The 57,671-nt window shown below is 46.3% G+C and carries 48 protein-coding genes and 1 other annotated feature (2 of these 49 running past the window's edge); of the genes, 6 read left to right on the top strand and 42 right to left on the bottom strand.

Annotated features, from left to right (window positions below):
* The 8 genes from yqfD to ASD24_RS12240 all read right to left on the bottom strand — a co-directional run.
* On the bottom strand, positions 1 to 313 hold the start of the coding sequence (yqfD, locus tag ASD24_RS12275) for a sporulation protein YqfD (protein WP_056696023.1). 881 nt of this gene lie to the left of the window's left edge; only the first 313 of its 1,194 coding nucleotides appear in the window; its start codon is at positions 311 to 313; the stop codon falls past the left edge of the window.
* Entirely contained in the window at positions 310 to 603 is a 294-nt protein-coding gene (gene yqfC, locus ASD24_RS12270; protein ID WP_056696021.1) for a sporulation protein YqfC, read from the bottom strand. The genes yqfD and yqfC overlap by 4 nt, the downstream gene beginning before the upstream one ends.
* Before the next feature lie 178 nt (positions 604 to 781).
* Entirely contained in the window at positions 782 to 1,399 is a 618-nt protein-coding gene (locus tag ASD24_RS12265) for a hypothetical protein (RefSeq protein ID WP_056696019.1), read from the bottom strand.
* Between the two features lie 13 nt (positions 1,400 to 1,412).
* Positions 1,413 to 2,423, bottom strand: coding sequence for a flotillin-like protein FloA (floA, locus tag ASD24_RS12260; RefSeq protein WP_162248950.1), 1,011 nt, complete (start codon positions 2,421 to 2,423; stop codon positions 1,413 to 1,415).
* A gap of 162 nt (positions 2,424 to 2,585) precedes the next feature.
* The gene (locus tag ASD24_RS12255) at positions 2,586 to 3,926 is read right to left on the bottom strand and encodes an NfeD family protein (protein WP_056696899.1); all 1,341 of its coding nucleotides are present in this window, start codon (positions 3,924 to 3,926) and stop codon (positions 2,586 to 2,588) included.
* Between the two features lie 342 nt (positions 3,927 to 4,268).
* Positions 4,269 to 4,712: a GatB/YqeY domain-containing protein gene (locus tag ASD24_RS12250; protein WP_056696016.1), complete on the bottom strand. Its 444-nt coding sequence runs from the start codon at positions 4,710 to 4,712 to the stop codon at positions 4,269 to 4,271.
* 15 nt (positions 4,713 to 4,727) lie between these two features.
* Positions 4,728 to 4,901, bottom strand: coding sequence for a 30S ribosomal protein S21 (gene rpsU / locus ASD24_RS12245; protein WP_005547957.1), 174 nt, complete (start codon positions 4,899 to 4,901; stop codon positions 4,728 to 4,730).
* 185 nt (positions 4,902 to 5,086) lie between these two features.
* Positions 5,087 to 5,446 carry a histidine triad nucleotide-binding protein gene (locus tag ASD24_RS12240; RefSeq protein WP_056696014.1) on the bottom strand — a complete coding sequence of 120 codons (360 nt, stop codon included), beginning with the start codon at positions 5,444 to 5,446 and terminating at the stop codon, positions 5,087 to 5,089.
* 500 nt (positions 5,447 to 5,946) lie between these two features.
* On the opposite strand from ASD24_RS12240, the gene ASD24_RS12235 reads away from it, so the two are divergent.
* Both ASD24_RS12235 and ASD24_RS12230 read left to right on the top strand, forming a co-directional pair.
* Entirely contained in the window at positions 5,947 to 6,870 is a 924-nt protein-coding gene (locus tag ASD24_RS12235) for a PLP-dependent cysteine synthase family protein (RefSeq protein ID WP_056696010.1), read from the top strand.
* A gap of 1 nt (position 6,871) precedes the next feature.
* Entirely contained in the window at positions 6,872 to 8,017 is a 1,146-nt protein-coding gene (locus ASD24_RS12230; protein WP_056696008.1) for a bifunctional cystathionine gamma-lyase/homocysteine desulfhydrase, read from the top strand.
* 257 nt (positions 8,018 to 8,274) lie between these two features.
* Here the strand turns inward: ASD24_RS12230 and ASD24_RS12225 are convergent, their stop codons facing one another.
* From ASD24_RS12225 to ASD24_RS12200, 6 genes are all read right to left on the bottom strand, one after another.
* On the bottom strand, positions 8,275 to 8,619 hold the full coding sequence (locus tag ASD24_RS12225) for a hypothetical protein (RefSeq protein WP_056696007.1): 345 nt from the start codon (positions 8,617 to 8,619) through the stop codon (positions 8,275 to 8,277).
* Between the two features lie 285 nt (positions 8,620 to 8,904).
* The gene (locus ASD24_RS12220) at positions 8,905 to 12,324 is read right to left on the bottom strand and encodes an SbcC/MukB-like Walker B domain-containing protein (protein ID WP_056696005.1); all 3,420 of its coding nucleotides are present in this window, start codon (positions 12,322 to 12,324) and stop codon (positions 8,905 to 8,907) included.
* Positions 12,321 to 13,505, bottom strand: coding sequence for an exonuclease SbcCD subunit D (locus ASD24_RS12215; protein ID WP_056696003.1), 1,185 nt, complete (start codon positions 13,503 to 13,505; stop codon positions 12,321 to 12,323). The genes ASD24_RS12220 and ASD24_RS12215 overlap by 4 nt, the downstream gene beginning before the upstream one ends.
* A 167-nt stretch (positions 13,506 to 13,672) precedes the next feature.
* On the bottom strand, positions 13,673 to 18,019 hold the full coding sequence (gene addA / locus ASD24_RS12210) for a helicase-exonuclease AddAB subunit AddA (RefSeq protein ID WP_056696002.1): 4,347 nt from the start codon (positions 18,017 to 18,019) through the stop codon (positions 13,673 to 13,675).
* The gene (gene addB / locus ASD24_RS12205) at positions 18,016 to 21,519 is read right to left on the bottom strand and encodes a helicase-exonuclease AddAB subunit AddB (protein ID WP_056696000.1); all 3,504 of its coding nucleotides are present in this window, start codon (positions 21,517 to 21,519) and stop codon (positions 18,016 to 18,018) included. The genes addA and addB overlap by 4 nt, the downstream gene beginning before the upstream one ends.
* 221 nt (positions 21,520 to 21,740) lie before the next feature.
* Positions 21,741 to 23,120 carry a class I SAM-dependent rRNA methyltransferase gene (locus ASD24_RS12200; RefSeq protein ID WP_056695998.1) on the bottom strand — a complete coding sequence of 460 codons (1,380 nt, stop codon included), beginning with the start codon at positions 23,118 to 23,120 and terminating at the stop codon, positions 21,741 to 21,743.
* Between the two features lie 500 nt (positions 23,121 to 23,620).
* Here ASD24_RS12200 and ASD24_RS12195 point away from each other — a divergent pair, with 500 nt between their 5' ends.
* A complete protein-coding gene (locus tag ASD24_RS12195) occupies positions 23,621 to 24,622 on the top strand; it encodes a Na/Pi cotransporter family protein (protein WP_056696897.1) in 1,002 nt (333 codons plus the stop codon).
* A 57-nt stretch (positions 24,623 to 24,679) separates the two neighbouring features.
* On the opposite strand, the gene ASD24_RS12190 is transcribed toward ASD24_RS12195, so the two are convergent.
* From ASD24_RS12190 to gpr, 18 genes are all read right to left on the bottom strand, one after another.
* Positions 24,680 to 25,114, bottom strand: a complete 435-nt coding sequence (locus ASD24_RS12190) for an NUDIX hydrolase (protein WP_056695997.1) — start codon at positions 25,112 to 25,114, stop codon at positions 24,680 to 24,682.
* Between the two features lie 129 nt (positions 25,115 to 25,243).
* Positions 25,244 to 26,590, bottom strand: coding sequence for a tRNA (N(6)-L-threonylcarbamoyladenosine(37)-C(2))-methylthiotransferase MtaB (gene mtaB / locus ASD24_RS12185; RefSeq protein WP_056695995.1), 1,347 nt, complete (start codon positions 26,588 to 26,590; stop codon positions 25,244 to 25,246).
* 2 nt (positions 26,591 to 26,592) lie between these two features.
* Positions 26,593 to 27,357, bottom strand: coding sequence for an RsmE family RNA methyltransferase (locus tag ASD24_RS12180; RefSeq protein WP_056695988.1), 765 nt, complete (start codon positions 27,355 to 27,357; stop codon positions 26,593 to 26,595).
* A gap of 166 nt (positions 27,358 to 27,523) precedes the next feature.
* Positions 27,524 to 28,201, bottom strand: coding sequence for a site-2 protease family protein (locus tag ASD24_RS12175; RefSeq protein ID WP_056695987.1), 678 nt, complete (start codon positions 28,199 to 28,201; stop codon positions 27,524 to 27,526).
* Between the two features lie 3 nt (positions 28,202 to 28,204).
* The gene (gene prmA, locus ASD24_RS12170; RefSeq protein WP_056695983.1) at positions 28,205 to 29,170 is read right to left on the bottom strand and encodes a 50S ribosomal protein L11 methyltransferase; all 966 of its coding nucleotides are present in this window, start codon (positions 29,168 to 29,170) and stop codon (positions 28,205 to 28,207) included.
* Between the two features lie 233 nt (positions 29,171 to 29,403).
* A complete protein-coding gene (locus ASD24_RS12165) occupies positions 29,404 to 29,799 on the bottom strand; it encodes a hypothetical protein (RefSeq protein WP_056695981.1) in 396 nt (131 codons plus the stop codon).
* Positions 29,792 to 29,971, bottom strand: coding sequence for a YfhD family protein (locus tag ASD24_RS12160; RefSeq protein ID WP_056695979.1), 180 nt, complete (start codon positions 29,969 to 29,971; stop codon positions 29,792 to 29,794). The genes ASD24_RS12165 and ASD24_RS12160 overlap by 8 nt, the downstream gene beginning before the upstream one ends.
* Before the next feature lie 48 nt (positions 29,972 to 30,019).
* Positions 30,020 to 30,388: a hypothetical protein gene (locus tag ASD24_RS12155; RefSeq protein WP_056695977.1), complete on the bottom strand. Its 369-nt coding sequence runs from the start codon at positions 30,386 to 30,388 to the stop codon at positions 30,020 to 30,022.
* 218 nt (positions 30,389 to 30,606) lie between these two features.
* Entirely contained in the window at positions 30,607 to 31,731 is a 1,125-nt protein-coding gene (gene dnaJ / locus ASD24_RS12150; RefSeq protein WP_056695975.1) for a molecular chaperone DnaJ, read from the bottom strand.
* 128 nt (positions 31,732 to 31,859) lie between these two features.
* Positions 31,860 to 33,704: a molecular chaperone DnaK gene (dnaK, locus tag ASD24_RS12145; RefSeq protein WP_056695973.1), complete on the bottom strand. Its 1,845-nt coding sequence runs from the start codon at positions 33,702 to 33,704 to the stop codon at positions 31,860 to 31,862.
* A gap of 131 nt (positions 33,705 to 33,835) precedes the next feature.
* A complete protein-coding gene (grpE, locus tag ASD24_RS12140; RefSeq protein WP_056695972.1) occupies positions 33,836 to 34,405 on the bottom strand; it encodes a nucleotide exchange factor GrpE in 570 nt (189 codons plus the stop codon).
* Between the two features lie 78 nt (positions 34,406 to 34,483).
* On the bottom strand, positions 34,484 to 35,515 hold the full coding sequence (gene hrcA / locus ASD24_RS12135; RefSeq protein ID WP_056695970.1) for a heat-inducible transcriptional repressor HrcA: 1,032 nt from the start codon (positions 35,513 to 35,515) through the stop codon (positions 34,484 to 34,486).
* 336 nt (positions 35,516 to 35,851) lie between these two features.
* Complete coding sequence (locus ASD24_RS12130) at positions 35,852 to 36,322, bottom strand: N-acetyltransferase (RefSeq protein WP_056695968.1); 471 nt, start codon at positions 36,320 to 36,322, stop codon at positions 35,852 to 35,854.
* Positions 36,323 to 36,439: 117 nt separating this feature from the next.
* A complete protein-coding gene (gene hemW / locus ASD24_RS12125; protein WP_056695966.1) occupies positions 36,440 to 37,624 on the bottom strand; it encodes a radical SAM family heme chaperone HemW in 1,185 nt (394 codons plus the stop codon).
* Positions 37,625 to 37,803: 179 nt separating this feature from the next.
* Positions 37,804 to 39,618 carry a translation elongation factor 4 gene (lepA, locus tag ASD24_RS12120; protein WP_056695964.1) on the bottom strand — a complete coding sequence of 605 codons (1,815 nt, stop codon included), beginning with the start codon at positions 39,616 to 39,618 and terminating at the stop codon, positions 37,804 to 37,806.
* 147 nt (positions 39,619 to 39,765) lie between these two features.
* Entirely contained in the window at positions 39,766 to 40,128 is a 363-nt protein-coding gene (locus ASD24_RS12115; RefSeq protein ID WP_056695962.1) for a hypothetical protein, read from the bottom strand.
* 51 nt (positions 40,129 to 40,179) lie between these two features.
* Positions 40,180 to 41,487 carry a stage II sporulation protein P gene (locus tag ASD24_RS12110; RefSeq protein WP_056695961.1) on the bottom strand — a complete coding sequence of 436 codons (1,308 nt, stop codon included), beginning with the start codon at positions 41,485 to 41,487 and terminating at the stop codon, positions 40,180 to 40,182.
* Positions 41,488 to 41,700: 213 nt separating this feature from the next.
* Entirely contained in the window at positions 41,701 to 42,702 is a 1,002-nt protein-coding gene (gene gpr / locus ASD24_RS12105; RefSeq protein ID WP_056695960.1) for a GPR endopeptidase, read from the bottom strand.
* 175 nt (positions 42,703 to 42,877) lie between these two features.
* On the opposite strand from gpr, the gene rpsT reads away from it, so the two are divergent.
* A complete protein-coding gene (rpsT, locus tag ASD24_RS12100; protein ID WP_024628504.1) occupies positions 42,878 to 43,150 on the top strand; it encodes a 30S ribosomal protein S20 in 273 nt (90 codons plus the stop codon).
* A gap of 212 nt (positions 43,151 to 43,362) precedes the next feature.
* On the opposite strand, the gene holA is transcribed toward rpsT, so the two are convergent.
* From holA to ASD24_RS12085, 3 genes are all read right to left on the bottom strand, one after another.
* On the bottom strand, positions 43,363 to 44,379 hold the full coding sequence (holA, locus tag ASD24_RS12095; RefSeq protein WP_056695958.1) for a DNA polymerase III subunit delta: 1,017 nt from the start codon (positions 44,377 to 44,379) through the stop codon (positions 43,363 to 43,365).
* Positions 44,380 to 44,639: 260 nt separating this feature from the next.
* The gene (locus tag ASD24_RS12090; RefSeq protein ID WP_056695954.1) at positions 44,640 to 45,932 is read right to left on the bottom strand and encodes a zf-HC2 domain-containing protein; all 1,293 of its coding nucleotides are present in this window, start codon (positions 45,930 to 45,932) and stop codon (positions 44,640 to 44,642) included.
* Complete coding sequence (locus ASD24_RS12085) at positions 45,929 to 46,477, bottom strand: RNA polymerase sigma factor (protein ID WP_056695951.1); 549 nt, start codon at positions 46,475 to 46,477, stop codon at positions 45,929 to 45,931. The genes ASD24_RS12090 and ASD24_RS12085 overlap by 4 nt, the downstream gene beginning before the upstream one ends.
* Positions 46,478 to 46,827: 350 nt before the next feature.
* On the opposite strand from ASD24_RS12085, the gene ASD24_RS12080 reads away from it, so the two are divergent.
* Positions 46,828 to 47,130: a hypothetical protein gene (locus ASD24_RS12080; protein ID WP_056695947.1), complete on the top strand. Its 303-nt coding sequence runs from the start codon at positions 46,828 to 46,830 to the stop codon at positions 47,128 to 47,130.
* 120 nt (positions 47,131 to 47,250) lie between these two features.
* Here the strand turns inward: ASD24_RS12080 and ASD24_RS12075 are convergent, their stop codons facing one another.
* The 4 genes from ASD24_RS12075 to ASD24_RS12060 all read right to left on the bottom strand — a co-directional run bounded on the left by ASD24_RS12075 (position 47,251) and on the right by ASD24_RS12060 (position 52,273).
* Positions 47,251 to 47,988, bottom strand: a complete 738-nt coding sequence (locus ASD24_RS12075) for a hypothetical protein (protein ID WP_162248949.1) — start codon at positions 47,986 to 47,988, stop codon at positions 47,251 to 47,253.
* The gene (locus tag ASD24_RS12070; RefSeq protein WP_082560383.1) at positions 47,945 to 50,878 is read right to left on the bottom strand and encodes a ComEC/Rec2 family competence protein; all 2,934 of its coding nucleotides are present in this window, start codon (positions 50,876 to 50,878) and stop codon (positions 47,945 to 47,947) included. The genes ASD24_RS12075 and ASD24_RS12070 overlap by 44 nt, the downstream gene beginning before the upstream one ends.
* Before the next feature lie 228 nt (positions 50,879 to 51,106).
* Positions 51,107 to 51,628: a deoxycytidylate deaminase gene (locus ASD24_RS12065; protein ID WP_056695941.1), complete on the bottom strand. Its 522-nt coding sequence runs from the start codon at positions 51,626 to 51,628 to the stop codon at positions 51,107 to 51,109.
* 33 nt (positions 51,629 to 51,661) lie between these two features.
* Complete coding sequence (locus ASD24_RS12060; RefSeq protein ID WP_056695938.1) at positions 51,662 to 52,273, bottom strand: ComEA family DNA-binding protein; 612 nt, start codon at positions 52,271 to 52,273, stop codon at positions 51,662 to 51,664.
* A gap of 187 nt (positions 52,274 to 52,460) precedes the next feature.
* On the opposite strand from ASD24_RS12060, the gene comER reads away from it, so the two are divergent.
* Positions 52,461 to 53,306 carry a late competence protein ComER gene (comER, locus tag ASD24_RS12055; RefSeq protein ID WP_056695937.1) on the top strand — a complete coding sequence of 282 codons (846 nt, stop codon included), beginning with the start codon at positions 52,461 to 52,463 and terminating at the stop codon, positions 53,304 to 53,306.
* On the opposite strand, the gene leuS is transcribed toward comER, so the two are convergent.
* The 3 genes from leuS to ASD24_RS12040 form a co-directional block, all read right to left on the bottom strand.
* Positions 53,287 to 55,731, bottom strand: coding sequence for a leucine--tRNA ligase (gene leuS / locus ASD24_RS12050; protein WP_056695934.1), 2,445 nt, complete (start codon positions 55,729 to 55,731; stop codon positions 53,287 to 53,289). The two genes, comER and leuS, sit on opposite strands and share 20 nt — an antisense overlap.
* 72 nt (positions 55,732 to 55,803) lie before the next feature.
* Positions 55,804 to 56,073, bottom strand: a binding site (T-box leader).
* A gap of 55 nt (positions 56,074 to 56,128) precedes the next feature.
* Positions 56,129 to 57,118, bottom strand: coding sequence for a phosphotransferase family protein (locus tag ASD24_RS12045; RefSeq protein ID WP_082560382.1), 990 nt, complete (start codon positions 57,116 to 57,118; stop codon positions 56,129 to 56,131).
* Between the two features lie 156 nt (positions 57,119 to 57,274).
* Positions 57,275 to 57,671: the 3' portion of a class I SAM-dependent DNA methyltransferase gene (locus tag ASD24_RS12040; RefSeq protein WP_056695930.1), read on the bottom strand. 374 nt of this gene lie beyond the right edge of the window; the window shows 397 of its 771 coding nt (coding positions 375-771); its start codon lies off the right edge, out of view; it ends in the stop codon at positions 57,275 to 57,277.

The following is a 57,671-nucleotide window of genomic DNA, read 5'->3' as shown; positions in this document are numbered from 1 at the left end:
ACGCAAACAAAGCTGCGATAAAAAATAACATTCCACCAAGGAAAAACTTCCTTTTCAATAGTCGGGCAACAAAAAACGGGAATCCTCTGCGATGAGTCACCTTCACTTTGCAGCCTGTCCGTTTCAGTAACGGACGCAACTTGAAGAAATCAGGCAGCAAAATGTTCATATCTGCCCGTCGTCCATCCCTGGCACGCAGGTTCCAAACTTCCAGTCCCTGCACTGCCAGCAAGTTAATTAACCCCTCAATGTCTCCCCCAGTAACCGTGATTCGGACCGCTCCACGCAGTTTGTACAGACTGGGCTGCTTCATCCGTTCCCCTCCGCTCCATTCATATGAATATCTAGAATCGTGCCTTCCACAGCCACCTCATCTGGTAAGATATTACGGATCATCAGCTCAGCCCCTCTAATCTCCAGTTCACCTTGGGATAGAGCAAGAACGATGCGATCCGGTGTAAAATGGATGACACCTCGATGATTCTCTATATACAATTGCTTATTGCCAATCAGGGTTAACCGTGGCATATCGTAAAGCACATCCTGCGGCAGATCTAACACCTCACTAGTCCATCTGCGCAGCTTGCGACTAATTCGAGTCATTCGAAGGTCTTCCCCCTTCCTCTACAATTCAACTTATGCGGTTAAGCCTGAATATATGAGAACTATGGTAAAGGTTGAGTTGGAAACGGATAAAAGAATTATAAAAACAAAAAAAGAGCCGTCATCTGGCTCAAACACTCACCAGAGACGACCCTTTTCCTCATTCATTTAGAAATTATTACAGCTTACCTCGAGTCCCAAACGGTTGTTTGGAACGTGGGGAACCCAATACTTCAGCCCATAAAACACCCGTACGAATATCTTCCCTGCGAAGCATAGACTGCCCAGATTCGTTTGTGGTTTCATCCCAACTAGAATCAGAGACAACCGGAGTATTCGCTGATGAAATACGATTCAAACGTTCTTGAATTACACGTTGTTGCTGTTCCATCTGCTTCATCTGCTCTTCAAGAGAACTACTCATCGCACTTACTGTACTCTGGCTGCCATATTCGTCGGATTGCCTAGAACTTGGCGCAGGCTCAGAGTACATGGGTTCATAGCGATCATCATACGTTTCCTCATCATACCTTCTATCATCATAACGATCGTCGTATTGCTCATCATAACGAGTGTCTCCATGATTAGAAGACCCTGTGGATTGCGTTCTCGTGTCCTCAGAAGAACGTCCATTTTGATCAGAGTCACCACTACCACCAAAGGTAGGCATCCCGTTGCTCGGACGCTTTTTGTTCGGATCAACCGATTTGGCGGCTTTCCCGAGGAATGAAAATAGCATAAAGCCAACAACCGCTACAATGTACAGATTGTCAAATACCCAATCTAATAGGCTCATGTGCATTCACCGCCTATCTTCCGTTTTTGGAATCACCCTGATCATTGGAATTGGAGCCTTCACCAGGTTTTCCTAATGTGTTACGCATTTGAGTGTCTGCTTCAATATTTTTCAGGTTCATGTAGTCCATAACACCGATTTTACCACTACGAAGCGCTTCGGACATTGCCAAAGGTACTTGGGATTCGGATTCAACTACACGTGCTCTCATCTCTACAACGCGCGCTTTCATCTCTTGTTCTTGTGCTACGGCCATTGCACGACGCTCTTCGGCTTTTGCTTGGGCAATACGCTTATCTGCCTCTGCTTGTTCTGTTTGCAAGAATGCACCAATATTTTTACCTACATCTACGTCCGCGATATCAATGGACAGGATTTCAAAAGCCGTACCTGCATCCAAACCTTTAGACAATACCGTACGAGAGATCAGATCCGGATTTTCCAATACGTCTTTGTGGGAATTGGAAGAACCGTTCGTACTTACGATACCTTCGCCGACACGGGCAATGATTGTCTCTTCACCAGCACCACCGACGAGACGATCAATGTTTGCACGAACCGTAACACGCGCTCTAACTTTAACTTCGATACCATCTTTTGCTACAGCGGATACAATTGGTGTCTCGATTACACGAGGGTTAACGCTCATTTGCACGGCTTGCAATACGTCACGACCTGCAAGGTCGATTGCAGCAGCACGTTCAAACTCCAATGGAATGTTTGCACGTTGTGCAGCAATCAAAGCATTAACAACGCGGTCTACGTTACCACCAGCAAGGAAGTGACTTTCCAATTGGTTGATATTCAATCCAAGTCCCGCCTTTGTTGCTTTGATCAACGGGTTTACGATCCGACTAGGTGTTACACGTCTCAGTCTCATAGCTACCAGTGTAATAATTCCGACACGCACACCGGATGCAATCGCTGAGATCCAGAGCATTACCGGGAAAAAGCTGAAGAATACGCTAAGTACGATAATCGCAACTACCGCAACGAGCAAAACCGTAATCAAGGTTGGTTCCATAGTCAAAATTCCTCCATTTGCATTTTTAATTTTGTACCATCATACAGCATAACAAACCTAGCTTAACTCCGCTGTTTATTTGGTTCCCCACTCTGGCAACAGCCTTACAGAATGGATATGTACTTTGCCGAAGACCTCATCGGCTCCGGCAATGGAAAAAGGTTACACAGGCAGAGATTGTTGCACTACAATTCGAGTACCTTCTGCCTTAATGACGATGATCGGTGTATCGATTGGAATAAAATCACCATCTGATACAACATCGACCCGTTCCCCATTCAGCATAGCGGTTCCAGACGGACGCAGCGGAGTAAGACTGATTCCTTGCATTCCAATCAGTTCCTTGCGTTCTGTCGCTGATGAGAACCCACGATCAGCAGACAGCTTCTCACTCAATATGAATCGATTCCATATGCCCTTATCCTTAAACAGAATGACAACGATCGCGATAACTACGAGCGCTGCTCCAAAGGCAATACCGAGTGATACAAACGCATCGCTTGTGTCGTACGCTGCTCGCACAACACCGGCAACGAGTGCGATAGATCCGAGAATACCCAGTATACCGAAACTCGGTATAAACATCTCAAGAATCATCATGATGAGACCAACAGTAAATAATACCCATGTCTCTGCTCCGGCAAAACCAGCAATATAGTTTCCGGAGAAATAAAGTACAAAACATACGATACCAACAATACCAGGTACCCCGAAACCAGGAACGATTAACTCGATGATCACCCCTGCAATACCGAGGAACAGGAGCACAGTCATAACCACTGGGTTCGTAAGGAATGTAGAGATGTTCTCAGCTGTGGTTCTTTCCACCTTGAACACATCATCCTGACTGTATCCTAACCAGGTAGCTGCCTCTTCTGGGGTGTTACTAATATGGTCTGCGTATCCAACTTTTAACGCTTCTTCTGCCGAGAGTGCAATAATTTCACCTTTTTGCTTGGTTTTATTAATCTCTGGCATTTCCACCACCATATTAACATCCGTCATTCCAGCAGCAATTTTGCCATCGCGACCACTTTTTTCGGCCGCTCCTTGCATTTTGCTTTTCCAGAAGGCAACGAGTTTTGGATCATCTACATGTTTACCTGTACTGTCCACCATCGCTGCCGCACCAATCATGCTACCTGGCGACATTACGATCTTATCCGCATTCAAAGCCAAAAAGCTCCCTGCAGAAGCGGCGTCACCACGCACAAAAGCTAAGGTCTCAATCGGGCTATCTTTAATCAAGATTCCCAGTGCCTCGGCAGTATCAACACGTCCTCCCGGCGTATTAATGTCCAGTACGATCAGGCCTGCGTTCATGTTCTCAGCTTCTTTGAAGCCACGCTCCATAAATTTGCCAAGCCCCTGCTCGATTGGTTTATCAACCGGAATAATGTATACGGCGCCGCTCTTCTCAGCCGCATGTGCTGAAGGCGATCCAATCCAAACAGGAAGCAACAGCGTCAGCAGCATTAAGAGCATGAATGGCCCTGTAAGCATCTTCCGGTGCTTTCCCTTCACCAATAATCCCCCCTTTTCCAATATCGTTATACTGTCCAGCTTATGGTTGTTATTACGTACAAATCAGCATTTCGTTTCAAAATCTTAAAATTATATTTGAATCTTGCAACAATTGCAACATTTATAATCCATTTTCATGTCAAACATCCAATTTAAAGAAAAAATGCGATGCATTTATTCACGTTTTGTCCACCTGTCATGTGAAAACACAAATCCATTCCTGCTTCGAAAAACTTCTATGCTCGCTCATAGCATTCACTAAAAGATCTTAACAAAGGAAAAAACACTCCCTGACAAGTCAGGAAGTGTTTATTGATTGCTTTATTGCAGAAATTGTTGAACTGCTTGGTTAACCAGCTTGCCGTCCGCTCTGCCTTTGACTTTCGGCATAAGGGCCGCCATAACTTTCCCCATCTCGGCTTTCGAAGAAGCACCGGTTTCCTGGATGGTCTGCTGTACAATAACTTTAATTTCTTCTTCGGTAAGCTGTTCGGGAAGGTATTGACCGATTATATCAATTTCCGCTTTTGCATTTGCCGCGAGGTCTTCACGGCCCAATTTTTCAAATTCTTGGAGGGCATCTTTGCGCTGTTTGATTTCACGACTTAGGATATCAAGCACTTCGTTGTCATCCAAATCTCTTTTCAAATCTATTTCAAGATTCTTGATCGTCGAACGAATCAACCGAATGGTGGAGAGCTTGAACTTGTCCTTGCTCCTCATCGCTTGCTTCATATCTTCGTTCAATCGTTCGCTAAGATTCATGTAGTTAAAATCCTCCTAAAACTTTCTCTTACGAGCAGCCTCGGACTTTTTCTTGCGCTTCACGCTTGGCTTCTCATAATGCTTACGTTTCTTCACCTCAGCCAAGACGCCATCTTTAGCGATGGAACGTTTAAAGCGACGAAGTGCAGCATCAATAGTCTCGTTTTTGCGAACTTTAGTTTCAGACACCAGTTTTCCCTCCCTCCGACCAGACCGTCCAAGAGCAATAACACGGTTCATCACCTTTCATTATAGGCGAAAGGTAATAAACGTGTCAACCTCAACGTAAAATGATCATTTAATTTAAACAAGCAAGATGCCTTACATTGTTCAATAGTGCAAAAAATAACGTTGATTTTCAGCACTTCAACTGTTTATTTGTGCGAATCAGATAGGCTAGTCAAAGCTCCGAGTCTTGTGCCTCCAAGCAGATGATAATGCAAGTGATGCACCGTTTGCTCGCCATCCTGGCCACAGTTATTGATTAATCTGTAACCAGACTCGTCAATGCCTAAGCGTTTTGCTGCTTCCTGTGCAGCCAAATGAACCTGTCCAATCAAGGGCAGATCCTCTGCCGTTACTTCATTCATGGAAGCAATATGTTTCTTAGGAATCACTAACACATGTGTTGGCGCAGCGGGCTGTATGTCATGGAAGACGACAACATGGTCATTCTCCAGCACTTTGTTGGAGGGAATGCTGCCCTCTACAATTTTGCAAAACAAGCAATCCATTGTTCATACCCTCCTTTAAACAGTAATTATGTATACCTTCCTATCATACCGGATGTGCTAAGCAACGTCCAATTTCAAGGACAATTATGGGGATTTAAGAAGAACTTAGAGTAGTGGTCTAATTATAGCCAAGGTGAATTAATGTTTTATCTTTGCAGCGAATCAAAGTATATAAACCTTCATTAATCACTCAAGTACAGAGATGCAGGGCTACTGTTTTAAAGCCATAAAATCCTTATTCTTCTTTTAATTAACACTTTTATAGTATATAACTCCCATTGATATAGTTGTTTTTAACTGGTCGTTACCAAGGAGGATATCGCAGTAACGGGCAGAGAAGGAACAAGCCATTCCCATAAATGCCGAGCTACGAATGGAGTACTATACAAGCACTGAGGTTATTTAGAACGCATATTATCGAAACTTGGTTTTAGAACAAACTTCTCCCATTTGAATAAGTATATATGGTTAATGAGAGCGCAAAAGGAGATTGGTTAAATTTGACTGTTTATCAACATGTACAAGAACTTATAGGCAATACGCCTTTACTTGAATTATCTCGTTATCCCTTACCTCAAAGTGTTCGCTTGTATGCCAAGTTGGAATTCATGAATCCTGGAGGCAGTGTAAAAGACCGGATCGGCAAGTATTTGTTGGAGCAAGCCTTGGCACGAGGAGATGTTAAGCCAGGTGGAACGATCATTGAAGCTACCGCGGGTAATACGGGCATTGGTCTCGCCATGGCTGCCGTAGGGCTGAACTTAAACGTTATTTTCACCGTTCCCGAGAAGTTCAGTGTGGAGAAACAGCAATTGATGCGTGCACTGGGCGCTACCGTCATCAAAACGCCTACATCAGATGGAATGACAGGCGCTATACGCAAAGCAGAAACACTAGCAACCGAGATACCGGGTTCCTACATTCCTGGTCAGTTCTCTAATGCGGATAATCCTAGAGCACATTATGAACATTTGGGCCCTGAGATTTGGCGTGATCTGAACGGGAAAGTAGATATATATGTCGCCGGAGCTGGGTCTGGCGGGACTTTTATGGGCGGCTCACGCTTCTTAAAGGAACAGAATCCTTCCATTAAGGCCTGCATTGTAGAGCCCGAAGGCTCAATCCTTGCTGGTGGTTCACCAGGATCACATCGCACAGAGGGCATCGGAGTCGAAACATTATCTTCATTCATGGACGTAAGTTATTTTGATGCTATCCATACCATCTCAGATGAGGACGCCTTTGCTCGGGTTAAAGATCTGGCAATCTTGGAAGGTTTGTTGGTAGGAAGTTCGTCTGGGGCAGCGATGCAAGCTGCATTAAATGAAGCCCATCATGCCGCGCCTGGAAGTAACATTGTGGTGATATTCCCAGATAGCAGTGAGCGTTATTTGAGCCAAAACATCTATAATGGAGGATCATAATATGAGACCAAAAACAAAGTTAATCCATGCTGGCATTGTTGGTGATCCTCATACGGGAGCCGTGAGTGTGCCGATCTATCAAGTAAGCACGTTTGAACAAGAAGCTGTTGGTGTGCATAAAGGCTATGAATATTCACGCACAGGCAATCCGACTCGTCATGCATTGGAAGAAGTGATTAAAGAGCTGGAAGATGGCGTTCGAGGCTTCGCTTTCAGTTCAGGAATGGCCGCCATTCATGCCGCAATGTCTCTGTTGAAAAGTGGTGATCACGTTATTCTAACCGATGACGTGTACGGTGGGACATATCGTATTTTCAACAAAGTGCTCCATCGTCTAGGTATTGAATCTACCTTCGTGGATACAACCTCACTGCAAGCACTGCAACAAGCTCTTCAATCGAATACAAAGGCTATTTATGTTGAGACACCAACGAACCCTCTACTTAAGGTGACTGATATTGCTGCCGTTGCGAAATGGTCTAAAGCTAACGAACTATTATTCATCGTGGATAACACCTTCAGTACACCGTATTGGCAAACTCCTCTCGCTCTTGGCGCGGATATTGTATTACATTCAGCAACAAAATATATCGGTGGCCATAGCGATGTCGTTGCTGGGCTTGCCGTTGTGAACAGTGAACAGCTTGGTGAAGAACTTCATTTCATACAAAACGCAATTGGCGCAGTCTTAGGACCCATGGATTCGTGGTTATTGATGCGCGGACTCAAAACATTAGGATTGCGGATGGAGGCACAGGAACGCAATGCCGAGCAAATTGCGGCTTTTCTAAACCAACATCCAGCCGTGAGCAAGGTTTATTATCCTGGCTTGTCCGATCATCCGCAGCATACTCTCGCTTCCACCCAGGCAAGAGGGTTTGGCGGGATGGTATCTTTTGACGTAGGTGGTTCCGCAAAGGTCGATGAAGTATTAAGTAAAGTCCGTTATTTCACACTGGCTGAAAGTCTAGGCGCGGTTGAAAGTTTAATTTCTGTACCTGCTCGGATGACACATGCCTCCATCCCATATGAACGTAGGCAAGAATTGGGCATTACGGATGGGTTGATACGTATTTCGATTGGCATTGAGGATGCCCAAGATTTAATCGAGGATCTGACTTCTGCATTAAGTGAATCCGGTTTATAAAGGATATTAAAGAAATCATGCCTTTTCAGAAGCAAACCTTCTGTGAGGCATGATTTTGTAGTTTTTGGGCTAATCAATAATGTTGGATTCCTCAACTGCCAGATGTAGCACTCCTTAAGGTATAGACGTAAGTACTGATCCATTCGAGGCATCTATTAGCGCAATGCACACACTATATCATCTATGTGTTTAATTAGAACGCACCCATCAAATATATGAAAAGTAACTTTGCCGCAGATCTATACTAACTCCTGGTCTTAATAGTACGGTAACAAGGTCAATGCAGTAAGGGCAAACAGCGGGAGTACAAGCCGATTAAATCGTCTACGCCCATAGCCATAATAAGGATATGGCGTAGGATAACCGTAACCTGGGTAAAATCCACGCGCATGTGCTAATGGATAGTTCGCTCCAGGCATTGCATTAGGTGCCCAGTTCGCATGGTGCATCGCCGCTTCTGGCCCAACAGGAACAGCCAAATAGATCATTTCATCATCCACATTTTCCATAATCCCGTCATAGTGACTGCCATCCTGCATCTGCACGCATACGTACCGATGCATGTGCTCTTTACAGATTTTCTTCGCTTCCACCTTTTCCACTTCTTAACGCCTCCCTGATCATTGCTCATCATCACCCTTTCATCGTATTCAGCTCTGGGCGAATTGACACTGCAAGAACAGGTAAAAAAAAAGAAGCACCCCGTGTGTAACTTCCTAAAGGAAGTCACTGCTTGCGGACGTCTATTCAGGATCATTCCTGATCAAACGTCCGCCGGGGTACTTACATCAAGTTTGTCGGCTTAACTGTAGTATAACAATGCGATGAACCTGTATCTGTGATGTAACTCACTTTGTGATTGAATGAATTCAGGCATAGATTTATACCTACAATGTTTCCAGAACAACTCGAGAGCCGCCACCAGCCTCACTTGCCGGAATGACAACCAGCTTACGTGCTAGACGTGCTCGCAGTTCAGGTACGTGGCTAATGACACCAACGGCTAGACGATCGTCATACAATTTCTCCAGCGAGGTTATGACCGTGTCTAACAGTTCAGGATCAAGTGTGCCGAACCCTTCATCCAGGAAAAAGAATTGCAGTGGATACTGCCCACGAAGCTGAATCTGTGCAGATAACGCCAAAGCTAGCGACAGCGAGGTTAAGAAAGTCTCGCCGCCCGACAAGGTGGACACCGGGCGTTTCACCCCACCATTGGCATCATCACATATGACAAATCCACCACCTGAATCAACTTCTAGCGAATATCTCTGTTTGGTCAAGAAGCGTAATCGCTGCGATGCTGCCTGGCTAACCTGCATCAATTGCTCTTCAGCAATGTATTCTACGAATGCGTTCCCGCGGAAAGCAGATTGTAGCTTACTCAGCAGCTCGCCTTCTCGGCTAACGTCCACTCGTTGGTTCTCCAGTTCAGTCCAGCGTACGTGACGTTGCTGAACATCTTCCAAGTCCCGCTCAGTCCGAGCTTTGGCGCTCAGTGCCGCTTCATCCTCAGCCCGTCTCAGCCGTAACTGTTCTGTGCAAGCGATCCACTGTTCCTCAGACACCTCAGCTCCCGCAAGTTTCTGCTCCAGTTCTCGTAACTGCGATGCCAACTCACGTTCCTGTTCGCGGTGTTGCTGGATGGCCGCACCCAGTCGTTCTGCCTCCTCGGAAGCGATGGCTGCCTGCACAACAGCTTCCTCCGAAGTGAAAGGTGATTGATCCAGCAGTTGCTTCCAGCGCACTTGCGCCTGCTGCAAATGCTCGCCAGCAGAGACAGCGGCTTGATGAGCGATGACGTCTTTCTTCGCCGACTCTTGTTTCAGAGCATCTGCTTCCTTGAAACGCTGTGCTGCTTCTGTTGCAGAGGTTCTTAATCGAGTCAGCTGAGCCTGCGCAGCAGTAATCAGGTCTTCTACGCGTTGTTCGCCAACCCATTGCCGTAACCGTACTTCCTTTTCGGCAAGTTGTTTACTGTTGCCCTGCCACTCTGTCTGCCACTGGATTAATTGTTTATCCAATTCGACCAGCTTGCGCTGAAGTGATTGAACGATCTCTTGCTTCTCTTCAAGGAACGTCACGCTTTTGTTCAGACGTTCCTTGATGTCCTCGGCGCGTGCATCGCGCTCCTGCATCGCCTGATATAAGGCCTTGGCCTGTTCTCGGGCGATGTCAAGCAGTTCCGCGGCCCAGCGATCGCGTAGCGCTGTCGCTGCAGCCTCGCTCTCGGCTAGCTTGCGCTCCGCCTGGACGAGCCCGGCACGGCCGGCTTCCTGCGCAGCCGCCGCCTCCATGCGGCGCTGCTGTGCGCTTACGGCCGCCTGCTGCAACGCAGCGGCCTCCGCTTGCAGCGGCGCTGCGGCGTCAGCCAGCGCCCGCGCGGCTTCGCGCAGCGCGGCGGCACGCGCCGCCCAGTCCGCCGAGGAGCGCCCGTTCACGGGCGACGCGGCGGGCTCGGGCTCCGCTGCCGCAGGCGCGGCCTCGGCTGCGGACGGAGCTTCGCCGGCCGCAGCGCCAAGCTGCGTCAGCAGGCTGCGACGTTCGTGCAGCTGCTGGCGCAGCCCAAAGCGCAGCTCCTGCAGCTCCGCGTGCAGGCTGCGCAGCAGTTCCAGGTCCGCATCGTCTGCGTGCGGACCTTCTCCCGCCGGCGCAGCCGGGAGCGGGTGGTGTGCGGAGCCGCACACCGGGCAAGGCTCGCCTTCGCGCAGCTCGGCGCGCAAGGCGGAGGATAGCCGATGCAGCTCCTGCTCACGCATCGTGCCTCGAAGCTGTTCCTCCGCCCCAGCCAGCATGCTCTGCTCGCGTCCGATGTCCTGCTCGCATGCAAGCAAGGCTTCAAGACCTGCAGCCGCCTGTTGAATTAATCGCTCACGCTGTATGCTCAGGCGGCTCTCCTCTTCAGTGATCGCCTGCAGCTTATTGGCTCCCTGTGTAGCTGATTGCTGGCTCGCCTCCAGTTCCACCTTGTTCTGACGTAACTGCTCTGCTACCGTGTCCATCCGGTGCTGAAGCTCTAACGCAGACTGTAGCTGTCTCCGCTCATCGGCTTTGACTTCGTTGGGCTTCAGGCTCTCCTGTAATTCTTCCCGCCGTTTACGTCCACGCTGCTGCAACTCTTGCTCTTTCTCCAATTGTTGACCCACAACCGTCTGTTCTGCTTGACCTTGCTCAAGTAAATGCTTCAGACGTGAAGCATCCTCTCTAAGCCCGTCACGTTCCTTTTGCAGTTCTTTTGCCTGTTCCAATTGCTCCAGGCGCAGCATTAATTTGGGCTCTTCCTCAGACAGTTGCACTCGGGTAGCCTCTGCCTTTTCCGCTTCAAGTACAGACTGCTTCTCATGTTCTATCGCTTGCTGATGCGCAGTCTCGGCTACCTGCTGGCGCAACTGCTGCTCCGACATAGCTTCACGCATCGTTTGTAATGCAGGTAAGATCACATCTGCTGCACTAGCCTGTTTCAATCGTTCTTCACCTGCAACAATGTGTGCATCCTGTGCTTTTAACTTACGCTGTTCCTCTAAGCGAGATTGACGTTCATGACTCCATTCACGAATTTTGCCCAGCTGTTCGGCTTCCTTCGTGGCCTCTTCTAATGCTTTACGGGACAAAGCTGCAGAACGAACTGTCTCTTCAAGAAGCCGAGCAATCTCTTCAAGAGTCTCCTTACTTGCATTGCCTAACCCTTGCTGCTCCGCAACTAGGGACTGATGAACCATATCATTATTCTTCACTCGCCTGCTCAACTTGATGGCAAGCTGGTCTCCGTATTTCTCTAGATGGAAAAGCCGCTGCAGCATCTGGCGTCGCTCGCTGCCTTTCAGAGACAGGAATTCGGCAAATTTCCCTTGTGGAAGAACAACCGCACGCGTGAAATCATCCATTTTGAGCCCAATTACATCCTCGACAGAGCGGTTAACCTCGGCTAACTTATCCGCAAGTACGTGATCTTCCCCGTCAATGGTCTCAATAAATTTACTAACCGTATTGCTTACAGATACTTCATTATTTCGTTTGAACCGCCGCTCTACGCGGAATCTACGCGTACCTTCCGCAGATGATAATTCAAACGTAAACGCAACCGATAATGCATCCTCGGCATGGTTCATAATTCCCTGCGTACCATTCACCGCACGTTCTACTTTTCCGTACATCGCTAGTGTAATGGCGTCAAGCAACGAGGATTTCCCACTTCCCGTAGGTCCAAAAATACCGAACAACCCTGTCTCTGTCAGCACGGTAAAATCAATCTCCTGAGTTTCACGATAACTCTGTAGACCAGCCACTTTTAACGAAATCGGCTTCATTTGGCCTCAGCCTCCTCACGAACACCTGGCTCGTCCTCATCGACAAGCTCCAGGAATAGCTGTACAAGCTTCTCTTCAGGCTCTGCCCCACCGGTCTGCCGCTGATAGAACTTTCGGAACAATTCATGCACAGGCAGCTCAGAGCGTTGCTCTAACAGACCCGCAGCAGCCATCTCGGGATACACCGGACGGATGTGAATAATACCGTCATGGGATCTTCGAAGCTGCTGGATCTCTTTTAAAGACATCGCATCCTCTAGCCATACTTCCATATCCACAAAGGCCTGAGCATCTCGTCCTTCCTCTAACCAACGATGTACCTCAGCAAGCCCTCCTCGCGCCTTCCAGCGAACAAGGGGACGACCACAGGTTAGAAGCACTTCTTCCACATGTGGAACGCCACCAGGTGCTAGATCCACCATCGTCACCGATTTACTCTGTCCAGCTTCTGAGAAACTGTAGGCTAATGGCGAACCGCTATAACGAATAATACCGTCTCCCTTTACCGCCTGTGCACGATGCAGATGTCCGAGTGCTGTATATTGGGCACCTATAGACAGAGCTGAAGGATCTACAGTGTAGGCACCACCAACCTGAATCGGACGTTCGGAATCACTTTCTACGCCGCCAAGCACATAGATATGACTCATGGCTAGATTCACTGTATCTGGTCGGAATGATGCCGCCAAATGCTGCATCAGCATCCCTACACGCCGGCTGTACGCTTGACGAAGCACATTCTCATCCCCATCTGTTGTCAGCAGTTCGTTCAATCTGGCTTCAGATGGATAAGGTAATGCCGCAATGTTTGCCGTCTCACCTGTACGCTTTGCATGAATGGTCACTGCTTCCGCAGTAGGCATTCCTACAAGAGTGATACCCTGTCTATTCACAAGCGGAGTTACCGATGCAACCCGTTCGGGCTGATCATGGTTTCCCGCAATGACCACAAGTGGTCTGCCCCGCTCGGTAAGCCTTGCGGCTGCTTCATAGAATAATTGCTCCGCTGAAGCTGGAGGGTTCACCGAATCATACACATCGCCAGCCATTAGAATAGCATCTGCCTGCTGATCGTCTGCTAGTTTCACAAGCTCATCAATAAAGTCTTCCTGTTCCCGCAGACGGCTCCGACCTTCGAGTGTTTTCCCCAAGTGCCAGTCTCCTGTATGCAAAATACGCATTGTCCGTTCATCCCCTCTCCCAAAAACATTTCAAAGTACTGCCCATGAATCCATCTCATAACTCACTAAACATGATATATGTAACGAGATATAGACAAAATTAACCCTTCTGAACTATATCTCGTCCTAATTAAGGTAGCTCAAGCTATACTAAATGAATCCCTATTCTAACATTTCACAGCATGTCCACCATCAAAGAAATAGAGCCACCGGTGGTCAACCTTACGTCCCAAAATATCTTCAATTGCCCGGCTATATAACTCTAGCTGGAAACGATAGTTTGCAGTTAAATCGTTTAACCCTTGTGCATCATTCCAGACACGATCCGTTTTATAATCGAGCAGCACAAGTTTGCCCTCCACCTCATAGAGGCAGTCTATAATCCCTTGAACCAATACCGTCTCATCTACCAGTGATGCCTGGAGTCCTTCGCCTTCATCTACCGTCTGCATCCCCTCATGTGGCGTTCTATCACGCAACCACTCAGCAGGAGAATGATGTGCTGGCAATCCGTAAATAAATGGCGTCTCCCGTTTTACCCAATCTGCCCGCATAAGTTCCAATCCAGGCTCAGTATCAAAAAAAGCAACGAGTTGCATAGCATCAACGACCTCTGCCTGATGAGGTAGCACAATCTGAAGTTGCAGCAAGCGTGCAAGCGTGTTTTCTACAACCTCGACATCAACCCCTGTTCCATCCATAGGAAGATGCTGCATCAATGTATGATACACGGTTCCTCTTTCTGCACCTGTTAGCTTGTTCTCTTCCATGAATTTAGGACGACGCAGATGCAATTTGAAGGACGAATCTGAATCATGGCTTCTACGATTATCAAGCTGTACTACTGGGTTCAACTTCTCATCGGGCGCATCATCTGTAGGCAAAGTGTTACTTTCCAGCCTTCTTGCCATCTCTTCCATCACTTGTAGCGGCTGGTATTCCTGCTTGGCGAGCAATGTCTTGAGTTCAGACACGGATGTGCTTGCCGCAACCTGCGTTGCCGCTGTGTGTGCATATGCCCAGGATAATCGTTGATTGACTTGCTCCATAAGCGATACATCTGCATGCCCATCTTCAGTAACTTCATCATCATCACCGTTAACTTGCTGAGCTAATTCTAACAAGTCAGCAGCTTCATCGCTTCTCTCTTCAGAAATACGTAACTGAACAGGCTGTACTGCTTGCAACGCAGCAATTCGTTCCTTCCGAACTTCTGATATCGCTTCTTCCTCGTCCTTGGGATGCCCAAGAACCATGTCCCGCGAAACCTGATCTGCAGAAACCACGGTGATATTCCAGTGCGACTCGTCGTCCAGTAAGCAAGATGAATAGGAATCACTTCCTCCAGCCAATTCACGAAGGGAAGCCGCTGCTGGGTGACGAATAAGGGACGGGCCGATCCAGTCCAAATAATTACGTCCTGCTGCAAGTAAGTAGTCTGGCAATAACAACTCCGAACTGTCCTTCACCTGTGACCAAGCGGCTGCCTTTTTGGCAACATCCTTCACTGTTCCAATGAGGATCATTTTCTCCTTTGGACGTGTGAGTGCCACGTACAGCACTCTCATCTCCTCGGCTAACAGCTCAAATTGAGCCCGGCGGCGGATCGCTAGATTGGCAAGTGTCGGGTACGCAACACGATTTTCTTGATCCACAAACCTTGGACCAAATCCAAGCTCCTTATGCATGAGAAAAGGTGCGTTCAGATCCTGCTGATTGAACATTTTCGATATACCCGCCACAAATACTACTGGGAATTCCAGTCCTTTACTTCGATGAATGGTCATAATCCTTACTTCGTTGTCTTGCTCAGCAGCACCGCCGACTGTTCCTAAATCTCCACCGTTCTCACGCAGTCTAGAGACATACGTCAAAAAGCGGAACAAACCTCGATTGGCAGTTGCTTCCTCATATTGACGCGCCCGGTCATATAACGCCTTAAGATTGCTCTGACGCTGCATGCCACCGGGGAGACCACCTACCCAGTCCAAGTACCCCGTCTCCCGGTAGATCCGCCAGATTAATTCGCTCAGACTGCCTTGACGAGCCTCCAATCGCCATTGCTTCAATTGACGTGCAAACTGAATCAATTTTTGCTGTAATGTTGCACCCTCATCAGGCTGAACGACATTGTCCTCATCACTTACAAGGTTGACCAGTCCCGCCCAGTGAGCCGCATCAACATCACTGCTGGATTGTGCCATATCATCTACACGATCTAACTCAGCAGTAACCGCCGTCTCTCGTCGTGCCTGCTCCAGCTCTGTCCACGCTTCGGGCCAATTCATCTGAACGGCTTGATCATCACTATTTACTTGCATGCGTTGCTGATCTAAGCTGTGGTCATGCCCTGAATGATCTATATCTCCTGTAGCCAAAACTACAGCATCATAGAAGGATTGAGTTTTATCCCCGAGACGAATCTGTGCCAGTTCCTCTTCGTCTAGACCAACAATCGGTGACCGAAGTACCGCAGCAAGAGGAATGTCCTGTCTTGGGTTATCAACAATCTGAAGCAGGGACAACATCACTTCCACTTCGATTGCCTGAAAATACCCTTTGCTCTGCTCACCACCAGCAGGAATGCCTTGTTGTCTAAACTCTTCGATCATAAGCGGAGCCCACATTTGAGCAGAACGCAACAAAATGACAATGTCACCGTACCTTGCCGGTCGCATCGTTTTCAGCGCTTTATCATACACCTGCAATGCAGGCTGATCTGTGTCGCCCACAATCTCTCGAATACGTCTAGCCATTGCACGTGCTTCCAGTTGAGCAGTCTCTAACTCAGCGCTCTCCAGTTCAGCAGTAGCCAGTGTATCTCCCTGCTCCTCTGTGCTTTCAGACAGATCAGGCCCACCGCCTTGACGATCAATCAATATGACCTCAGGTGTATACGTCTCATCTCTTTCCGTCTCTGACGGGAATGATGCTCCATAAGCAAGCTGGGCTCGTTCATCATACGCAATCTCCGCCACACCTTCGTTCATAATCTGCCGGAAGAGCATATTGACCGAATGAACAACTTCTTCACGGCTTCGAAAGTTACGCGCTAGATCAATACGTCTGCCCGTGCGCTCGCTGGAGTCTTCGTCCTGATCCAGTTCAGCACTTGAAGCATATTGACGATATTTGTTAAGGAACAGTCCCGGCTCGGCCAGACGAAAACGATAAATACTCTGTTTTACATCACCAACCATAAATCGGTTACCAGGATTTTCTCTAGAAATTAGTCTTACGATATCTTCCTGTACTGTATTGGTATCCTGATATTCATCCAGTAACACTTCATCAAAACGTGCACGGAATTCCATCGCTGCATCTGAAGGCATGGACACAGCTGGCGTAGAATCCTCATGACGCAAAATTTGAAGACAGTAATGTTCCAGATCGCTAAAATCAACCTGTCCACGTTCCTGCTTCGCCTGCTGGTATCGTTCTCCAAACTCACTGACGAGTTTAGATAACTCGTGCATCAGTGGGGCAGCCTGCTCTAACTCCTGCCAGAACGAGAAGGCAGTTCTCCCGAACAATGATCCTTTCAGATCGGTTACTGCTTTTTTGGCTGCTTCGCGAAGATCCTTAACTTGCTCTTGAAGACCCGGGTCTGTCTGATCTTTCTTGCAAGGCTTGAGTTTGCCAAATGCGGCTGATTGAAAGACGTCTGGCAAGTTGTCCCATGGCATGATCTGAACGGCAGAACGGAGCTCCTCTACCATCACCAGATCTTCCTTGAGCGTATCCGCATAAGGTGCCGGCCCTTCTGGCTGCATAGCAATTTCAATCCCTTGGCGCAACACCCCAGCGGCACCACTTAACGTAAGTGAGGCATCACGTAAAATACTCTGTACCCAGACCGTACGTCCAAGTGCTTCTACACTCTCCACCTGAAAAGCAGACGCCATTTCTGCCAGCCAGTGATCTGGCCAAGAATGACTGCGAGAGAAGTCATACAGCCGTTGTACGAGCCGATACATTGCATCATCGTTCCGCTCGCCACTGAACCAATCCACTAATTTGCGGAATGTACTGCCTTCATCCTGCTCCCCATATTTTTCTTCGAAAAGCTGTTCCAGCAGTTCTTGCCGCATCATTTCAGCTTCATTTTCATTCAATATCCGGAAGGCAGGATTCAGCGGAATCTGCTGATAATAACGCCGTATGACTTCCATACAAAATGAATGCAGTGTCGTGATGGACGCACGTCCAAGAAGCGAAAGCTGCTTACGCAAATGCTCTGCTCCAGGCTGATCTTCCAGCGCACGTTCCAATGCTTCCCGTATACGTTGCTTCATCTCGGCCGCGGCTGCTTTTGTAAATGTTGCTACAAGCAAACGATCTACGCTGAATCCCTGAGAAGGGTCGGCAATTTTGCGAATAATCCGTTCGACCAATACAGCCGTTTTACCCGATCCTGCAGCCGCGGCAACTAGAATGTCTTCTCCACTCTGCGAGATCGCACTCCACTGGTCATCACTCCAGAAGCTACCTTCTGGTTTTGGCATATTCGTCATAACGTTTCCCCTCCCTTGTTGTGAGATAACAACTCCCATATTTGCTGTTTGCCTGGTCTTGATAACAGATTATATTCATTACCTTCTATATTCTCATCAAACTGACAGACTGGCTTATAAGGACAGAATGTACATGCGACTTCCTGTTGGATACGATAAGGCTCGATGCCCACGTCCCCGTCCGTAATCCGTGTACCAATCTCTCGAATGTTGCTTCGTACGGTTGCAAGCAATGTGTCCCATTGCTCGGGTGTAGCTACAGCTGCACTGCTGTAAAAACTACCATCTGCTTTCAGTGCAACAGGAATAATCGCAGAATACCCTTTTTCCAAGGTATGATCCATTTGAGCAATGTTATCTCGGTCTGCGAGCAATAGTCCTTTCATTTTGAAGCGTTTCAGCAGCTCTTGTCCTGCTTGCTCCGAGGTCATGCCATTGGAGGATTGCAGTAGCGGATTATGCACATGGAAATACAGCGTGCCGCCCGGCATGGCAGATTCACCAAGCCATTCTTCAGCCGCACTAAGCAACACTTCCAGATACGTAAGCATCTGTAGTGACAGACCATAATAGACTTCGTGTAGCTTGAGATCCGTCTGACTTGACTTATAGTCAATGACTCGTAGTAGAAGTCCATTTTCCCCTTCAGCAACATCTACACGGTCAATTCGACCGACAATCTCCATCACACAGCCATTTTCCAGCTCAAAACGTAACGGCGGCAACGGCTTGCCTGGTCCAAAATCAAGCTCCAGCCCGATCGGTTCATAACTTCCTCGTCTAGACTGTTCTCCCAGAATAACGGAAGCTCTGCTGACAATCTCCTTCAACTTACGGAAAATGTAACCATATCGCTTGGTGCTAAGCAAAATTTCTCCTTGAAGCTGTGGAGCAATCTGCTCCACCGTCTGCTCTGCCTCTTGTCGGCATTGCTCTGGCGATAAACTCCCCCAGCTACGATTTTCTTCACGCAAGCGCATCGCCAACTGACTGAGTGCAGCATGAAATAATTGACCGATATCGGGTGCTTGAAGACGGTAAAGCTGGCGATCCTTCAAGCGTAATCCATGAGAAGCAAAGTGAGAGAATGGGCATGCTACAAACCGTTCCATCCTGGAGACACTTGTACGAACTTCCGTACCATACAATCTCCGACTAGTGGATGTGCGAAGCGGTAACGCCCGATTACGATAAAAGACAGATCCCAGCAATCGGTCCAATAGCGGTTTGCTGCTTTCTTGCGAAGCATGCCAGTTATACACTGCCCACCATAATTCTGGAATGTCCTCACCGCGGCGCCATCTGCGCAATTGTCCAATTAACGTAGATAAGCTCTGTTCCGGATGACGAACATAGGCCCAATGATTCTGTAAACCTACTGATCCCTGAGGTTCAGTCAGAAGAGGTTGCTCCTGTTTGCCAAACATGTTCCGCACGTGTCTTACAATCTCTGAAGGAAGAAGCGACTTCCCTTCATCATCCGCGACAGGGTAACTTAGCCACAGTTGGTCACTAGCTGATGTTAAGGCTGTGTAGATCAGAAAACGCTCGTCCAGCATTTGTCTGGTCGTTCCAGGCCCCAGTGGCAAACCTCTTTCTGTTAACAAAAGTCGTTCCTGCTCAGTCAATACACCATCCTCTTGAGGTACAGCCGGGAGTTCTCCATCCACTGCTCCAAGAATAAATACATACTTGATATCCTGCAGACGTGTCCGATCCATCGAACCAACCAACACCTGATCCAATGCAGGTGGAACCAGACCCAATTTAAGCTCCGTTAGTCCTGTCTCCATTAATCCAGCAAACAAATCCAAGTCCAGCCGCTCGGCTCCCATCATATCGACCATCTGATCAAGCAGATCTAGAACGGCTCCCCACATTTGTCGATGCACGCGTGAACGTTCCGGATCACCTTGAGCGGTGGCCTCGGTGGACATCGCCTCCAGCTTCCATGGAATCTCCGCATCTTCAAGTAAATTGTATAATGCAGCACACTGTTCCTTGGCTGTCTTCGCCTTACTCATTCGCTTCTCAAAAGCACCCATTGGATCTGTAATAACCGTGCGGCATTTTTCCATCAACGATAACATTTGTTCACGTCCGCGGCTCCGATTATCCTGACCGTTGTCCTCTAGCGACAAGCTAGGCACATACTTCCAAGGTTTGCCGTCTGTCCAGCGGTATCCGTGAATACCACAAGCTAGGATGTAATTCTCGAGTTGATCCATGTCCTCACGGCTCACTGAACCATCACGAGGCAGGAGGAGATCTGTTTTGACACAACGAAACACATCTTCGTAACGCCAGCGACGACGAACAACATCCAGTACTGAACGAATAAACTCTGCGAGCGGATGATGCAGCTCACTTCGTCTGCGATCCAAGAAGACAGGGATGTTATAATCTCGGAACAACGGCTCGGCAATATCTGCATAAGCATCTAACTGACGAACCAACACAGCCATCTCACGGTAACGAGCACCCTCATCTTGAGCCAAACGTCTCATTTCCCGTAGCGCACCTTCCAGTTCTGCACGACGGTTCTCGGCTGCGTACAACTTAATACCAGAATCGCGCCCGTCACTTCTCCAGCGAACTCTACGATCGAACCCCGCTTCCAAATGCGCTAATCCCGGGCTTCCTTCATATCTTGGCGCAACCTCTGGCTGAAGAATCATCGTTTCGCTCGGCACACCTAAGTCATCGGCCATGCCTTTGAGACGTGCATAAGCACTCGCTGTGGGATAGAACAGATCCAAATCGTTAGGAAGTGCACCATGCTCGTATGGGCGATCTAACGTCAATGCAATCGTAACATTAGAAGACTGCAACATCAGTCTTCCAACCACACTCAGTTCCTGTGGAGTGAATCCCTGAAACCCATCTATCCAAATCTGAGAATTTTGCAGCATCGTGCCTTCAGATAACCGTTCAGTCAATTCGCTAAGCGTATCTTCATCATCAATGTAGAGATCCGTTAATTCCTGTTCATAATCACGATATATTAAAAGCAGATCATGAAGCTTATCTCCCAATATCGGTGCTGACGAAGAGGCATTCCACATGGAAACTCCGTCTCCCAGCGATGCAGGATCAAGCTCATAACGTTTAAATTCACCATATAGGTTGTTCAGATGACTAATAAAGCCTAATTGGCTGCTTGAAGCACCAAATAATTTCAACTCTTCCTTACGCCGTTGCAGTACTTTATAGAGCAGCATCTTCTTACCCTCAGCACCGATTGGAATACGCGCCGAACCACCAGCCTCCTGCATGACACGGTAAGCTAGTCTTCGGAAACCAAGCACTTCAGCGCGCATAGATCCTTTGATCATGCCAGAAGAGACGAGTGCTTGCTCTGTACGGAATGAACTCTGTTCAGGTACTAGTAAAATAAGGGGATTCCCCTGTGGCTCCTGTTGAAGCAGGGTAGTAATTTCCCGGGTAACCAGGGCACTCTTGCCACTGCCTGCCCGGCCAATAACGAAGCGTACGGACATGTCTAATCCTCCAATCATCACGAACAAGATTTTAATTCTCAGTATACCATACCTGACTCGGTTCGGAACATACGTTTGCCACTATTCGGCAGCATCGGAAACATCTCCATAAACATAACAAAAAGGCCTACAGCTATATAACTGCAGACCTCCAACTTGATGTTGATATGATTGTTGATACAAAATAATTTGTCGTTTAAATGCTCATGTGACTGACTTCATTACTTTGTTTTACTGCGAACCTCGAAGATCGCAAATTTCAGATAATGCCCTTCATCTACACCCAAAATCTGTGGATGATCCTTGCCTGCTGCCTTCCACTCAATGAGGCGAAGTACTTTACCAGCATCTTCAGCCGCATCTGCGATTGTTTCGAGGAAAAGGTCTGGACGCATGTGATATGAACAGCTCGCCGTTACAAGATATCCACCCTCATTGACGAGTTTCATACCATGAAGATTGATGTCCTTGTATCCACGGCATGCACCTTTGACTGCTGATTTCGTTTTGGCAAACGCCGGTGGGTCAAGGATAACCACGTCAAACGATTTACCTCCGCCAGCAGCGATTGCTTTGGAAGTGTCTACTTTTTGCTCGCCTGCACGTGCACGGACATTCCGATCTTCAAGTCCTTTAACCTGTTCACGCAGGTATTGGAAAGCATCCGCTACGACAAATTCAACTCGATCAGTGAATCCGTTCAACTCTACATTCGTTCTAGCACTTTCGATCGCATGCTCTGAAATGTCCAGACAAGTTACTTTCTTCGCTCCATACTTACAAGCATTCAACGTGAAGCTGCCTGTATGAGAGAAACACTCCAGTACCGTCGCACCATCCCAGTAAGGGAATGTTACAACTTTACCACTTTTGTTAACAGGCAACCATTGCTCACTTCCATCCTGCTCCACTTGCTCAAGACGGATGCCGCTTTTGTAGCCCCAGCCCTTCATTAAGGGTTCGATCGCTGCACGGTTCTCACGCTGATCGAAGAAATAGCCTGTTTTCTGACCTTCCACGATATCTACTTTAATGAGCAAACCGTTCTCTGTTACAGTCACATGACGTGGGCACTCACCGTAAAGAGGACCTTTAGTCTGCTCCAAGCCTTCCAGCTCACGAATAGACACATCGCTCCGCTCGTAAATGCCTTCAGGCTGCATCACTTCAATCAGAGCTTGGACAATTGCCTCACGACAACGATCCATCCCCAGTGTCAATAGCTGTACCACAAGTATGCTGCCGAAGCGGTCAACGATCAACCCAGGTAAAAAGTCCGCTTCACCATAAACCAAGCGATACGCTTCTCCGTCTTGGATGAAACGTTCACGATGGCGTAAGCAATCCTGGAAACGTGCTGTAAAGAACGCCGTATCCATCTGAGCAAAATCTAACGGTTGGTAGGATACAACCCGTACGGTAATTTGTGATGCAGGATTGTAATACCCTGTCGCCAGGTAGCGACCTTGATGATTTAATACATTAACAAGATCGCCAGGCTCTGGATTTCCGTCAACTGAGGCAATTTCATTGTTAAAGATCCATGGATGTGCATGTTCCAGCCGCTTTTTGCGACTGCGTTCTAGGGTAACCGATGGCAAGGTAAATCCACTTCCTTTGTGAGTTAGTTGAAAAGATAGGTTTAGTGCAAAGGGAGACGCTCCGGGGACGGATCGGTCTTTCGATCGCTGTTATCCCCAGATTTTTTGGATTCCCTTTCTCAAAAGGGAAAATCCGGGGATAAACGCGAACGCTCCGCTTCTCCAGATCCGATTCCGTCCCCTCCGCTCCGTTTGCACGAATCTCCGTATCTTTTGAATATGGCGGTACGTAGGGGTAAACCTTTGAATGATGGCTGTTCCTCTTAACAGTTCCCTTTTTCTAAAAGGGAACTGTTAAGAGGAAGGCGCTCGCTTCGCTTCTACAGATTCAATTCCATGTTCTTGCTCCGTTTGTAGGAATATCTTTATTATTTGAGCTCCGTGATACGTAGGTAAAACCTTTGATCTCTTCTCGCTGTAATTCCTCTTGCTTGTCATGGTTGTCCTTACCGGCTCATAGGATGAAGATAAGAGCCATGCAGGAAGGAATGAGGTTACGGATGTTCAGAGAAGTTGTGTTTCCTTTATTATATGGGCTTGTTATCTTCTTTGCTGGCATGAAGGTAATGGAACTGTCGCTACAGCGCATGGCTGGACCTATGCTCGCCGGGTGGCTTAATCGTGCCACTTCTGCCCCATGGAAAGGGATGGCTTTCAGTGCAGGCGCAACTGCACTGCTTCAGAGCAGTACCGCCGTTACCGTGCTCACCATTGGTCTTGCCAATGCAAGAATCATCACCTATGGGCGCACGCTTGGGATTATTTTAGGTACAAATATCGGAACCTGTTTAACTACCGAACTTGTTGGATTGCAGATTGGACGCGCTGCACTACCTCTACTCGTTCTTTCCCTGCTTGGCTGGGCTACTTTTGTTGTCCTTGCAGAACGCAATCGGGCGGCTCCCGAAGAAACCAAGCGAACGCTTTTTCAAATACAATGCAGTTTTTTGGCAGCAGCAGGATTTGCACTCGTCATGACAGGCATTCAGGTCATGCAATCCATTGCAGTTCCACTCCGAAGCATGGGTGTATTCCAATGGTTTTTGGATCGCTCCGCGGATAGCCTATGGTGGGGATTCCTTGCAGGAGCCTGTCTGACAGCACTAATTCACAGTAGTGCAGCTGTCATAAGCATGGCTATAACACTTGCCGCGACAGGTGTGTTGCCCGTAGAGATTGGCATTGCCATTGTGATCGGCTCCAACGTGGGAACATGCATCACAGCCGTTCTTGCTGCCGCTGGCGGAGCATCCGCAGGCAAATTCGTCGCAGCCGCGCACGTCATATTAAACGTGGCGGGTGCACTACTTTTCATGCCGCTCATTAATCAGCTTCATGCAGCTTCAGCTTGGCTGTCCGCAGATCACGGAGCACAGATCGCTCATGCACAGACTTTGTTTAACATCATCTGTTCCCTATTAGCTCTGCCCTTATGTTATTTACCAATCTGGCACAAAAAACCACCGGTTTCCGCCCCTTCGGCGAAATCACCCGTGGCATAGTGCTTCTGAAAACTGTTCTTCCTTAATTTTGCAACGTATAAAACGAGCTCTGAATAGTTAAACGTTAATGCCCAGTTTGCTCAGTGCGTCACGTAGAATGCTGTCATTATTGTCATAGCCGTTACTTTCCTGTCTGGACCATGCTTCCTCGGGTGTATACCAATCTACGCCTTTAATTTCTTCAATCTGAGGCTGCATATCGCCGCTCTCTGCCTCTACTAAATAATAGTGAACTTCCTTGTCTACCGGACCGAACTCTGCATGTTGGTACGTATAGGCGATAACGTCGACAGGTTCAACAATTCGTCCAACCATGCCTGTCTCTTCTAATATCTCGCGCAGCGCTGTCTGCTCGATCGTTTCGCCTGGTTCCATTTTGCCCTTAGCCAATGTCGTTTTCCCGTAACGATCCACAATTAATTGGATCTGTAGTTTTCCGTCATCATCTTTGCGATAAACAACGCCACCTGCTGAAATTTCTTTTTTGTTCATTTTGTTCTCCCCCAATCACGGAATGCTTATGGTCTGTTTACAACTTTTTAGCCACTTTATTGCAAAAGAAGGATTTCATCGCCCGGGTACGTTCCCCAAGGAAATGAAATCCTTGTTTTGTCATCTCGATTACATCGCCGCAGACTTCGGTTGATCTTCCAATACACGAACCAACGTAGCCTGGCTCTCATTGACGCCAGCTTCAGTGAGCTTCACGCGGCATACTTTGCCAATCATATCCTGAGAACCATCGAATACCAATTGAATGTAATTATCGCTGTATCCTTGAAGTTTACCGCTGCCTTCGCGACCTTTGGCTTCTCCCTCAGGAATAACATCCAATACTTGTCCCACGAATTGCTGTGCATAAGCCAGCTGCATCTGTTCAGACAGATCGATCAATTCATGTACACGAGCATTTTTCACTTCTTCATCCACCTGATCTTCCATACGTGCTGCCGGCGTTCCGGTACGTTTGGAATAGGGGAATACGTGCATTTCGGAGAAACCGATCTTCTTCATCAGTTCATAACCGTTACGGAACATCTCATCCGTTTCACCCGGGAAGCCCACAATAACATCTGTCGTAATGGCTACATCCGGCATTGCTTCACGAATGCGGAGCATTTTATTGTAGAACTCTTCGGTTGTATATTTACGGCGCATCCGTTTCAATACTGCATCGTCACCTGCTTGCAGCGGAATATGGAAGTGACGAACCAATTTATTCGAACGTTTAATCACATCCAGCATACGATCATCGATCTGGCTTGCTTCAATGGAGCTAATACGAATACGTTCCAGGCCTTCGACTTTATCCAGATCCCAGAGCAGATCGGTCAAGTCGTAGTTTTCCATGTCGTCACCATATCCACCAGTATGGATACCTGTCAGCACAATTTCTTTGTACCCCGCATGCACCAATTGATGCGCCTGTTGAACAATACTGTTTGATTCCCGGCTACGAGACAGACCACGCGACCACGGAATGATACAGAATGTGCAGAAGTTATTACATCCATCCTGGATTTTCAGGAAGGCACGCGTACGATCAGCAAAATCAGGCACATCCATTTCTTCAAACACACGTGTCTTCATAATGTTGCGTACAGCGTTTACCGGTTGGCGGGATTCCTGAATTTCTCTAACATATGGCAAAATTTTATCCCGATCTTGTGTTCCGATAACCAGGTCTACTCCTGGAATATCTAGAATCTCGGCAGGAGAGGTCTGAGCGTAACAGCCAGTTACTGCCACTATGGCATCCGGATTCCGACGAATGGCACGACGAATAATTTGACGGCTTTTCTTGTCACCCGTATTCGTCACTGTACAAGTATTAATTAAGTATACATCGGCCGTCTGTTCATCAAAGTCCACTTGATCGTATCCTTCGTTCTTGAACAGTTGCCAGATTGCTTCTGTATCATAAAAGTTAACTTTGCAGCCTAAGGTGTAAAACGCCACGGATGGCATAATTACATTCCCCCCATTTCTCCAGATTCGTATAAAACACAAGTCAGCGCGGCCATTCCAGCCGTCTCTGCACGCAAAATCCGTTTGCCCAGTCCAACCGATACGGCGCCAGCCTGATCAGCTTCCAGTGTTTCCTTCTCTGAGAACCCGCCTTCTGGGCCTACCACGATCAACACATTAGCCGTCTCATCAGGCGCAAGCTTTTCTACGAACGGTTTTAGCGCATCGCGCAGTTGCTTGCCGTTTTCTTTTTCATAACAATAGCATACCAGATCATATCCCTCAAAAGAAGACAACAGCCCTTTCCAGGAAAGCGGCTGCTTAATGGACGGAATACGGTTGCGATGGCTCTGCTCAGCAGCTTCCTTGGCAATCTTCCCCCATCGCTCTAGTCGTTTACTTTCCTTCTTGGCATCATATTGCACGATCGTCCGCTCCGAGAGAAAAGGAACAAACGCTACCGCTCCGATCTCAGTGCATCGCTGAATGACCGTTTCCATCTTGTCACCTTTAGGCAAACTTTGAGCTACCGTTACACGAATACGAGCCTCATGATCCAGCTCCAGGGACTCCACAATATTCGCTGTCACTTCACCGGCTTCTATGCCTTCAATCTCCACCAGAGCTTCTCTGGTACGTCCGTCACTGACAATCAGTTTATCACCAGGTTTGCCACGCATAACCTTACTGATATGTCGCGCATCATCGCCTGTGATCACAACCGAACGCTCTTGGAATTGTTCTTCAGATACAAAATAACGCTGCATAGGTCTGTCCACCATTCTATCCTGTTATGAATGGAATTCACCCTGCTCACAAGCAGGCGTGAATCCATACGCCACAGATGATCATACAACTTTTATGTCCTTCTGACCAGTATTTCAGTCCAAAACGTTATCACTCGTTTGCTAGAAATGCGAGTTCAAAAGGTCTCTAAAATAGACCCTTAATTAGATTTCCAAAATCGTCATACATACTGTATGCCAACATATATAACGGATTAATCGTTACATCCCGTAACGGGGGCACGATAAGAATAAGCAAGAAGATAAAAATAGACCATTGCTCCACACCCTGTAACTTGCGACTAATGGAGGGCGGTAATAACTCTTCCAGAACCCGATAACCATCCAAAGGTGGTAATGGAATTAGGTTGAATAAAAACAGGAAAAAGTTCGTGAGGTTGAACATGAAGAAGAAGGTTGCAATCGCTGTATACAATCGTTCATTTTCAATGTTGTGCATAACACCAGTACCCACAAGCGTAGCAAATACGATGGTTCCTATGATCGCAAGTAACAAATTACTCAAAGGGCCTGCCAAGGAGACAATCAAACTCATTCTCCGCGGTTTATCGAAGTTGGCTCGATTCACGGGTACAGGCCGAGCCCAACCAAAACCAGCGATCAGTAGCATTAATACGCCCAATAGATCAAAATGCACAACCGGATTAAGCGTTACTCTCCCTAACAGTTTCGCTGTTGGATCTCCAAATTTATTGGCAAAGTACGCATGTGCAAATTCATGCACAGTAAAAGCAATTAGAATCGTTAACAAGAAAAACGGTAACTGATCTAGTGGGTAACGAAAGAGCGAATTTAGAAAATCCATCTGTTACCTCTTCCTAGCTACGTACGCCAGCCAGTCCTCATCACGGTGAATGGCACTTATTTCAAACCCAGCAGCTATGAGTCCATCATGAACTAACTGCTCTTTATTTTTCCAGATACCTGATGCAATATAAACGCCTCCTGATTCAAGAGCATTGTAGACATCATCCACAAACAGCATAATGATCTCAGCAAGAATATTAGCTACAATGATTTTGACTGGAAGTTTTACACCTAGTGTTGGGTCTTCACTACCCAGAACAGACAGCAAATCACTTTCCTTCACGGTGATACGGTCATCAAGCCCGTTCAGATGTGCATTTTCCTTCGCGCTGGATACAGCTACTGGATCCAAATCTAAAGCTAGAACATGCTTCGCCCCAAGTTGTACCGCGCCAATGGCAAGAATACCTGAACCTGTTCCGACATCAATGACTTCTTCTCCGCCTTGAATCACCGTTTCCAGTGTACGTAAACAAAGTGAAGTTGTTGGGTGGGTTCCTGTACCAAAGGCCATGCCTGGATCAAGCTCGATAATTTTTTCGTCTGGGCTTTCTGGAGTATACTCCTCCCATGTCGGTTTAATTGTCAAACGTTCTGACACACGCACAGGTTTAAAATACTTTTTCCAAGCATCTGCCCAGTCGTTCTCATCAACCGTTCTTGTCTCATAACGCACGTCACCCACATTAATATCGAATTCAGCAAGTTGCTCAATTCTCGGGCGCACTTCTGCCTGTAATGCTTCCATGTCTGTGTCTTCGGAAAAATACCCTTTGATCTCAGCAAAACCTTCAGGAATATCATTCAAAGGAAACTCATACCACTCACCATAGGGTGCATCACGCTTTTTATTTAAAGTACCGGACTCTTCAATTGAAACCCCTCCAGCACCTGCTTCATGCAAAAAATTCGAAATCATCTCCACCGCTTCTTCGGTAGTATGTATTGTTAGTTCATGCCATAACATACGTTATTTTTCCTCCTCATTTTTCAAACATCCCCATCATTGTACTACACAAGCGAGTCAGAATACAAAATGCAGTAATTAAAGGTACCTGTTCGAATAGCCGGTTGAGGCGCCGCTAATATCTCATCATCCATAACTAACGGATCTACACAACTTCTTAATGGAAATAAAAAAACAGGATCTCGTAGCAATTGCTAGAGCATCCTGTTCTAATGCTTATTCTATTACATTTGTTAATAAAAACGCCCACCGTTTTGTGTAATCATCTCGGCAGCCTGTGGAAACGAATCGTTAGTCACCGACACGGTCAATAAAATACCTTGTTTGGGTTGCTCTGTCGGTATAGTCTCAGGCATATCATATACCTGACCATTGGATAGCATTTCCGGATCATCGCTAATTAACGAAAGAACGTTAAGTTCCCCGCTAAATCCACCTATTACCGCCGTGGGAGAGAATTCTCTCTCCTCATCCTGTTTGGCAATCGGTTCTTCAGATTGCAGAGGAAGACTCTCAATACGCAATTGATTGGGGTGTAATAGTTCGAGAGCTCTCCGTGCAGATTCGGCGTCAGACCAACTCGTAAAGACTGCCTCAATCCTTACTGTTGAGCGAACGTCTTCAGTCATGCAACTCTCTTCCTTGACGACGATCAGCTGCCTCACTACGACGCAATGCCTCTACGTCTTCATGATCGGCTGCCTCACTACTAAATTCCACATCTTCATTTTTTGCAGATTGCAATCGTTTCATTTTCTCGGTCTTCGTCAAAATTTTGCCCGGGCGTTCATGTTCTGCCATGTTATGTTCCTCCTTTAATATCAGTGCTCTATTATGGATGGGGTCTAACTAGATCATGCCACCAGCTTGCTCGATAATCGACAAAGCGCGGTGATGTACGGATTCATCTACGACTACAGTGAGCAAGACATCCCTGCCTGTTGGGCCTTCTTGTCCGCCATCACTCATCCCACTTGCGGCAGGATCTGCAGCAGCCATAATTCCAGCAGTTACATTCATGCCCATCGCTCCAGGCACCCAAGAAGAGTAACTACCAGAAACTCCTGGTGTGTATGATGCTCCACTCGGCCCTACACCTGCATAACGGCTGAAACGATTGATCGACAGGTCTTCCACACGTAACGCCTCCAATTTTTTGGCAGCGCCTTCTGCTTGCTCTGGGCTATGGAAGTACGCCAAAATGTTTTTCTCACTCATCTGGTCACACCTGCTTCCCTAGTTTTCGTATATGGGTTATCCCTTATCGTTCTCGCTATGCTAGTCTGCCGCATTGCTTCTCCATTTATGCACAAAAAAGGACACCATGCCGAATAACAGCAATGATGTCCTTTTATATTTACAATAACTGTAGCAAACCACATAGCGAATCTTTCCGGCTAATGCCTTACACCGAATTGTTGGATAACATCCATCTATTAGTCACCACGGAATGCGCGTTTTACTCGATCAAAGAAGGATTGCTCATGTTCATGGGTTTGTTCTCCATCTAGGGCAGCGATTTGGCGTAACAGATCTTTCTGCTCGTCATTCAGCTTGCTAGGTGTAACAACAACCACCTTCACATGTTGATCCCCTTGACCCATACCGCGCAGGCGTGGAACCCCTTTGCCTTTAAGGCGGAAATAAGTTCCGGTTTGCGTACCTGCAGGGATTTTCAATTTCACTTTTTCAGTCAACGTTGGAATCTCAATCTCATCTCCCAATGCTGCCTGAGCAAACGTCAGTGGAATCTCGCAGTAAATATCGTCTCCTTCGCGTTCGAAGAAATCATGTGATTTCACACGAATAACAATATACAAGTCTCCCGCTGGGCCACCACGTAGACCGCCTTCACCTTCACCTGTCATACGCAGTTGTGCACCATCATCTACGCCCGCTGGAATGCGAACATGGATTTTGCGTTGCTTGCGCACTTTACCGCTACCACTGCACGTTGTACATTTTTCTTTAATAATTTGTCCTGTACCACTACAGTTTGAACATGCACGGCGATTCACCATACGGCCAAATGGAGTGTTCTGAACAACTTCCTGTTGTCCACTACCTTTGCAGACTGTACATGTTTCTGGTTTTGTTCCTGGTTTAGCGCCTGAACCGTGACAAGTGTCACAGCCTTCAGTACGCGGAATTGTAATATCCGTTTCTTTACCAAAGACAGCCTCTTTGAACTCAATGGTCATGGTGTATTGCAGATCGTTCCCACGTTGCGGTGCATTAGGATCGCGTCGTCCGCCACCACCACCGCCAAAGAACATATCGAAGATATCGCCAAATCCACCGCCACCAAAATCGCCGCCACCGCCGAATCCACCTTGATTCGGATCAATATGCCCATATTGGTCATACTGTGCACGTTTCTGGCTGTCACTGACAACATCATAAGCTTCTTTCACTTCTTTGAACTTGGCTTCCGCATCATCCGCTTTGTTTACGTCAGGGTGATACTGACGTGCAAGCTTACGGTATGCCTTTTTGATCTCCTCGTCGCTTGCATTTTTGCCAACGCCGAGAACCTCATAATAATCACGTTTTTCAGCCACTCTTCCACCCCCATAACATTCACCATATCGCACATCGTGACAAAAGGAAAGTCAAAGCACGGGAGCCCCGGCTCTGACTTTCCCTTTAATCCGAACGTCACCGATGTTTATTCGCCTACATGCGCGAATTAGTTTTGCTTTTTATCTTCGTCTACGACTTCGTAATCCGCATCAACAACGTTATCACGTTTAGCAGAACCTTGTTGCTCTTCAGCACCTTGAGCCGCTTGTTCTTGTGCTTGTGCTTGCTCATACAGTTTTACGGACAGTTGTTGAACAATCTCTGTCAGTTCTTCTGTAGCTGCTTTGATGTCTTCCAAGTTGTCCGTAGCTACTACACCTTGCAATTTTTCTTTTGCAGCGTTAGCTTTTTCAACTTCACCAGCGTCAGCTTTCTCACCAAGATCTTTAATCGTTTTGTCCACAGAGTAGATCAGTTGGTCTGCACTGTTTTTGGCTTCAACGAGTTCTTTACGTTTTTTATCTTCTTCAGCGTGCAGCTCAGCATCTTTCATCATTTGCTCAACTTCAGCATCGCTCAAACCGCTGGAAGAAGTGATTGTGATTTTTTGTGTTTTGTTTGTACCCTTATCTGTTGCAGATACGTTAACGATACCGTTGGCATCAATATCGAAGCTAACTTCGATTTGTGGAACACCACGTGGAGCTGGTGGGATATCTCCCAACATGAAGCGTCCAAGGGATTTGTTACCTGCTGCCATCTCACGCTCACCTTGCAGGACGTGGATCTCAACGCTAGGTTGATTGTCTGCATAAGTGGAGAACACTTGAGATTTACTTGTAGGGATCGTTGTGTTGCGCTCGATCATTTTAGTGAACACGCCACCTGCAGTTTCGATACCTAGGGACAATGGAGTTACGTCGAGCAATACAACGTCTTTCACATCACCTGTCAGTACGCCCGCTTGTACAGCAGCACCCAAAGCTACAACTTCATCCGGGTTAACGCCTTTGTGAGGCTCTTTACCTGTCAGTTTTTTGATTGCTTCTTGTACTGCTGGAATACGTGTTGAACCACCAACCAATACGATTTTGTCAATATCGTTAGCAGTCATGCCTGCATCACTTAATGCACGACGAGTCGGCTCAAGTGTACGCTCAACAAGGCTTGCAGAGATCTCTTCGAATTTCGCACGGCTCAGGTTAAGCTCCAAGTGCTGAGGAACGCCGTCAGCCACTGTAATGAACGGCAGGGAAATCGTTGTAGTCAATACGCCGGAAAGTTCTTTTTTCGCTTTTTCCGCTGCATCTTTCAAACGTTGAACCGCTGCTTTATCTTTGCTCAGATCAATACCTTGATCTTTCTTGAATTCACTTACGAGGTAATCAATGATTACTTGGTCGAAGTCATCTCCACCTAGTTGGTTGTCACCACTAGTTGCTTTAACTTCAAAGAAGCCATCGCCGAGTTCAAGGATGGATACGTCGAACGTACCGCCACCAAGGTCATATACGAGGATCGTTTGATCTTCGGATTTCTCCATACCATATGCCAGAGCTGCTGCTGTTGGTTCATTGACGATACGCAGAACTTCTAAACCAGCAATTTTACCAGCATCTTTCGTTGCTTGACGCTGACTGTCATTGAAGTAAGCTGGAACTGTGATAACCGCTTGAGTTACCGTTTGACCCAGGTAAGCTTCAGCATCAGTTTTTAGTTTTTGCAGGATGATTGCAGAGATCTCTTGTGGAGAATAATCTTTGCTATCGATTGTTTCTTTGTGGGAAGTACCCATATGACGTTTGATCGAGATGATCGTACGATCTGGATTCGTAATTGCTTGGCGTTTTGCAGTCTCACCTACAACGCGCTCACCATCTTTTTTGAAACCTACCACGGATGGCGTTGTACGTGCGCCTTCTGGGTTTGGAATTACGACAGCCTCGCCGCCTTCCATAACCGCTACGCATGAGTTAGTTGTTCCTAAGTCAATACCGATTACTTTGCTCATCGGAAAATTTCCTCCTTCGACAATTGAGAAGAATCCTTCGATCCTTCGCTGTATTATGATTTATTTTCTTGCTCTATGTGTGCAAACCTCTATATAAAGCTTCGCGGGCATCATACCCTCACAAAGAGGAATTATGAGCTTACCTTAACCATAGCTGGACGAAGCACTTTATCTTTTAGCATATAGCCTTTTTGGACTTCCTCAACAACGGTACCTTCTTCATACTCGTCGCTTTCCACTTGCATGATCGCTTGGTGGAATTCAGGGTTGAACGGTTGTCCTACCGTCTCCATTGCAGTCAGACCTTCGTTGTTCAACACGGACTCCAACTGGCGGAAGATCATTTGAATGCCCTTGGAAAAAGATTCACTTTCTGTACCTTCAGGTACAGTCGCCATAGCACGCTCGAAATTGTCGATAACCGGTACGAGTTCGGTGATCAGCTTCATCGAAGCGTATTTCGCTAGTTCTTCTTTTTCCTTTTGAGTGCGGCGACGGAAGTTGTCAAAATCAGCTTGCGCACGGACCAAACGTTGCTGATGTTCCTCAGCTTCTGCCGTCAAACGTGCGATCTCACCTTGCTCTTGATCTACCATCTCCTCAGCCTGTGCTTCTGCAGCACCTGCTTCGTTAACAGGCTCCTGGCTTTCAGCCGCTGTTGTTTCCTGTTCTTCTGCTGCGAATGATTGCTCCTCTTTCAAGATGTTCACCTCCTTATAAGAATGAAATGGTTCATTTCCCGTTCAGATAAGCATCATGCGGGATAACCCACACAATGCTTATTTGAAACGATGCGTTAACATCGAAGTCAAGTCACGAGAGAGTGTATTTAATATATGAATGACACGTGCGTAATCCATTCGCGTCGGTCCCAGTATACCAATGGAACCTAAGGCCTCTCCATCCAATGAGTAGGATGCTGTAATCAGGCTGCAATTGGCAAAGGCTTCATGATCATTCTCGGTACCAATACGTACCTGAATCCCAGATCCACCCGGCACGGGCATCATTAACTTCATCAGTGTTGGTGTCTCATCTAACAGGTCAAGAATATCTTTAACCTTTTCAACATCTTTAAACTCAGGTTGAGTTAACATATTTGTAGCACCGCTAAGGAACAGACGATTGTCGTGCTCATTATCAAAAGCGCTATTCAGCACCTGCATTACTTCTTCATAGCGATTAATATGTCGTTCCATCTCTTGCCCAAGCTCTGTATAAAGACGTGATTTGAGTTTATAAATAGGTACACCGACCAATTTGGTATTTAACAGACGTACCACATTCTCCATCTCGGCAACCGAGATTTCTGGTGGAATCTGTACAGTTTTGTTCTCGACTTGGCCTGTATTCGTTACAATAATCGCCACAGCTTCCCGTTCATTGAGCGGAAGCAGTTGGAAGTGGCGAAGCGAGGTGTGAAATACTTCCGGTCCCAACAAGATCGAAGTATAATTTGTCATGTGTGACAATATGACTGATGCATGCTGTATAACCTGTTCCATCACGTTTAACTTCTCAGCAAAAAATGACTTCAGATCGTCCAATTCTTGAGGCTCCACTTGATTCCACGGAACCAGATGATCTACATAATAACGGTAGCCCTTGTGGGAAGGAATTCGTCCAGCAGATGTATGCGGCTGTTCCAAAAATCCCATATCCTCAAGATCCGCCATCTCATTACGGATCGTCGCTGGACTGTATCCAACATCTCCTCGTTTGGAGATGCTTCGGGACCCTACGGGCTCAGCTGAACGGATATAGTCATCCACTATAGCGTTCAGAATCATACGTTGACGCTCTGTTAACATGGTGAGTATCCCTCCTTCTGACTGCAATGTCCCATGTCGTTAGCACTCAGGTTAGATGAGTGCTAAGCGGTAATACAAAAATACCAAACTGACATGAACATTGTCAAGTCAGTTTCATAACGATGCTCATCAATTTGTTACGTATGTTCAATCTGACATGTTTTTTAGAACACGTTTAGAACGAAGAAGATAGAAATCATGCGATATCTCTAATAGTATAGACCATTCTCCGTCAGTCATAACACTCAACATTCATTATACATAATATGCATGAAAAAGGATCGCATGTGAGTAGAGTTGTTCACTCAAGACTCTGTTCATGCGACCCATTATGCATCAGGCGGAAATTTCTAGTTCTTTCAATACTGCAATCTCGTCGCAGCAATTTTGTTTGCTACAGTGCACGCAGTCCGTCCATACTTTTTCAGGAAAAATCTCTTTATCTACAATGGCAAAGCCATTTTTCTCAAAGAAAGAAACTTCATATGTGAGTGCCATCACTTTAGGAATTTTCTGATTCTGAGCTTCTTCCACCAGTCGATCCAGCAACCGGGAACCTATCCCCAGTCCTTTGTGTCCTTCTGAGATACCAAGGGATCTAACCTCCACCAAATCGTTGCCCAAACGGCAAAGCGACCCACATCCCACGACCTCTCCGTCCACTTCAGCGACGACAAAGTGTTCCAGTTGCCTATGCAGTACTTCCCTTGATCGCGGAAGCATGATCCCACGCTCTGCGTATCCCTTAATCATTTCATATAGCGGTTCAACATCTTCCGGCACGGCTTTTCTGCATATTACCGACATTCTGCTCTCCTCCTATTACCAAGCTTTCCGAAGGAAAGCTAACTTCGTAGTTGTTAAATTACACGCTCTGTCAAATCAATATGAATAAATATACAACAGAGCGTATAGAATTTCAAGCTACGAATTTAGCGATATCGAGCCAATAAACTCGGCAAAAACGTCGTTTCCGAACAGGATACCCTGCTCGCTCAGCCGGAAGCCGTCTGGCGTCCGCTCAAGTAATCCTGCGTTTAACATTTTGCCCAATGGTTTTGCGAACACCTCTTCAATGGATTCACCAAATTGCTCACTGAAACGTGAGGCCGAGGCACCCTCCAGCATTCTGAGTCCAACCATGAGATAATCCTCCATCGCTTCTGGACGACTGATCTCAAAATGATCCAAACGCGGCAGTCCCGTTTTGGCAGCTTCAACATACGGATTTATTCCTTTAATATTCATATGCCGTTCGCGTCCTACGTATCCATGTGCACCTGCTCCAAGTCCATAATAATCCTCATTGCGCCAGTAGGTAATATTGTGACGACTCTCGAAGCCAGGTTTAGCAAAGTTACTGATCTCATATTGTTCATAGCCCGCTTCTTTCATTCGGCTCATTAATAGAAGATACATCTGCAATTCATCATCTTCATGCGGTAGCGGCAATTGATTCTTCTGATACAGTGTATGGAAAAGAGTGTTCTCTTCCACTTTCAAGCTGTAGATTGAATAATGCGGCAGATCCAGCTCCAGCGCTCTGTCGATGCTCTCATTCAACATCTCTACCGTCTGGTTTGGTAAACCAAACATTAGATCGATGGACAAGTTGCTCAATCCTGCTTTACGTGCATTCTCCAAGCTACGATATACATCATCTGTGTTATGAATACGACCAATGCCAGTGAGTAGGTCATTTTGGAAAGCCTGCACACCAAAGCTGACACGGTTAACGCCGCCTTCTTTCATCGCAGCAAGCTTCTCCGCATCTGTAGTGCCCGGGTTCGCTTCCATTGAGAACTCAATATCGTCTGCCCAATTGGGGAAATACGTTTTGACGGAACGAAGGAAGTAAGCCATTTCGTCAGGCTTCAAGGCTGTCGGCGTGCCCCCGCCTACAAATATAGTTTTAATCTCGCCTGGCGGATTCGCCTTAACGGTATGCTCCATTTCCCGTTCCAATGCCTCTAAATACTGCATGACAGGCTGATCCTTCAGAACGTAGGAGTTAAAATCACAGTAAAAACATTTATTCGTGCAAAAGGGAATGTGAAGGTACACCGCTTGGGGTGAACCTGTTTTCCGGCTTTGTGATGTCAATGTCATGGGTAAGTCCCCCTCTATTTGAAAAAAGGAAAGCCATCCGGCTTCCCCTCTCAGCTTCATTATATAAATTGAAATTACTCGTAGGTGTCAGTTCAATCTATATCATATTATTATTCAACGTCTTATCTTACAATTCAATTTCGATACACACATTCTGTGATGTACCCGAAATTGAATTATTAATCATCAATTTTCAACACGGCCATGAACGCTTCTTGTGGTACCTCAACGTTACCAACCTGCTTCATCCGCTTCTTACCTTCCTTCTGCTTCTCAAGCAGTTTCCGTTTCCGCGAGATGTCACCACCATAACACTTAGCAAGTACGTTTTTACGCATTGCTTTTACCGTTTCACGCGCCACTACCTTCGTTCCAACGGATGCCTGAATCGGCACCTCGAACATTTGCCGTGGAATCAGCTCACGCAACTTCTCACAGATAATGCGGCCGCGGTTATATGCACGGTCACGGTGAACGATGAAGGACAGAGCATCGACCTGTTCTCCATTGAGCAAAATATCCATTTTCGCCAGATTAGACTGACGATAACCAGACAACTCATAGTCGAAGGACGCGTAACCTTTGGTACTTGATTTTAATTGATCGAAGAAGTCATACACAATCTCGGACAATGGGATTTCATACGTAATCGTAACCCGCGTAGTGTCCAAGTACTCCATATTAACGTATTCGCCACGTTTGTTTTGGCACAATTCCATAATGGTACCTACATAATCATTCGGTACGATAATGGCTGCTTTAACATATGGTTCCTCAACATAATCAATCCGTCCTACCTCAGGGTAGTTAGATGGATTGTCGATCTGAATCATCTCACCATTGGTCAGAGTGACATGATAGATTACGCTTGGTGCAGTAGTGATCAACGGAATGTTGAACTCACGCTCAATCCGTTCCTGGATAACGTCCATGTGTAACAATCCGAGGAATCCGCAACGGAATCCGAATCCAAGTGCACTGGATGTCTCTGGCTCAAAGCTCAGTGAAGCATCATTTAACTGCAATTTCTCCAATGCCTCACGCAGATCCACGTAATCCGATGTTTCAATCGGATACAGGCCGCAGTATACCATTGGATTAATTTTGCGATAACCCGGCAAAGGCTCTGCCGTTGGCTTTTTCGCATCGGTTACTGTATCCCCGACCTGCGTATCTCCTACGTGCCGGATACCTGCTACGATAAATCCAACGTCACCCACGTTTAGCTCGTCCACAATGGTCATGCGTGGTTTGAAGGCACCCACTTCGATAACCTCAAATGTCTTGTCTGTTGCCATCATTTTGATCTTCGAACCGGATTTGATCTTACCATCCACAACACGTACGTATACGATTACACCTTTGTACGGATCATAGTGCGAGTCAAAAATCAGCGCTTTCAGTGGTTGATCCGGGTCACCCGCAGGAGCAGGTACGCTTTGTACCACTTGCTCAAGAATCTCCTTGATACCAATTCCAGCCTTGGCGGAAGCCAGCACTGCATTACTTGTATCAAGCCCAATCACATCTTCTACTTCCTGTTTCACGCGATCAGGATCAGCGCTTGGCAGGTCGATTTTGTTGATGACTGGTAGAATTTCGAGATCGTTATCAAGCGCAAGATATACGTTAGCTAGTGTTTGCGCTTCAATCCCCTGAGCTGCATCCACTACCAACAGTGCGCCTTCACAAGCAGCCAAACTCCGTGATACTTCATACGTGAAGTCTACGTGTCCTGGCGTATCAATCAGGTTCAATAAATACTCTTCGCCATCGTCTGCTCTGTAAGTCAAAGCTACAGCTTGCAGTTTAATCGTAATTCCACGTTCGCGTTCAAGATCCATCTGATCCAGCACTTGCTCCTGCATCTCACGCGATGTAAGCGCACCTGTGTACTCCAAGATCCGGTCCGCAAGTGTTGATTTGCCGTGATCTATATGTGCAATAATTGAAAAGTTACGAATTTTACGTTGTCTTGCCCGAATGTCAGTCATTCCTTACCCCCAGAAACAGCCTAGTGTCAATCACTTCATTATAACAGTTGATGCAGGGTGCATCAATCCCATGATGTTTCAACTTTATCATAATTTATCACTACGAAGAGCTGCCAGGGGTATATTTTGCCTTGAATGTATTGCTTTTTATTCAGCAACGCCACTAAACAGGGAGACCACCCATTTAATTCCGCTATGAGAAAGGTTCTGAAGAAGTCCCGCCGTTTTATCAGCAAGAACATCAACCGGTGCTTGGCTCTGCTCTGCTCCTAACACCTGACTCGGCGATTGGACAGGTACAACCGGTGGTTCCTTTTTTTCGACCTGCTCCACAGGCTGCTCTGGCTCAGATTCGACTGCAACGGATGCTGGCTCTGACTTTACAAGCGCAGGACTTTCCTGCTGATCATTCCCAAGCTGAAAGTTACTGCCTGCCAGCTGCATACCAAACAGAATTCCCAGTAACATCAGAACAGCAACCGATAACAGCTTTTTCCCGAATCTGGACAAGCCCTTCGCCCCCTTGATACATGATTTAGAATGTTCTCCGTTGACTCAACGCTAACCACCTTGTGTTTTTGTTTCCGCACTTGCCTTATCTACGTTCTGATCTTGCCAATACACTTCGGCAATCATGTCAGCTAATATTTTAGAGGTTCGCTCTAATTCAGCTGCCGTATTATCGATGCCTCCGATTTCAATAAGGATACTGTTTGGAGACAGCGTCTGGTTGTATTCACCATTGTTAGCTCCTCCTCCAGTTTTCCCCCAGACCCCACGAGAAACCCCAGGATACTTGGCCTCAAGCTTCTTGTGAATCTTAGCCGCAAAGGCTTCATTTTTCTCCCAGTTTGGATTTTCATGCCCAATGATAAAGTAGACTTTTGCATATCCAAGACCTTCAATCGTTGTTGTTGTTTTATTATGGCGCTGTGAATCCCTGTGGATATCAATGAGATAGGTAAGATCATCATTTTGGGCAAGTGCAGCTTTTACCGTCTGGCGTGAATATTTATAGGAATAATTCCAGTTGTAATCTTTCACTTTAGTAGGGTAATCCTCCTTGGCATGTTTAACCCCTATACCTAGTTTTTCCAAACTATCTGTTAAATAGCTCCCCACTTGAAAAACATTGCCTGTGGACTTGCCAGACGAAGGATTATCACTCTTGGTGCCTAATAATGGATTGTATCCTTCCCGTGGATGCGAGTGATAGATGAGAACCGCCTTTTTATCTAATGTAGGTTCGGGATTATCCTCTGGATTCTTCTTAGGCGGATCTTCCTGAGCTTCTGGATCTTTGGAATCTCCAGGATCTTCAGTCTCGTCAGCATCTGGTGAGTCCGTGTCATCCTGCCCTGGTGGAGTATGTAGTTCTCCCTCACTTTTCCCACCATTCGTTGAAGCTGTGTCCGTTAATCCGGGACCGGGTTGATAATCCTCTGGCGCTTCTGCTTTTTCATTGCCCGAGCCTGGTCGAAGCAACACTGGCTGATTCGAGCCCATTCCTGGCATTTCTCTAGCAATTAAGCTTTTGGGATCCTGAGGATTAACATTGGTGAGCAGTTGAAAAACAAACGTAGTTAAATTCTCACCTGAAAACGCGGAAGTTTGTTCCTTTTGAGTTAAGTGCGGTACTTCCATACCAAGCATGTCTACAAAAAAACGACTAGACACGGTACTCGCGAATCCTTTCATTGAAGAAACAGGCGAGTTATTCAATTGCTTCTCTGCCATTCCTCCTAGACCGAGTACAATAAAAAATAGAACCGATATAATCATAAGCAACAGCAATGTACGACCCATGGCCAGTACATGCAGAAATCTTTTTCTCCACTTGCCAATATTCCATGCCAATATTTTGTTCATGCCTCTGTCTCCTTCCCTGCTGGACAACTCTTATACTCCAACTCTATGAGCTAGTTAGAATTGATAGAACTAGAAGAGGACAATCTCCAAAAAAAAGAAAGTCCGATAGATTCGGACTCTCTTCTAATAGGGTTTGGAAGGTGCATTTTCCAGGAAAAGATAGGAGGTGGCTTGAAGTGGTTAACTCTGTAAAGTCAATTTCACCAATTTCAATTAATGTGTATATGCGGCTACATTGTCAGGATTTACAGCATCATGTAGTGCTGCATTCAGCCCTGTTGCAATGACATTAGCGATGTCTTCTATAAACTCATCAATCTCTTTAGGGGTTACGATCAGATCATGACCCAGTGGTTCCAATATTTCTTTGACCAAACTGAGGCGCTCATGCTCACTGATGTTGTCAAGCATGCCCATGATTTGTTTCGTTTGATCCGTCTCCTGGCGGAAATGGTTCCGCATCATTTCAATTGCGTTATTCACAATCGTTGATGCATAACATACGGTAGGGACACCAATTGCAATACAAGGCACACCCAGAATATCCTTCGTTAAGCCACGTCGCTTATTCCCAATGCCAGAACCTGGGTGAATCCCTATATCTGCAACTTGTATCGTCGTGTTGACACGTTCTAATGAACGGGAAGCAAGAGAATCAATCGCAATAATCGCATCTGGCTTGGTTCGATCCACGATACCTTGTACGATATCACTCGATTCAATCCCCGTAGTTCCGAGTACCCCTGGAGCAATAGCACTCACTTCTCGATAGCCTGGCGCTACCTGATCAGGTACTAATTCAAAATATTGACGGGTAACCATGAGATTCTCCACGACTAACGGGCCAAGTGCATCAGGTGTCACATTTAAATTTCCCAATCCCACAATTAAGATCTTGGAGTCTTTGTTAATGCCTGCTTTGGTCATAAAGTCTTCCATTTCTCGAGTGAACTCCGCAGCAACACGCTCCTGTAGTTCCGTATCTCCATTGCGAAGGGCTGGAACCTCCAACGTAACGTAATGTCCCTTCACACGTCCAATGGCTTGTGCCGCAGCATCGTTCAGAACATCAATCCGCGTAATCGTGATTCCTTCTTTGGTCTCTACATCTTCCCGCAGCCCTGGGATCGTTTGCTTTTGTTCACCTTGAACCATTTCCTTTGAATCAATCGCCAAATCAGTGCGTACTGTATAGTTTTGTAAATCAAGTGTCATCCGTTCTTGCCTCCCTTACCGCATTTGAGCATATTGTGTGGGAAAAAGGGATACTTTATGCAACATGCCCGAATATGATAGGAATTTCTGTTGCAATTTGCATGCCATCATGCTAGAATATTTTAAGTTGTGAAACGTTTGTATTCATGCAAATGCCTTACAGGAGGTGAATGTAATGCCAAACATCAAATCCGCTGTTAAACGCGTAAAAACGAGCGACAAGCGCCGCGCACTCAATGCTTCCCAGAAATCTGCACTTCGTACAGCTGTTAAAGCTGCTGATGCTGCCCTGGTAAGCAACGAAGTTGATACTGCTAAAGCTGCAATTCAAGCTGCTTCCAAAAAGCTGGACAAGGCTGTAACTAAAGGTCTGGTTCATAAAAATGCTGCAGCTCGCAAAAAGTCTCGCTTGGCGAAAAAACTGAACGCTCTTTCCGCACAAGCGTAAGAAGCGTTACTTATACGATCCAATGGAAAAATCCTGAACAGCATGTGCTTTCAGGATTTTTTAGCTATGTGGTCGGTTGAGTACTATCAGAACAAAAAGCGGCTCTCACTCGGTTGATCATTGATCAACGGAATGAGAGCCGCTTTTGTCTATTTGCCCTAATGAATAATTCGCAATAATGATTAACATTACACCATATCACGCAACATTTCTTAGGCACCAAGTTTTAACAAAAACAACTCCAGACCCAGCACTTTGTCTACAGCGCCTGTTTTCATTTGATAATCCAGCTCACTCAGATGGCTTAAAATCAGTCGTAAACGTTCAGGTTGAAATTTACGTGCCTGCTCCCCAGCAATTTTGACTGCATAGGGGTGAAGTCCAAGCTGGCTTGCAATCTGCTGCTGTGAATAGCTCTGTTGCCCAAGCTCCTTCACTTGAATCATGATTCGGAACTGTCTAGCGATCAATGCCGCAATTTTGATAGGCTCTTCGCGCTGTTTCAACAACTCATAGAATAGGGATAACGCCTTCTCAAGCCTTAGATTCGCCAATTCCTCTACTAGAGCAAATACATTCTGCTCCGTGCTACGCGCAACCAACGATTCGATATCCGCACGTCTAATCATGCCACCGTTTCCAGCAAAAAGGCAGAGCTTGTCTACTTCAGCAGATAACGTCTGTAGACCTGTGCCAGCAAAACTAACTAGAATATCCGGAGCTCCAGGCTCAAAGGTAACCTCACGTTGTTTAGCCAGCTTCACAATCCAGTTCAACAACTCTTCCCCACTAAGTGGAGCAAACGAAAGCACAATGGCTTGCTTCTTCGCAGCTTTCACTAACTTTTTGCGCTCGTCCAGCTTATCCCCTTGGGCTAAAAATACGATTGTACTGTAATCCGCAGGATTATCCATGTATGTCAGCAAGCGATCAACTTGATGCTCAATTTTGGAATCCTTACCGGCTGTAAACAGATTCGCATCTCTAACAATAATTAGTTTACGTGGCACAAGGAAAGGAACCGTCTCCGCTTCTTCAATAACAACTTCTACAGGCGTCTCCGAGAGATCATAAGGTACAATCGCAAAATCTCGATGCTCCTCCTCAATAACCTGTTCCTTCAACATATCCGTAAATTGCTGTATCTGGTATTTCTCCGTTCCGTACAGCACATATATCGGAGCCGTATCCCCACTTCGTATTGCTTTTGTTGCACTCTTCACATCCATCACGGTGCCTCCTTATCCCTCTTATCCTACCAGAAAACGTGACAGACAACAAAGGGGCCTTCAATCCACCATGTGGATGAAGACCCCTTAGTCCTACATCTATATAAACGCAGCACCAACCACTCTAGAAGAGGCTGATGCGCGGTCATACGACGTCAGTTGTTATAACTGATATAGGACGTGGTTTACTTCCATTATATTCGGATGCAGCTAGAATGTTCTTCCATGGACAGTTGATAACCATAATATGGTACGATCGATTATTTCCCGGAATTCTCGCTGTCTGCTGCTGGAGCTACATTAAATGATTGTTTCAGTGCTGCTCCATCCTTCTCTGTCTCATAATTGAATACAGTGCTATCCTTGGACCAGCTAGCCGATTTCAATGTTCCTTCCAGATCACGTTGTTCTACTAGATTCAGAACGTCAGAATCACTGGCAGATTTAGAATAGACACTGAGCTGGTTGCCGATCTGTATAACCAGATAAGAACCATTCGGAGACTTCCACTCTGTTGCAGGAGGAGTCACCGCAGCAGCAAACCCACGATCTGGAGCAACCAATCCATTGTTACCTTCTGTCGCCTGCTCAGGGCTCTGATCTGCATTAGGAGCGACCATCCCCGTTGCTGGTTCGTCATTATTCACATGCGGCACTACATCTTGCGTTGAAAAAGACTCTGACTCTCCAGTTTCAGGATCAGTTCCAGCACCATCATCTGAACGCCCTTGAGGAGCATCAGCACTTCCCGGTTCTACACTCTTTTGTTGATCAGGTTGTGCTTGATTAGCATTCCCTTGATTCTCCGAAGGAGTTGACGCAGAAGGTGTTTCTTTCGGCGCATCGACTTTTGCCCCAGCATCAGCCGAAGGCTGTTTCGGTTTTACATCTTCCTGTGGTTGAGTTTCCTGCACGTTCTCCGACTCATTCTCCTCAGGATTTACTGTCGAAGTAGATTCTTGTGTATCAGGCTGTGTATCAGGCTGATCTTTGGACAGCCCTGACATTGTACTGTTATCTCCTTCTGTAGGAGCAGCGGAATCCTCGTTGCTAATTTCCATTCTCAAAGCGTTCTGATCCTCATTACCGCTTTCTTGAGCACTCCCTGCACCCATCATTGACTCTGCATTTTCAATTTTCTCAGGCTTATAACCCCACATAGCTACGCCTAATACCAAGACTGCTGCCGCAGCCCCCATAGACATTCGACCAACCATAGAATTAAACCATGAGGGTTTAACTTTCCGCTCACTTGATCGTTGTAAATTTTCAAATGCAGCAGGGACAGGACTCATTTCTTGCATTGTGCTGCTCTGTTCCCTCCGCGCTTCGTCGATCGCATCTAATTGAGGCATAATTGCATCCACTAAACTAAACTTTGGGGTTACTTGCGGTAAATCTTCCAGTTCTCTGGACAAAGCTCTGAGCAAGCTAAAATTCTCGGCGCACTCCGGGCACTTGGCCACATGTTGTAGCAACTGCTCGGTCTCCACCTCACCCAGATCATGATCCAGATACCGGTGCATCCATTCCACCACCTCATCACATTTCATCCTGTCACACCACCTTTCTGATACTCCTGTAATAGATTTTGCAATTGTTGTCTAGCTCGGAATAAATAAGACTTCACCGTATTCAACGGAAGATCAAGACAGTCCGCAATTTCGTTATACGATAAATCCTGTAAGTATCTTAGAACAATCACGGTTCGATGATGCTCTGGAAGCTTGTTGATCGCCTCCTGAATATCTTTTGCCACATACGTGGACATGACTTCAAATTCTACATTTTGATTATCTTGAAAAACCATCTCATGCTCGTCAATCGAGACAGAAGGCTTGGTTCTTCTAAATTTGTCAATACAGATATTCGTTACAATGCGTTGAACCCATGTTTTGAATTGTGCTTTTTCTTCATAAGAATTAATCTTGGTGTAAATTCGGATCAACGCTTCCTGAGCAGCATCCAAAGCGTCTTGTTCATTATTTAAAATGTAAAATGCGGATCGATAAACATGCTGTTCAATGTTCCGCAATAGGGTAATTAGAGCGTCGCGATCGCCCGATTGAGCGGCTCTGATGAGTTCCGGCTCTACCACAAAGGATCCCCCTCTCCCTGCAACCTTACAGACGTGACCATCAATAAAATTGTTGCAAAGTTAAGTATTTTTTTATTGGCATCATAAAAATAACGGCTTATGTATTAAGGGCCGCCCAAAATCTTCTTTTAGAATAACAGAAATTGCATAAAGCGTCATCACAGCAGTAAAAAGCTATTCCAGTACTTACACGATTCAATTGATGGGCAATAGCATATATTATAGCAAACAGGCTTCAGAAGCAAAAATTAAAAAAAAGTCGAATTTTGTACAAATTTAAGCTCTTTTTAATGCAATTTTCATGAAAATAGTGTATTGTAAATTTACATTCATAATACGAGGTGATGAGCATGCCAGCTCTAGCGAAAATTCAATTGTTAAAAGAACAAATGCCTAAGGAATATCAAAGCATTTCTCATTTTGTAGAACATGCACTGGAATCCATTGATACCTTGGTAGAGGAACATCGGAAATACACTGCTGCACAAGCGTTATACGGCGATAAAATTGTCGGATCGGAAGAACGCTTGTACAGAGAAACCGTACTTGATGTTCGTGAGCAGCTTCTGCTTACGCTTGAGAAAACAGTAGAAGACCTTCTGCATAAAGGTGATAAGCACTGGAACAAACATTTCAAAGATGGCGTTGAATAGTTTCAACTAGCAATTAAATAGCCCGTTTCCGATCCCTCTCAGATGGAGGGTACGGGAAGCGGGCTTTTTTGTTCAGTCCTGTAACTTGTAATCAAAAGAAATGAATAATTCGTGTAATGATCAGTAAATCACAATCAGTTTGCCATTGGCAAATCCTAAAGCTCTTACACCTGCGGAGCTAGAATATACCCAAGCTTCGATCTTGCCTTTTGAACTTGTTTCATACGAAATGCTCGTTGGATCCCCCCACGCCAAGCGCGCCTGCGTCATGTTCATTCCTAGAGCTACTTCTCTAGCAATAATTTTATTCCATGTGGACTGAGACCAATTGTATTTCTTATAAGGATCAGAAGAGAAGAATTGGTCAGAATCAGCAAGCATTTCCGTCACACTAGAGGGCGCACCTCCTGCATAAGCAGAAACCGTTTTTCCTTTAGCATTACTGAATACAACGGTGTAACTTCGATCACTGTTGCTCTTTTCAATTTTGATATCCGTAATGGTCACTTTGCTGAAACGTTGCCCCAGACTCGTATCACTGTTAATCCAGTAAGACTTGCCAATGAATCGACTAAGATTCCCCAGCTCTTTTTTCTTGAGCAGTGCACTTGTGTCCTTCGATTCCACCACAATAGAAGAATCTCCAACCAGCACCTTGGCCTGCTTTAGCTCAGCATCCCATTGAACCTGAATGACTGAAGTCTGTCTTAATAAGTCAGCAGGAAATACAGTTTGGGAGTTTAAATGAGTGATGAAATTAATCAAAATACTATTCGAGAAAAATATCCAATGTCCTGCAATATCCGAAAATTCATCATTCCCTACCCTCCAATTTATATCGAATATCAATTTCCCCACCTTTGACCCTCATCTGGATCTCCCCCATCTGATCTGTTCGATAGATCTCGGATCCCGTTTCCCCCAGACGTTCCATTACTCCCGGATTGGGATGACCATAGGTATTGTTGACTCCAGCGGAGATTACAGCGGTTTTGGCATTCCAATGTTGAAGCCATGCTTCGGTTGACGACGTTTTACTACCGTGATGAGCCACCTTCAGGACGTCAATGGAGATCGACTCCTCCTCCACCTCCTTCGTTGCCGTCTCTTCTGCATCACCAGTGACTTTCCCAACCGTTTTGTTGCTCGAAATCATTTTCATTAGTTCCAGAGGAACATCCTTATTAACAATTCCACCTTTTACATTCTGTCTTTCAAACTGGGTAGCAAGCGAGCCATTCTGAATCATATGGAGCAGATCTTGCTCGGCTGCTGCATCCATATCTCCCGTGAACAAAAATGAAGCGCCAGCCATATTCAGCAAAAAGACAACCGAATCATGATTTTGATGTTCAGATACAGGAGTACCATCCTCAGCCTCAAGATGCAAGGTATCTAGATCTGGATTAATAAAATGTAACGTAGTCTCCTCATCGGCTACGTAAGACAGTCCTTGCCGAATTGCATATAGCGGTATATTACGCTCAATAGCTGTATCTATAAGTTTATCAAAATTGCTCTTACCACTTGTTGTGCCATTGAACATAAAACGCTCCACTGGAATCTGTTCCAGTACAGCTTGTAATCCCCCAGCATGATCCTGATCGGCATGGGTCACGATAACGGCATCCAGCCGATGGATGCCTCGTTTTTTCAGCAAGGGTACAACCACCTTAGCTCCAACTTCATAGGGATCACGCCGAGTTTTCCACGATTGATCAGGCTTACCGAAGCTAACTGTACCCCCACCATCAACCAAGATATGCTTCCCCTCAGGCGTTGTAATTAACGTGCTATCCCCCTGACCAATATCGAGAAACTGAACTACACCCGTCCGCGAAGGCTGTGGAGTCTGATAAGCCCACCATAACCCTGCAATTAAAGTAATCGCAAGCAACCCGCATATCCATCGTTCATAAACAGGTCGTTGTCTCCCCGGATCATCTCCCGCTCCTCTAGCCCGAAATGCACTTGTATACTCTGGCCAGGCAATACTTGCGCTGAGTGTTGTCATCGAACCCTTGTGCTTTGCTTGCGCTATATGATTCTGATTCAGTGGGTAAAGAGAGGACTTGAAGGCAAGTCTGCCATTCATCTTAGAGGTCGCCCATGCTGCATCTTCGCGTTTCAAAGGTTTGGTCTCTTCCTCAATATGACTGCTCCATTGCGGTTCTTGACCATTCCCTTGAAACCATATACGTAATAGTGCATACAACACTCCGTAATAGACTCCAACCCACAGCCAGGTAGGCGTAGCCCAGATGAGTACAAAACCAGGCAAACTATTCAACCACTCAATGCCAGCAAAAGTCAGTTTATTTAGGAGGATCACCAGCCAAGCAAACGGTTTGGCCAGAGGTAGCCATATCATAGACAATAGCAATGCAACGGCTCCTAGGGGTAAAACTACTGCGCTAATGAGGGAAACAAAGAGGAAATTGGCTACAAACGATAATACTGAAAATTGATTGAAATACAATATGGTCACTGGAAATGAAATGAGCTGCGCTGTAACAGTCACTGAGGCTGTCGCAGCCAGTGCTTTCGGTAATTTTCTAAACAGACGGTTAATAAAGGGCATGTAGATCATTAAGCCAGCGGTGACTAGAAAAGAAAGCTGGAAGCTAACGCTCAGCAAAAAATACGGATTCCACCACATCATTAACAATGCTGCGGCACTAATCATCTGCAATCCATCTCTAGCCAAGCCTCGCCTAGCCATATACAAGCCAAGCATGGACATAATGCCTGCACGAATGACTGAAGGTGAACCGCCAGATAACATGACATATGCAGGGATCAGAAATAACACAATTGTGAGTGATGTTTCCCTAGTTAACCTCAGCCAAGACAACAGAAATAACAATGAAGCAACATACACGGCAACATGTGTGCCGGATATCGCTAGGATATGGGTAAGGCCAAGTTGCGAGAAGTGACCATAAGTATCAGGATCAATGTCCTTCGCCATGCCTATGATCAGCCCCTTCATATATCCAGCATGGGGTTCAGGAAATAAGTCCTCTAATGCAGAACCTAACTGGTATCTGATCATGTCATTCCAACGAAAAATATCAAAACGGCTCCAGCCTTCAGGCTGTATGGAAGTGATTGAGCTGGCACCTTTGACCTTAAACAACCAATGTATCTCCTGTGTCCGCAAATAATTACGATAGTCAAAGCCACCATAATTCCGGGCTTCCCCTGGTCTAGTGAACGAGCCAGTCAATATCATGGTATCCCCGCGGCTCCACGCCATCGCTATGTCCTGCTCTTCTTCTTCAGCTAGTTTGACTTGTACCATCAAACGCTCACCTACGTCATGCATCGGCTGTTGCTTCGGATCTACCCTTTCTTCGGTGCCAGATAACGGGTCTGATTCTGGATATATCGTAGAAAGTAACAGCTCAAAATCGGCTCGATCTCCATCCACACGAACAGCTGACGCTATTATACCTTCTAGCTTCGCTACATATCCATCAAGCTCCTGATGACTCCTTCCAGTGATCTCCGGCAAGACGCTGACATTACGCAGATCATTCCATTCCCAGTGAGCAAGACCACCTAGAAGCGATGCAACAAGTAATAGACGAGCCCAGCCACGAATATCCATCCAGTGAAAAAGGAGGGGCAAACATGCCAGCACTCCCACCAACCCCCACATAAGTGTCCACCCTGACAATGCACATCCCACTACACTTCCGCATAACCAACAGACTGTAAATAGCAATAACGGCCTACCTTTCATCCCAATCCCCCTTATCGTTTTTTTGCAGAAGCTAATCTAAAGCAGTTAAAAGCGGACTTTTTGAATAACCTCTAGAAGCAGAAAAACCCCCAGTAGCTAACGTAGCTAACCGGAGGTTCTTCCTCGATCTAAAGCGTATATAGTTAAGCAATTTCACATCACAATACTCACGCCCAGTAAAAGAGTCGACAGTATAAGAAGCTGTTATAGTCCTACCAGCCTAATAGTTTAGTCACTGATCGTCATCATCGTCTCACGTGGAGGCTGATATTGCTCCAACTTACGGAATGTGATCCCTTTTTGCGCCATCATACGTGTTACTTTACTGGTATCCTTAGGATACGGGCGATGGAAAACAATTTCTGTAATGCCGCTGTTCGCAAGCATGTTAGAACAGGTCCAGCAAGGTTCATCTGTCACATAAACAGAAGAGCCCTCCCGATCGATTCGATCCGTGAACAGAAGCAAATTTTGCTCCGCATGAATGGTGCGAATACACCGTTGCTTCTTGACCATTTCTTCTTGACCATCAGTCACAACCAGTTCATACTCTTCGGATATCATGCATCCTGCTTCTGAACAATCAGGTACGCCCATAGGTGCCCCGTTGTATGCTGTTCCGAGCAGTTTTTTCCCTTGGACAAGCACTGCACCTACATGCCGACGCGAACAGCGGGAGCGGGTTGAGACCATATAAGCAATATCCATGAAGTAAGTATCCCAGTCTTTGCGTACATCTGTTGTACTCATATTTGCATCCTCTCCCGATTGAAATAATCTAATTTAGCGAATCTGCACATAAGGAGCCATCTTCTCCAGCATTTTCATACCTATTCCTTTTACTTTGGTCAAATCACTGACTCTTGTAAACGATCCGTGTGCATTTCGATAATCAACGATGGCCTGTGCCTTCTTCTCTCCAATGCCTGGAAGCTCGGTGAGTTTAGAGACAGGGGCTGAATTGATATCAATCTTACCATTGTCGACAACCTGTTGCTCTGGTGGACTTGTAACCTGCTGTTCAGGCTTCATTTCTGTTTCAGTTGAGTTATTCGTGACCGCTGCAGACGTAGCAGATTCCATATTACCCACGTCTGGACTCTTCTCTTCCGATGCCTTCCCCTGCATCGTAGAAGAAGCCTCACTGTCTCCAGCAGGATTCACCCCCGCATTGACCGGTGTGGCTTGTTCTACTACAGCTTGCGTTGACAACTCACTATTTTGACCCAAAACAGCCGACTCTACAACAGCAGATTCCTGTTTGAGCGTCGGCGTTTGGGCGGCAATCTGCATCGGTTCCCAGCCAGAAGGCGGCTGTTCACTTTTGCCTGACCATAATATAAGTATTGTTCCAATTACCGCAGCACCAATAGTCCATCCTTGTTTCCATCTCATTCGTCTACACCTCTCCCTGTTATCAAAATAGATTAATTTTGAACACGGGCGGTGCTTCCGAACCGTCTATAAATGGACTACAAACTCCACATTCCTTTTTTGATGTCATGTCAAACAAGTTATGCTGCATAGACTAGAAGGAACGAACTACGCCAGTACCGTAAAGCATGAAAGGAGGCCTGAAACAATGAAGGTTGGATTTATCGGAACCGGCAGCATGGGAAGCCTGCTGATCTATGCCCTGATCCAATCCGGAGCATTGGAGCCGCGGCAGATCGCCGCAAGCAATCGTACCCCTTCCAAAGTGCGTCAGTTATCCCTCCGTTATCCCGGTCTGCATGAATCACAGAGTAATCGGGAAACCGTTATCCGAAGCAACATTATCTTCCTCTGTGTGAAGCCGCTTGAATTCAAACATGTTATTGACGAGATCCTGCCCGTCGTGAATCCCAATCATATGATTGTCTCGATCACTAGTCCCGTGCAGCTGCGTCATCTGGAATCTTCACTTCCTTGCAAAGTCTCCAAAGTTATCCCAAGCGTCACACATCAGGTCGGCAGCGGAGCGTCATTATGTATACACGGTGAACGAATGACACCTGAAGATCGCACTGTGTTGGAAGGCTTGCTGAGTCATTTCAGCAAACCTTACCAAGTGGATGAAGCTTGCACACGCATAACATCCGACTTTTCCAGTTGCGGACCTGCATTCATATCGTTCTTTTTGGAACAGTGGATTGAGAGTGCCGTCAAGCTTACAGGGATCAAACGAGCAGATGCATGCGCTCTTGCAGGCGAGATGCTCCTTGGAACAGGTAAACTGCTCACTGAAGGAGGGTATACGCCTCAAGAACTTCAAGCTCGTGTTGCTGTTCCCGGTGGCATCACTGCCCAAGCTTTGGCACTACTCAAGATTAGTCTGGACGGTGTGTTTGATAGCCTCATTCACACCACCCATGACAAATATGATGAAGACTTGGTAAAACTTAATGAACTATTCCAAGCCAGTGAGATTAACCGGCAACAATATTAACCAGTTTGCCTGGAACGGCAATGACCTTACGAATGGTCTTGCCTTCCAGAGCCTGCTTCACAGGTGCAAGCTCCATTGTGAAGTCTTGCATGCCCTGTGCATCCAAATCCTTCGCAACAGTTGCCCGTGTTACAATTTTGCCATTCACTTGAACGACAATCTCCACTTCAGCGTCTACCGTCATAGCTTCGTCATATTCTGGCCAAGCTACGTAACTAATTCCACCTTCATGACCTAAGCGACTCCACAGCTCTTCCGCCATATGTGGCGCAAGTGGTGACAGTAATTGCACGAAGTTTTCCATCGATTCACGTGGCAACGTATTCGCTTTGTATGCATCGTTGATGAAGATCATCAGCTGACTGATCGCTGTGTTGAAGCGCAGATGTTCCAGATCATCTGTAACCTTCTTAATTGTTTTGTGAGCAGTACGCTTGAATTCTTCTGTACCGCCATCCGCTGTAATTTTATCATTAATTGCGCCTGTATCCTCGTTGATGAAGAGACGCCATACACGTGACAGGAAGCGGTACATGCCTTCAACCCCGTTAGCATTCCACGGTTTTGTTGCTTCCAGTGGTCCCATGAACATCTCATACAAACGCAGAGTATCTGCACCAAATTCATTTACAATTTCATCTGGGTTAATGACATTACCACGAGATTTACTCATTTTCTCATTATTAGTTCCCAGGATCATACCTTGGTTCACAAGTTTATGGAATGGCTCTTTCGTCTGAACTACGCCCAGATCATACAGCACTTTATGCCAGAAACGTGCATACAGCAAGTGAAGCACAGCGTGCTCTGCTCCCCCGATGTACAGATCCACAGGCAGCCATTGTTGTTGTTTCTCCTGAGAGATCAATTCCTTGTCGTTATGTGGATCGATAAAGCGCAGGTAATACCAGCAGCTTCCCGCCCATTGCGGCATGGTGTTTGTCTCACGACGTGCTTTCATTCCAGTTTCAGGGTCAACCGTATTCACCCACTCAGTTACATTCGCCAGTGGCGATTCCCCTGTACCCGAAGGCTTGATCTGATCGATGTCCGGCAGCAACAATGGAAGTTGATCCTCAGGCACAGTCTTCATCGTTCCATCTTCCAGATGCAGAATTGGAATCGGCTCTCCCCAGTAGCGTTGGCGGCTGAACAACCAGTCACGCAGACGATATGTTGTTTTACCTTCACCTTTACCGCTGTCTTCCAGCCACGCAATCATCTTCGCAATCGCTTCTTCGTTGTTCAGACCATTCAAGAAATCAGAGTTAACGTGTGGTCCGTCTCCGGAATACGCTTCCTTGGTCACATCCCCGCCAGCAACAACCTCAATGATATCCAGTCCGAATTGCTTCGCAAATTCCCAGTCACGTGTATCATGCCCAGGAACCGCCATAATTGCACCTGTGCCATAACCAGCCAGAACATAATCGGCGATCCAGATAGGCACCTTCGCTCCATTTACAGGATTGATGGCATAAGCTCCTGTAAATACACCTGTTTTGTCTTTGGCCAAATCGGTACGTTCCAGGTCACTCTTACGTCCAGCTTGCTCCTGATAAGCTTTGATCGCTTCACGTTGCTCAGCTGTCACAATGGCATCTACCAGCTCATGTTCTGGCGCCAATACAGCATAACTAGCTCCAAACAAAGTATCCGCACGAGTCGTGAATACCTTGATTACTTCCTCACGTCCCTCAATGGCAAACACCACTTCTGCTCCTGTGGATTTACCAATCCAGTTACGTTGCATATCCTTAATGCTCTCGGACCAATCCAGCTCTTCCAGATCCTCCAAGAGGCGCTCAGCATATTCAGTAATTTTCAAAACCCATTGACGCATCGGTTTACGGACAACAGGGTGATTACCGCGCTCACTTTTACCGTCAATGACCTCTTCATTAGCCAGCACTGTACCCAATGCTTCGCACCAGTTTACAGGCACTTCATCAACGTAAGCGAGGCCTTTGTTGTACAACTGGATGAAGATCCATTGCGTCCATTTGTAATAATCCGGATCCGTTGTGCTGATCTCCCGATCCCAGTCATATGAGAACCCAAGGGATTTAATCTGACGACGGAAGTTGTCAATGTTACGGAATGTGATCTCACGTGGATGTTCACCCGTATCAAGTGCATGCTGCTCAGCAGGCAAACCAAAAGCGTCCCAGCCCATCGGATGCAAAACATTGTATCCACGCATACGTTTGTAACGAGAAACGATATCCGTTGCTGTATACCCTTCCGGGTGACCTACGTGCAGTCCCGCGCCTGATGGATATGGGAACATATCCAATGCATAGAACTTCGGTTTAGCCGGGTCCTCGCCTGTTTTGAACGTTTTATTCTCATCCCAAAATTGCTGCCAACTTTTCTCCATCACTTGCGGCTGATAGCCGTGCTTCGGCTGGTGATTCTCACTCATCTATTGTTCCTCCTCTGGTTGATTCACATAAATTACAACAAAAAAACCTCAGCATCCCGTAGCGTTTGCAGCGCTAGGGACGAGAGGTTGAATTCCCGTGGTACCACCCTAGTTAGCGGATGAACGTGCTTCGTCATCCACTCCCTTTGAACCTGTAACGGCGGTTAACCGATGCGGATTTCCATTCCTTCACCCACCGAATAGACATCGGTTAAGTATCGGATGGTGTAATCACCGCATTTCTCCAAGGCGAGTTCGTGAAATACTGCCAATCGGCTTGCACCAACCGCCGACTCTCTGTCATGTACAGGACTCACTACTGATCCTTATCATCGAAATATGTATACAATATCGGAAACATTATATAAAAAAGTACCGCTAAAGTCAATGACAGACCTCAGCCTAACCGAAACCGCTCAATGCTTTCTTCTAGATTGTGAATCGTCCACTGAATATGATCTTGATCATCAAACTGCCGGTATGCACATTCGATCAGAAGTAATAAATCAAAATACAGATCATATAACGCTCTTCTGCTTCGTTCACTTGGTGTTGTAATGGATGTACCGTAACCCTTCAAAAAGCCAGTCGTGTAATTAAAATGACTAAAATAGTGCTCCATCAATGGATCTGCCCAGAGTGATCGCTCAAAGTCAATAATGGCGGTAATTCGACCATTCTCAACCAGCACATTGCCATCCCACAGATCCCAGCTAATAAACACAGGTTCTAGCACATCATCGAGGACATCAGCTCTGGCCTGAATCAAACGCTCCAACTCCTCGTAAGGCATTGAAAACGTAATCCCTGCCTTTTCCCCATCGATTAATACATCATCCATCAGTTGTAGGAAAGCTTCTTTCCATGTGGAATAACGTTGTCTTCCCGTTGAGAAATAACCAAATTGTTCGCCTTTGATTCCATTCAATCTTCGATTGTAACGCCCAATCTGTTCCTCAATCGCTTCCTGTTTTTCAACGCTACAGTGCTCTTTCACTTGGTTATACGGCTTACCTGTCATATGCTCCATAATAAAATATTCTGAGGGAGCAAGAGTTAGCGAGTCATCATACGCAAGTACACAAGGAACAGGTACATCCGTTAGTTCTGACACAAGACGCAGCGCCTCGACTTCAGTCTTCATTAACCCTTGTTCACAACGCATCAGATTGGATTTATCCGTAGGGGCTATTTTGAGCACCACCGTCTGCCCATCTTTTAACAGGAGCCGATATGCCTGGTTCGCCCAGCCTTCATTCATTTCCTGATACTCAGATAGTTCACTATTTAATATTTGGGTTACTATCCGTTCTAACTGTCCCGAAGTTAGCTTTGTTTTGTATTTACTTTCCACCCCATAATCACCTGTCCTTCTTAAGTTCGTCATCTTATCTCATCAAAAAAAAGGAAAACGCTTTCCGTTAGTGTTATTATGGCTTCCCCACACTTAACTGGCAATAGCTTAGATCACGTTTCAACGCTCCTATTCTGATCAAAATAAAAAAACGCCCTCCGCATATGCAAGGGCGATGAACAAGACTAATTATTTGATAGCAACATAGAACAGACGCTGCGCGCCATCCCCTGCTTCTTCCCACTCAAAATCTGCGTACACGCTGACATCGCGGAATCCCGCCTTCCGTAACTCCAGCTTCATCCACTCCGGATCGTATGCACGCTGCACATGCACCTCTTCAAACCTCTGATAGAGATCCTTCCCCCCATCATCAACACGTGAGAAAATGCTGAGATGATGTTCGATCTCACATCGTTCCGAGTCTAACGCACTTGTCCAGATATAGGATATCGAGCGTTCGTCCAGTACAAAAGGCTGTTCTTCTTCATATCGAATAAATGTATTGGGATGATGCACATCGAACAGGAATGTTCCTCCTGGCTTCATCATTTCGTACGTTCGTTGGAAGGTGCGGATGACATCG

This window comes from Paenibacillus sp. Root52, assembly GCF_001426865.1.
Taxonomy (GTDB): domain Bacteria; phylum Bacillota; class Bacilli; order Paenibacillales; family Paenibacillaceae; genus Paenibacillus.
This window is presented reverse-complemented; position numbering and strand designations above follow the sequence as displayed.

Bases quoted from the DNA above. Each gene is read 5' to 3' on its own strand.
- yqfC (WP_056696021.1), bottom strand. From the start codon at position 603: ATGACTCGAATTAGTCGCAAGCTGCGCAGATGGACTAGTGAGGTGTTA.
- ASD24_RS12265 (WP_056696019.1), bottom strand. From the start codon at position 1,399: ATGAGCCTATTAGATTGGGTATTTGACAATCTGTACATTGTAGCGGTT.
- floA (WP_162248950.1), bottom strand. From the start codon at position 2,423: ATGGAACCAACCTTGATTACGGTTTTGCTCGTTGCGGTAGTTGCGATT.
- ASD24_RS12255 (WP_056696899.1), bottom strand. From the start codon at position 3,926: ATGCTTACAGGGCCATTCATGCTCTTAATGCTGCTGACGCTGTTGCTT.
- ASD24_RS12250 (WP_056696016.1), bottom strand. From the start codon at position 4,712: ATGAATCTTAGCGAACGATTGAACGAAGATATGAAGCAAGCGATGAGG.
- ASD24_RS12240 (WP_056696014.1), bottom strand. From the start codon at position 5,446: ATGGATTGCTTGTTTTGCAAAATTGTAGAGGGCAGCATTCCCTCCAAC.
- ASD24_RS12230 (WP_056696008.1), top strand. From the start codon at position 6,872: ATGAGACCAAAAACAAAGTTAATCCATGCTGGCATTGTTGGTGATCCT.
- ASD24_RS12220 (WP_056696005.1), bottom strand. From the start codon at position 12,324: ATGAAGCCGATTTCGTTAAAAGTGGCTGGTCTACAGAGTTATCGTGAA.
- ASD24_RS12215 (WP_056696003.1), bottom strand. From the start codon at position 13,505: ATGCGTATTTTGCATACAGGAGACTGGCACTTGGGGAAAACACTCGAA.
- addA (WP_056696002.1), bottom strand. From the start codon at position 18,019: ATGACGAATATGCCAAAACCAGAAGGTAGCTTCTGGAGTGATGACCAG.
- addB (WP_056696000.1), bottom strand. From the start codon at position 21,519: ATGTCCGTACGCTTCGTTATTGGCCGGGCAGGCAGTGGCAAGAGTGCC.
- ASD24_RS12195 (WP_056696897.1), top strand. From the start codon at position 23,621: ATGTTCAGAGAAGTTGTGTTTCCTTTATTATATGGGCTTGTTATCTTC.
- ASD24_RS12190 (WP_056695997.1), bottom strand. From the start codon at position 25,114: ATGAACAAAAAAGAAATTTCAGCAGGTGGCGTTGTTTATCGCAAAGAT.
- mtaB (WP_056695995.1), bottom strand. From the start codon at position 26,590: ATGCCATCCGTGGCGTTTTACACCTTAGGCTGCAAAGTTAACTTTTAT.
- ASD24_RS12180 (WP_056695988.1), bottom strand. From the start codon at position 27,357: ATGCAGCGTTATTTTGTATCTGAAGAACAATTCCAAGAGCGTTCGGTT.
- ASD24_RS12175 (WP_056695987.1), bottom strand. From the start codon at position 28,201: ATGGATTTTCTAAATTCGCTCTTTCGTTACCCACTAGATCAGTTACCG.
- prmA (WP_056695983.1), bottom strand. From the start codon at position 29,170: ATGTTATGGCATGAACTAACAATACATACTACCGAAGAAGCGGTGGAG.
- ASD24_RS12165 (WP_056695981.1), bottom strand. From the start codon at position 29,799: ATGACTGAAGACGTTCGCTCAACAGTAAGGATTGAGGCAGTCTTTACG.
- ASD24_RS12160 (WP_056695979.1), bottom strand. From the start codon at position 29,971: ATGGCAGAACATGAACGCCCGGGCAAAATTTTGACGAAGACCGAGAAA.
- ASD24_RS12155 (WP_056695977.1), bottom strand. From the start codon at position 30,388: ATGAGTGAGAAAAACATTTTGGCGTACTTCCATAGCCCAGAGCAAGCA.
- dnaK (WP_056695973.1), bottom strand. From the start codon at position 33,704: ATGAGCAAAGTAATCGGTATTGACTTAGGAACAACTAACTCATGCGTA.
- hrcA (WP_056695970.1), bottom strand. From the start codon at position 35,515: ATGTTAACAGAGCGTCAACGTATGATTCTGAACGCTATAGTGGATGAC.
- ASD24_RS12130 (WP_056695968.1), bottom strand. From the start codon at position 36,322: ATGTCGGTAATATGCAGAAAAGCCGTGCCGGAAGATGTTGAACCGCTA.
- hemW (WP_056695966.1), bottom strand. From the start codon at position 37,624: ATGACATTGACATCACAAAGCCGGAAAACAGGTTCACCCCAAGCGGTG.
- lepA (WP_056695964.1), bottom strand. From the start codon at position 39,618: ATGACTGACATTCGGGCAAGACAACGTAAAATTCGTAACTTTTCAATT.
- ASD24_RS12110 (WP_056695961.1), bottom strand. From the start codon at position 41,487: ATGAACAAAATATTGGCATGGAATATTGGCAAGTGGAGAAAAAGATTT.
- gpr (WP_056695960.1), bottom strand. From the start codon at position 42,702: ATGACACTTGATTTACAAAACTATACAGTACGCACTGATTTGGCGATT.
- rpsT (WP_024628504.1), top strand. From the start codon at position 42,878: ATGCCAAACATCAAATCCGCTGTTAAACGCGTAAAAACGAGCGACAAG.
- holA (WP_056695958.1), bottom strand. From the start codon at position 44,379: ATGGATGTGAAGAGTGCAACAAAAGCAATACGAAGTGGGGATACGGCT.
- ASD24_RS12090 (WP_056695954.1), bottom strand. From the start codon at position 45,932: ATGAAATGTGATGAGGTGGTGGAATGGATGCACCGGTATCTGGATCAT.
- ASD24_RS12080 (WP_056695947.1), top strand. From the start codon at position 46,828: ATGCCAGCTCTAGCGAAAATTCAATTGTTAAAAGAACAAATGCCTAAG.
- ASD24_RS12070 (WP_082560383.1), bottom strand. From the start codon at position 50,878: ATGAAAGGTAGGCCGTTATTGCTATTTACAGTCTGTTGGTTATGCGGA.
- ASD24_RS12065 (WP_056695941.1), bottom strand. From the start codon at position 51,628: ATGAGTACAACAGATGTACGCAAAGACTGGGATACTTACTTCATGGAT.
- ASD24_RS12060 (WP_056695938.1), bottom strand. From the start codon at position 52,273: ATGAGATGGAAACAAGGATGGACTATTGGTGCTGCGGTAATTGGAACA.
- comER (WP_056695937.1), top strand. From the start codon at position 52,461: ATGAAGGTTGGATTTATCGGAACCGGCAGCATGGGAAGCCTGCTGATC.
- leuS (WP_056695934.1), bottom strand. From the start codon at position 55,731: ATGAGTGAGAATCACCAGCCGAAGCACGGCTATCAGCCGCAAGTGATG.
- ASD24_RS12045 (WP_082560382.1), bottom strand. From the start codon at position 57,118: ATGACGAACTTAAGAAGGACAGGTGATTATGGGGTGGAAAGTAAATAC.